The sequence below is a fragment of the Gemmatimonadaceae bacterium genome, assembly GCA_036003045.1.
Lineage (GTDB): Bacteria > Gemmatimonadota > Gemmatimonadetes > Gemmatimonadales > Gemmatimonadaceae > JAQBQB01.
In genome coordinates this window covers 114139-171077 of record DASYSS010000033.1, presented here as the reverse complement: position 1 = coordinate 171077, position 56939 = coordinate 114139, and the positions used below count along the sequence as shown (strand labels likewise).

General features: G+C 66.6%; 52 protein-coding genes (2 of these 52 only partly in view). 27 read left to right on the top strand and 25 right to left on the bottom strand.

Going from position 1 to position 56939, the window contains the following annotated elements; genetic code table 11:
* Window positions 1-253, bottom strand: partial view of a hypothetical protein gene (locus VGQ44_08375; GenBank protein HEV8446822.1) — the 5' portion only. It extends 908 nt beyond the left edge of the window; the window shows 253 of its 1161 coding nt (coding positions 1-253); its start codon is at window positions 251-253; the stop codon falls past the left edge of the window.
* Window positions 254-266: 13 nt separating this feature from the next.
* Window positions 267-1331, bottom strand: a complete 1065-nt coding sequence (locus VGQ44_08370; GenBank protein ID HEV8446821.1) for an LLM class flavin-dependent oxidoreductase — start codon at window positions 1329-1331, stop codon at window positions 267-269.
* 194 nt (window positions 1332-1525) lie between these two features.
* On the opposite strand from VGQ44_08370, the gene VGQ44_08365 reads away from it, so the two are divergent.
* A complete protein-coding gene (locus VGQ44_08365) occupies window positions 1526-1900 on the top strand; it encodes a hypothetical protein (protein ID HEV8446820.1) in 375 nt (124 codons plus the stop codon).
* A gap of 13 nt (window positions 1901-1913) precedes the next feature.
* Here the strand turns inward: VGQ44_08365 and VGQ44_08360 are convergent, their stop codons facing one another.
* The 3 genes from VGQ44_08360 to VGQ44_08350 form a co-directional block, all read right to left on the bottom strand.
* The gene (locus tag VGQ44_08360; protein ID HEV8446819.1) at window positions 1914-2177 is read right to left on the bottom strand and encodes a hypothetical protein; all 264 of its coding nucleotides are present in this window, start codon (window positions 2175-2177) and stop codon (window positions 1914-1916) included.
* 168 nt (window positions 2178-2345) lie between these two features.
* Complete coding sequence (gene queG / locus VGQ44_08355) at window positions 2346-3281, bottom strand: tRNA epoxyqueuosine(34) reductase QueG (protein ID HEV8446818.1); 936 nt, start codon at window positions 3279-3281, stop codon at window positions 2346-2348.
* Window positions 3278-3556, bottom strand: coding sequence for a hypothetical protein (locus VGQ44_08350; GenBank protein ID HEV8446817.1), 279 nt, complete (start codon window positions 3554-3556; stop codon window positions 3278-3280). The genes queG and VGQ44_08350 overlap by 4 nt, the downstream gene beginning before the upstream one ends.
* Before the next feature lie 260 nt (window positions 3557-3816).
* Here VGQ44_08350 and VGQ44_08345 point away from each other — a divergent pair, with 260 nt between their 5' ends.
* Window positions 3817-4842 (top strand): multicopper oxidase domain-containing protein, encoded by a 1026-nt coding sequence (locus VGQ44_08345; protein HEV8446816.1) that lies wholly within the window; start codon window positions 3817-3819, stop codon window positions 4840-4842.
* Here the strand turns inward: VGQ44_08345 and VGQ44_08340 are convergent.
* Entirely contained in the window at window positions 4796-6235 is a 1440-nt protein-coding gene (locus VGQ44_08340; GenBank protein HEV8446815.1) for an alkaline phosphatase family protein, read from the bottom strand. The two genes, VGQ44_08345 and VGQ44_08340, sit on opposite strands and share 47 nt — an antisense overlap.
* A 304-nt stretch (window positions 6236-6539) precedes the next feature.
* Between VGQ44_08340 and VGQ44_08335 the strand changes: the two genes are divergently transcribed.
* The 3 genes from VGQ44_08335 (at window position 6540) to VGQ44_08325 (ending at window position 9059) form a co-directional block, all read left to right on the top strand.
* Entirely contained in the window at window positions 6540-7265 is a 726-nt protein-coding gene (locus VGQ44_08335; GenBank protein HEV8446814.1) for a TIGR00730 family Rossman fold protein, read from the top strand.
* A gap of 4 nt (window positions 7266-7269) precedes the next feature.
* Complete coding sequence (speY, locus tag VGQ44_08330) at window positions 7270-8493, top strand: deoxyhypusine synthase (protein HEV8446813.1); 1224 nt, start codon at window positions 7270-7272, stop codon at window positions 8491-8493.
* Between the two features lie 83 nt (window positions 8494-8576).
* Window positions 8577-9059, top strand: a complete 483-nt coding sequence (locus VGQ44_08325; GenBank protein ID HEV8446812.1) for a GreA/GreB family elongation factor — start codon at window positions 8577-8579, stop codon at window positions 9057-9059.
* On the opposite strand, the gene VGQ44_08320 is transcribed toward VGQ44_08325, so the two are convergent.
* From VGQ44_08320 to VGQ44_08300, 5 genes are all read right to left on the bottom strand, one after another.
* Complete coding sequence (locus VGQ44_08320) at window positions 8980-10650, bottom strand: HD domain-containing phosphohydrolase (GenBank protein HEV8446811.1); 1671 nt, start codon at window positions 10648-10650, stop codon at window positions 8980-8982. The two genes, VGQ44_08325 and VGQ44_08320, sit on opposite strands and share 80 nt — an antisense overlap.
* The gene (locus VGQ44_08315; GenBank protein HEV8446810.1) at window positions 10647-11672 is read right to left on the bottom strand and encodes a sigma 54-interacting transcriptional regulator; all 1026 of its coding nucleotides are present in this window, start codon (window positions 11670-11672) and stop codon (window positions 10647-10649) included. Before VGQ44_08315 ends, VGQ44_08320 begins: the two co-directional genes overlap by 4 nt.
* Window positions 11673-11717: 45 nt before the next feature.
* Window positions 11718-12776, bottom strand: a complete 1059-nt coding sequence (locus VGQ44_08310) for a tetratricopeptide repeat protein (protein ID HEV8446809.1) — start codon at window positions 12774-12776, stop codon at window positions 11718-11720.
* Between the two features lie 25 nt (window positions 12777-12801).
* Window positions 12802-13404, bottom strand: a complete 603-nt coding sequence (locus VGQ44_08305; GenBank protein ID HEV8446808.1) for a hypothetical protein — start codon at window positions 13402-13404, stop codon at window positions 12802-12804.
* Between the two features lie 247 nt (window positions 13405-13651).
* Entirely contained in the window at window positions 13652-15289 is a 1638-nt protein-coding gene (locus tag VGQ44_08300) for a glycerol-3-phosphate dehydrogenase/oxidase (protein HEV8446807.1), read from the bottom strand.
* Between the two features lie 28 nt (window positions 15290-15317).
* Between VGQ44_08300 and fadI the strand changes: the two genes are divergently transcribed.
* The 9 genes from fadI (at window position 15318) to rsgA (ending at window position 24846) form a co-directional block, all read left to right on the top strand.
* Entirely contained in the window at window positions 15318-16616 is a 1299-nt protein-coding gene (gene fadI / locus VGQ44_08295; GenBank protein HEV8446806.1) for an acetyl-CoA C-acyltransferase FadI, read from the top strand.
* Window positions 16613-18754, top strand: coding sequence for a fatty acid oxidation complex subunit alpha FadJ (fadJ, locus tag VGQ44_08290; protein HEV8446805.1), 2142 nt, complete (start codon window positions 16613-16615; stop codon window positions 18752-18754). The genes fadI and fadJ overlap by 4 nt, the downstream gene beginning before the upstream one ends.
* Window positions 18755-18862: 108 nt before the next feature.
* Complete coding sequence (locus VGQ44_08285; GenBank protein HEV8446804.1) at window positions 18863-19408, top strand: RNA polymerase sigma factor; 546 nt, start codon at window positions 18863-18865, stop codon at window positions 19406-19408.
* A gap of 13 nt (window positions 19409-19421) precedes the next feature.
* Window positions 19422-19979, top strand: a complete 558-nt coding sequence (locus tag VGQ44_08280) for an isoamylase early set domain-containing protein (protein ID HEV8446803.1) — start codon at window positions 19422-19424, stop codon at window positions 19977-19979.
* Entirely contained in the window at window positions 19976-20608 is a 633-nt protein-coding gene (locus VGQ44_08275) for a hypothetical protein (protein ID HEV8446802.1), read from the top strand. Before VGQ44_08280 ends, VGQ44_08275 begins: the two co-directional genes overlap by 4 nt.
* Before the next feature lie 56 nt (window positions 20609-20664).
* Window positions 20665-22503 (top strand): M14 family zinc carboxypeptidase, encoded by a 1839-nt coding sequence (locus VGQ44_08270; protein ID HEV8446801.1) that lies wholly within the window; start codon window positions 20665-20667, stop codon window positions 22501-22503.
* Window positions 22503-23447, top strand: coding sequence for a proline dehydrogenase family protein (locus VGQ44_08265; protein HEV8446800.1), 945 nt, complete (start codon window positions 22503-22505; stop codon window positions 23445-23447). The genes VGQ44_08270 and VGQ44_08265 overlap by 1 nt, the downstream gene beginning before the upstream one ends.
* On the top strand, window positions 23444-23848 hold the full coding sequence (locus VGQ44_08260) for a hypothetical protein (protein HEV8446799.1): 405 nt from the start codon (window positions 23444-23446) through the stop codon (window positions 23846-23848). Before VGQ44_08265 ends, VGQ44_08260 begins: the two co-directional genes overlap by 4 nt.
* Window positions 23848-24846: a ribosome small subunit-dependent GTPase A gene (gene rsgA, locus VGQ44_08255; protein ID HEV8446798.1), complete on the top strand. Its 999-nt coding sequence runs from the start codon at window positions 23848-23850 to the stop codon at window positions 24844-24846. Before VGQ44_08260 ends, rsgA begins: the two co-directional genes overlap by 1 nt.
* A 10-nt stretch (window positions 24847-24856) precedes the next feature.
* Here rsgA and VGQ44_08250 read toward each other — a convergent pair whose 3' ends face one another.
* The gene (locus VGQ44_08250) at window positions 24857-25627 is read right to left on the bottom strand and encodes a GntR family transcriptional regulator (GenBank protein HEV8446797.1); all 771 of its coding nucleotides are present in this window, start codon (window positions 25625-25627) and stop codon (window positions 24857-24859) included.
* 20 nt (window positions 25628-25647) lie between these two features.
* Between VGQ44_08250 and VGQ44_08245 the strand changes: the two genes are divergently transcribed.
* From VGQ44_08245 to VGQ44_08235, 3 genes are all read left to right on the top strand, one after another.
* Entirely contained in the window at window positions 25648-26013 is a 366-nt protein-coding gene (locus VGQ44_08245; GenBank protein ID HEV8446796.1) for a hypothetical protein, read from the top strand.
* A complete protein-coding gene (locus VGQ44_08240; protein ID HEV8446795.1) occupies window positions 26010-27236 on the top strand; it encodes a DNA polymerase IV in 1227 nt (408 codons plus the stop codon). The genes VGQ44_08245 and VGQ44_08240 overlap by 4 nt, the downstream gene beginning before the upstream one ends.
* 124 nt (window positions 27237-27360) lie before the next feature.
* Window positions 27361-28272, top strand: coding sequence for a sensor domain-containing diguanylate cyclase (locus VGQ44_08235; protein HEV8446794.1), 912 nt, complete (start codon window positions 27361-27363; stop codon window positions 28270-28272).
* On the opposite strand, the gene yedA is transcribed toward VGQ44_08235, so the two are convergent.
* Together yedA and VGQ44_08225 are read right to left on the bottom strand one after the other, a co-directional pair.
* Window positions 28253-29194, bottom strand: coding sequence for a drug/metabolite exporter YedA (gene yedA / locus VGQ44_08230; GenBank protein HEV8446793.1), 942 nt, complete (start codon window positions 29192-29194; stop codon window positions 28253-28255). The genes VGQ44_08235 and yedA overlap by 20 nt on opposite strands.
* An 18-nt stretch (window positions 29195-29212) precedes the next feature.
* Window positions 29213-30682 carry an ATP-binding protein gene (locus tag VGQ44_08225; protein HEV8446792.1) on the bottom strand — a complete coding sequence of 490 codons (1470 nt, stop codon included), beginning with the start codon at window positions 30680-30682 and terminating at the stop codon, window positions 29213-29215.
* Window positions 30683-30853: 171 nt separating this feature from the next.
* Between VGQ44_08225 and VGQ44_08220 the strand changes: the two genes are divergently transcribed.
* Complete coding sequence (locus tag VGQ44_08220; protein HEV8446791.1) at window positions 30854-31459, top strand: sigma-70 family RNA polymerase sigma factor; 606 nt, start codon at window positions 30854-30856, stop codon at window positions 31457-31459.
* Window positions 31460-31475: 16 nt separating this feature from the next.
* Here the strand turns inward: VGQ44_08220 and VGQ44_08215 are convergent, their stop codons facing one another.
* From VGQ44_08215 to VGQ44_08205, 3 genes are all read right to left on the bottom strand, one after another.
* Window positions 31476-32006 carry an OsmC family protein gene (locus tag VGQ44_08215; GenBank protein HEV8446790.1) on the bottom strand — a complete coding sequence of 177 codons (531 nt, stop codon included), beginning with the start codon at window positions 32004-32006 and terminating at the stop codon, window positions 31476-31478.
* Between the two features lie 16 nt (window positions 32007-32022).
* On the bottom strand, window positions 32023-32913 hold the full coding sequence (locus VGQ44_08210; protein ID HEV8446789.1) for a sulfurtransferase: 891 nt from the start codon (window positions 32911-32913) through the stop codon (window positions 32023-32025).
* A 95-nt stretch (window positions 32914-33008) separates the two neighbouring features.
* A complete protein-coding gene (locus VGQ44_08205) occupies window positions 33009-33794 on the bottom strand; it encodes an alpha/beta hydrolase (GenBank protein ID HEV8446788.1) in 786 nt (261 codons plus the stop codon).
* Between the two features lie 63 nt (window positions 33795-33857).
* Here VGQ44_08205 and VGQ44_08200 point away from each other — a divergent pair, with 63 nt between their 5' ends.
* Both VGQ44_08200 and VGQ44_08195 read left to right on the top strand, forming a co-directional pair.
* The gene (locus tag VGQ44_08200; protein ID HEV8446787.1) at window positions 33858-34169 is read left to right on the top strand and encodes a (2Fe-2S) ferredoxin domain-containing protein; all 312 of its coding nucleotides are present in this window, start codon (window positions 33858-33860) and stop codon (window positions 34167-34169) included.
* Window positions 34170-34238: 69 nt separating this feature from the next.
* Window positions 34239-34559 carry a hypothetical protein gene (locus VGQ44_08195; protein HEV8446786.1) on the top strand — a complete coding sequence of 107 codons (321 nt, stop codon included), beginning with the start codon at window positions 34239-34241 and terminating at the stop codon, window positions 34557-34559.
* A gap of 9 nt (window positions 34560-34568) precedes the next feature.
* Here the strand turns inward: VGQ44_08195 and VGQ44_08190 are convergent, their stop codons facing one another.
* From VGQ44_08190 to VGQ44_08175, 4 genes are read right to left on the bottom strand one after another with little or no spacing between them, the layout of a single operon-like run.
* Window positions 34569-35519 (bottom strand): TerC family protein, encoded by a 951-nt coding sequence (locus VGQ44_08190; protein ID HEV8446785.1) that lies wholly within the window; start codon window positions 35517-35519, stop codon window positions 34569-34571.
* Window positions 35520-35571: 52 nt separating this feature from the next.
* The gene (locus tag VGQ44_08185) at window positions 35572-36381 is read right to left on the bottom strand and encodes a LytTR family DNA-binding domain-containing protein (protein ID HEV8446784.1); all 810 of its coding nucleotides are present in this window, start codon (window positions 36379-36381) and stop codon (window positions 35572-35574) included.
* Window position 36382: 1 nt separating this feature from the next.
* Entirely contained in the window at window positions 36383-38227 is a 1845-nt protein-coding gene (locus VGQ44_08180) for a sensor histidine kinase (protein HEV8446783.1), read from the bottom strand.
* 10 nt (window positions 38228-38237) lie between these two features.
* Window positions 38238-38636: a hypothetical protein gene (locus VGQ44_08175; GenBank protein ID HEV8446782.1), complete on the bottom strand. Its 399-nt coding sequence runs from the start codon at window positions 38634-38636 to the stop codon at window positions 38238-38240.
* A 149-nt stretch (window positions 38637-38785) separates the two neighbouring features.
* Here VGQ44_08175 and VGQ44_08170 point away from each other — a divergent pair, with 149 nt between their 5' ends.
* On the top strand, window positions 38786-40393 hold the full coding sequence (locus VGQ44_08170; protein HEV8446781.1) for an amidohydrolase: 1608 nt from the start codon (window positions 38786-38788) through the stop codon (window positions 40391-40393).
* An 18-nt stretch (window positions 40394-40411) separates the two neighbouring features.
* Entirely contained in the window at window positions 40412-41296 is an 885-nt protein-coding gene (locus tag VGQ44_08165) for a hypothetical protein (protein HEV8446780.1), read from the top strand.
* 6 nt (window positions 41297-41302) lie between these two features.
* Here VGQ44_08165 and VGQ44_08160 read toward each other — a convergent pair whose 3' ends face one another.
* Window positions 41303-43408, bottom strand: coding sequence for a dehydrogenase E1 component subunit alpha/beta (locus tag VGQ44_08160; protein HEV8446779.1), 2106 nt, complete (start codon window positions 43406-43408; stop codon window positions 41303-41305).
* A gap of 128 nt (window positions 43409-43536) precedes the next feature.
* Between VGQ44_08160 and VGQ44_08155 the strand changes: the two genes are divergently transcribed.
* Window positions 43537-44178, top strand: coding sequence for an HIT family protein (locus VGQ44_08155; protein ID HEV8446778.1), 642 nt, complete (start codon window positions 43537-43539; stop codon window positions 44176-44178).
* A gap of 121 nt (window positions 44179-44299) precedes the next feature.
* Window positions 44300-44602, top strand: a complete 303-nt coding sequence (locus tag VGQ44_08150) for an HNH endonuclease signature motif containing protein (GenBank protein HEV8446777.1) — start codon at window positions 44300-44302, stop codon at window positions 44600-44602.
* On the opposite strand, the gene VGQ44_08145 is transcribed toward VGQ44_08150, so the two are convergent.
* Window positions 44599-46449, bottom strand: a complete 1851-nt coding sequence (locus VGQ44_08145) for an NAD+ synthase (GenBank protein HEV8446776.1) — start codon at window positions 46447-46449, stop codon at window positions 44599-44601. The genes VGQ44_08150 and VGQ44_08145 overlap by 4 nt on opposite strands.
* An 86-nt stretch (window positions 46450-46535) precedes the next feature.
* On the opposite strand from VGQ44_08145, the gene VGQ44_08140 reads away from it, so the two are divergent.
* Window positions 46536-48683 carry a transglycosylase domain-containing protein gene (locus VGQ44_08140; protein ID HEV8446775.1) on the top strand — a complete coding sequence of 716 codons (2148 nt, stop codon included), beginning with the start codon at window positions 46536-46538 and terminating at the stop codon, window positions 48681-48683.
* On the opposite strand, the gene VGQ44_08135 is transcribed toward VGQ44_08140, so the two are convergent.
* Together VGQ44_08135 and lon are read right to left on the bottom strand one after the other, a co-directional pair.
* Window positions 48661-50331, bottom strand: a complete 1671-nt coding sequence (locus VGQ44_08135) for a hypothetical protein (GenBank protein ID HEV8446774.1) — start codon at window positions 50329-50331, stop codon at window positions 48661-48663. The genes VGQ44_08140 and VGQ44_08135 overlap by 23 nt on opposite strands.
* A 134-nt stretch (window positions 50332-50465) precedes the next feature.
* The gene (gene lon / locus VGQ44_08130) at window positions 50466-53051 is read right to left on the bottom strand and encodes an endopeptidase La (GenBank protein HEV8446773.1); all 2586 of its coding nucleotides are present in this window, start codon (window positions 53049-53051) and stop codon (window positions 50466-50468) included.
* Window positions 53052-53323: 272 nt separating this feature from the next.
* Between lon and VGQ44_08125 the strand changes: the two genes are divergently transcribed.
* Together VGQ44_08125 and VGQ44_08120 are read left to right on the top strand one after the other, a co-directional pair.
* The gene (locus VGQ44_08125) at window positions 53324-55300 is read left to right on the top strand and encodes a protein kinase (GenBank protein HEV8446772.1); all 1977 of its coding nucleotides are present in this window, start codon (window positions 53324-53326) and stop codon (window positions 55298-55300) included.
* A gap of 15 nt (window positions 55301-55315) precedes the next feature.
* Window positions 55316-56939, top strand: partial view of a serine/threonine-protein kinase gene (locus VGQ44_08120; GenBank protein ID HEV8446771.1) — the 5' portion only. 392 nt of this gene lie beyond the right edge of the window; only the first 1624 of its 2016 coding nucleotides appear in the window; it begins with the start codon at window positions 55316-55318; its stop codon lies beyond the right edge, outside the window.

Genomic DNA, 56939 nt, shown 5'->3' with positions numbered 1-56939 from the left:
CCGGTTGGTTCATCACGCGCGCGAGGCCGTTTGCGCCGGCGAGGCGCTCGCACGCGAGGTTCGCGAGGTCGCGCTCCGCGTTTGTCAGGCGATCGATCTCGGTAAAGACCCACGTACCGAGCGGCAGGCGATCGAAACGCGCCAATTCGTCGTACAGCACGACACGCATGCAGTCCCGCAGCGCGATCCCTTCTTCGTCGAGGTAGTATCGCATCGAGAAGCTGCCCTCGGCGCCGACGACGAAGTGGATCATCGCTAAAGTTGCGTCAGCGGAGCAGCTCGCGCACGCGCGGGATCACCGAGCGTCCGTACAGCTCGATGCTGCGCATCATCTTGTCGTGCGGCAGCGTGCCCGCACTGTACTTCATGTCGAATCGCTCGATTCCGAGCGCGCGCGCGGTGCCGACGATCTTGCCGGCGACGGTTTCCGGCGATCCGACGTACAGCGAGCCACGTTCGACCTCCTGCTCGAACTGCGCGCGACTGATCGGCCCCCACCCGCGTTCCGCGCCGATGCGGTCGTGCATCGCCTTGAACGCGGGCCACATCGCCTCGCGAGCCTGCTCGTCGGTATCCGCGACGTGTCCCGGCGAGTGCACGCCGACGGGCAGCATGGGCGCGTTCATTTGTGTGAGCGCCTGGGTGTACAGCTGTATGAACGGCTTGAACCGCCGCGGATCGCCGCCGATGATCGCCAGCGTGAGCGGAAGCCGATAGCGCGCCGCACGCACGACCGATTCCGGGCTGCCGCCGACTCCGATCCAAACCTTGAGTCCGTGTTCGGTCGTCGGAAATACGCGCGTCTTCTCCAGCGACGCGCGGGTCGAACCCTCCCAGCTCACCGGCTCGCCGGTGCGGTCGTAGTGCAGCAGCGCGGCGAACAGCTCGAGCTTCTCCTCGAATAGCACCTCGTATTTCGAGAGCGGATACCCAAACAGCGGAAACGACTCGGTGAACGATCCGCGGCCGAGGATCACCTCGGCGCGGCCGTTCGACGCGGCGTCGAGCGTGGCGAAGCGCTCGAAAACGCGCACCGGGTCGTCGGAGCTGAGCACCGTCACGGCTGAGCCGAGCTTGATGCGGCGCGTGCGTCCGGCGATCGCCGCTAGAACGACTTCGGGGGCCGAGATCGAAAAGTCGTCGCGGTGGTGCTCGCCGACGCCGATGAAGTCGGCGCCCACCTCGTCGGCGAGCACGGCTTCGTCGATGACGTCGCGGATCGTCTGCGCGTGGGAGAGGAGCTTGCCGTCCGCGCCACGCGTGACGTCGCCGAAGGTGTCGAGCCCGAGCTCGATCGAGGATGTGTTTCGCGAATGTTCGGTGTCTTCCATGCGCGAAAATGTACGGACGCTGTCGACCGGGGCCCCCCGCACAGCCGGCATGACTTTTCGGTCGCGGCGAACGGCGTGCGCGCCGACCCTCGCCCACCGACGCGCGACGAATCAGATTCGATCGCGCGGAACGCTCGTGCCGCTCGGATTCGTGCCACCTCTTTCGGAGCTCTCGTATGCGATCGCTTTGGAGAATGATCCTGCCTGTCGTCGTGCTCGGGGCCGCATCGCTACCGTCAGTGGGGTTCGCGCAGTCGAGTGCGAGCGTCGATCTCACCGGGAAATGGCTCTTCACCGTGAACACCGACGGCGGGAGCGGCACGCCAACCGTGACCTTGACGCAGAAGGGCGATTCGCTCACCGGGCACTACTCTTCGCAAATGCTCGGCGAGGCGGAGCTCAAAGGCTCGGTGAAGGACGGAAAGTTCTCGTTCACGCTGCAGGGGAACGTGCAGGGCACTGCGGTCACCGTGACCTACACCGGCACAATCGAGAGCAAGGACGCGCTCAAAGGCTCGGTCGATCTCGGCGGGATGGCGAGCGGTACGTTCACGGCAAAGCGGGCATGAGTCCGACGGACGCTCACCGTCTCGGCGGACGAAACGGCCAGGGACGCGCGAGCGCGCACGGCTCGCGCTGCAGGTTGGCCGTCACCTGAATCTCCGCCAGGAAGCGCTCGACGCCGAGCGCGGCGCCCAACTCCGGCTTGAGGAGTTTGAGCGCGATTTGGCGGCGATGTTTGACGTCGCGCGCGAGATAGACGCTGGCCATTCCCCCCGCGCCGATCTCGCGCTCGATCTCGTATCGGCCGACGAGTGCCTTGTTCAGGACTGCGGAGGTGTCCATGACCTCTGTTGAGGGATGAGGCAGCAGTGACGATGAGCCGTCGGCGCCCCGCAGCCAGAGCAAATGCTCTCAGCCAGACCGAGCTCTCGTTCCTCGCGCTCGACCTCCGCGGAAGCCTCGGTTGTGGAGGGAGGCGAAGAGGCGCCCCGGAGTCCGCGACGGCGCCGCCTAACCGTCCGCCCCGACGACGTTCCCGAGCACGATGGCCGCGTTCCGCCGTAACCCCCGCAACTTGGCGCGCTTCATTGGCGACGCTCTGAACGCGCTGCGAAAATGCTCGTCGTCCGTCGAAAGAATCTCTCGCGCCAGCGCGGGAGCGTCCCGACCTTCGAGCGCTGTGCGCGTCCGAAACGCGTCCTCGCGTACCGGCACCGAGAACTTCTCATTCCACGGACACACTTCCTGGCACACGTCGCACCCGTACACGTGGCCCCCGATGGCCGCATGCCATTCCCCCGGAATCTCGCCCTTGATCTCGATCGTGAGATACGAGATGCACCGGTTCGAATCGAGCACACGCTCTTCGACGATCGCGCCCGTCGGACAGGCATCGATGCACCGGCGGCACGTGCCACAATGATCGCTCGCGAACGGCGCGTCGGGGTCGAGCTCGAGATCCAGCACCAATTCGGCGAGAAAAAAGAACGACCCGCGCTGCGGGTTGATCAGCATCGTGTTCTTGCCGAACCAGCCGAGTCCGGCGCGTCGTCCGAGATCGCGCTCGAGGATCGGACCGGTGTCGACGTACGCTTTCCCCGTGACGCGAGAGCCGACCGCCGCTTCGACAAAATGGTGCAGGGATTGAAGACGCTCGAGCAGCACTTCATGGTAGTCGTCGCCGCGCGCGTACCGTGCGACGGGACCGGAGGGCTCGCGTCCGCCGTAGTCCATTCCGACGACGATCGCGCTCTTGGCCGTCGGAAATGGCAAGCGCGAGTCGCGTCGCTTGGCCGCGGTCCGTGACATGTACGCCATCTCGCCCTCGTAGCCGCGCTCGAGCCACGCGTCGAAGGCCGGCGCGGTCTCCGCGGGGCCGAGCTTGGCGATGCCGACGAGGTCGAAGCCAAGGCCGTACGCCTGTGCCTTGATCAGCGATTCGATCATGGTTTGCGCACGGCCCATGTCGCGTATCGCTCGACATCATCCGCGCTCGGCACCGCAGATTCGTCACCATAGGCGGTATACATCCGCCAACGCACGTAGGTGGCGTCGGGGAGCGGAAGAAACGGGAACCGGCGATACCAATCACGCGCGCGGAACCGCCAGCCGACGCGAAGCAGCGCCAACCCGGTGCGGGGATGTCGGATGGCGCGCCACACGAGCCTGGCCGCGACCGATGACCAAGATCGTTTGATGACAGCGTCGATCGATTGAGGCATGTTCAAAAATGCAATTGGGCTCGTCTAATCCTTACCCTCGGCACGAGGCGGCGCCACGTGCCGCGGAGGCCCGGCTCGCCCCGACTGAGAAATCGGGCTCGCCGACCTGGTGAGGGTTTCCCTGACGGGCTTGTCGGGTACCCATCGGATCGGCTTTCCGGCTTCGTCCGACGGAGATATTGCCCGGAAAAGACGAACTTCTCCTACAAGCCCGACGGCAATGCGCCACCGCGCTTCGCTCCCCGACCGGAGAAGTTTCAATGCGGAAGCAAACCTGGATTTCAGCCACCCTCGGCGCCACGGCACTCCTTGGCGGTCTAGCCCTTCTCACCGGCGCGCGGCGTCACTCGACGGTCGATCGCGTCGACTTCGACACCCTGCGGCGTGCGACGAGCCCTGTCTACGATCCGCGACTCGCGCCTGCGAGCGACGCCGACATCAAGCAGTTCCGCGTTCCCATCAAGGACGCCATCGTCGAGATCTCGAACGGCGTGGCGTATCAGGGTTGGACGTTCGGCGGTACGGTGCCGGGTCCGGTGCTGCGCGTGCGACAGGGGGACTCGGTGAGGGTCACCGTGGTGAACGAGTCGCCGATGCCGCATTCGATCGACTTTCACGCCGCGCGCATTCCGCCCAACGTCGCCTATCGGATGATCCTGCCCAAGGACTCGGTGTCGTTCGAGTTTCTCGCGCGTGATGCTGGCGCGTTCATGGTTCACTGCGGCACGCCCCCGGTGCTCATGCACCTCATGCAAGGCATGTATTTCCCGATCATCGTCGATCCGAAGGGTGGCTGGGGCACGCAGGCTGACAAGGAGTACGTGCTCGTGCAGAGCGAGTTCTACGCGAAGCCGGGCGACACGGCCAAAGCCGGCGGCGTGATGGTGCCGATGCAGCCCGATTGGCAAGCAGCGACGTCGCGCAACCCGTCGCAGGTAGTGTTCAACGGCCGCGCGTTTCAGTACAAGGATCATCCGATCAAGGTCGACGCAGGCGATCGCGTGCGATTCTTCGTCGTCAACGCGGGGCCGACGTTCAACAGCGATTTCCATGTCGTCGGTGCGGTGTTCGACCGTGTGTATCCCGACGGAAATCCGGCCCACGCGCTCACTGGCGTTCAGACCTATACGGTGCCGGCGGGCGGCGGTGTGGTGTTCGAGGCGGTCTTTGACGGCGGCGAGGGGCTCTACCCCTTCGTGACGCATAGCTTCGCGGACGCCGAAAAGGGCGCGGTCGGAATCATTCAGGTGGGAATACCGAAACAGTTTGCGACGATGGTGCACTGAGGAACGACCGTCCATCGAGAATCGGCGGCATCGGCGCGCCGAGCGCGGCTAACGCGCTGGGCATCACATCCACGGTCCGCCGCGGCGCGTCTGGCAAGGGACGATTCGTGAGCAGCGGCACCAGCATGTGCTCTCGGTGCAGCGCGCCGTGCGAGCTCACGTGGCGAATCGGTTCGTAGCGCGCACGAAAATCCCAATCGCGCGCCGCCGAGAGTACGATGTCGCCCGACCGCGGCGACGAAACGAGGTGAACGACCTGGACGATCGAATCCGGATAGTCGGTGTCGATCGTGAGATCGTACGCCTCGTCGTCCGAAGCGCCGCAGACGTCCTGGCCGACACCGAGTGGATCACCCGATTCGCGCGTGTAGTGGAATCCGCGCTCCGTTCGCCAAACGGCGGCATCGCCTCGGTCGGCCGATCGCACGATGACGCGGTCGCCGCGACGCACGGCGAGTAGGTCGACCGAGCGACGGGCAAGGAGCGCATCACACAACGCGCGCCAGCGTGACGCGTCGACCGAGGGACGCGCGCGTGCCCGGACGTCGCAGTACAAATGCGCCATGGCGTTGCCGCTCACCATCACCGCGACTTCGGCGCCGAGCGTCACGACCCAGGGGTGCGACATGGTGCGATGGCCGATCGCCTCGATGACGCCGGTGAGATCCTCGTGCGACGTGACGCGCGAGTGTCCGTGGTCGCTCACGATCCACAGATGCATGTCGTCCCAGCGTGCGCTTCGCTCGGCGTCGTCGCGAATGCGCGCGGCGGTCGCGTCGACGATGCGGAGGGCATCGATCGTCAGCGGCGAGCTCTGCCCCCGCGAGTGCGAGACCTTGTCGACGCCAGTGAGCGCGGCAAATGCGAAGTCCGGCTGCTCGACGCGGAGGCGGCGCACGAACTGGTCGGCGGCGATGCGGTCGATCTCGAGCCACCCCGCGAGGTCGCCCGAAAAGTGGGTGCGTGCCGCCCGCAGGGCAGAACGCGGCGTGATCGAACCGATGCGCTGGCGAGGCGGCAGTCCCCGCGTGATGACGCTCAGCGCTCCTAAACTCGTACCGGTGAGCTCGAAGATCGTCGGCGCCGAAGCGTCCACGTCCCGGTTCACCGCACTCATTTGATAGCCGACGTAGCTGCGCGAGTAGTCGGGGAACGTGCAGGCCGTCCGGTCGCGGTCGAACCAGCGAAGTCCCGGCAAGCCGACCGGGCCGGGAAAACGGCCCATGAGGAACGGGGCATAGGCGGGCCCGGTCACCGAGGGGAAGCACGACGTGACCGTGTGGAGCCCGCCTTCGGCACGGAGACGGGCAAGCGCCGGCAACGCGCCCGAATCGAGCGCGGCCGCGAGCGTATCCGGACGCGCGCCATCGGCGAGGAGAATGACGACTGACACTTGTGGCGGAGTAGAGGGGAGCCCCCATGGAGAAGCTCGCCTCTGTGAACTCCTCCCTCAACCCCGTAAGATGAACGCCATGCCAGACCGAAAATCACGCGCCGTCACGGCGAAGGCCGCGCGCCCCGCGAAGCCGAGGTCGCCGCGGACGGCGGGCGGCAATAAAGCGAGTCCTCAACTCCTGGCCGAGGCGTCCAGGACGGCCCAAGAGGGGTATCGGGAAAGGACGGAGGCGGGGCACCGCGCAGCCGGGCGCACACCGCCCTCCGAGAAAACCCCGGGCGGACCGACCACGCCGCCCAAGATGGTCGACGACGCGATTCGCACGTACATCCCGCCGGTCACGGAAGACGAGAAGCTCCTGCAATCGGGAAGCAGCCGCGACGATTTCACCCGCACGGATCCGTGGCGTGTGATGCGGATCATGGGCGAGTTCATCGAAGGGTTCGACAACCTCGCGCACGTGACCAAAGGGGTGACGATCTTCGGCTCGGCGCGCACGCATCCCGACGACCCGCAGTACCAGGCGGCGCAGGAAGTCGCGCGTCTGCTCGCCGAGGCAGGGTTCGCGATCATCACCGGCGCGGGTCCGGGGATCATGGAAGCGGCGAACAAAGGCGCCAAGCAGGGGGGCGGCACGTCGATCGGCTGCAACATCGAGCTGCCGTTCGAGCAGGGCGCGAACCCGTATCTCGATACGCTCATCAACTTCCGCTACTTCTTCGTGCGGAAGACGATGTTCATCAAATACTCGAACGCGTTCATCATCTTCCCGGGCGGGTACGGCACGCTCGACGAAGCCTTCGAGGCGCTGACGCTGATCCAGACCGGCAAGATCTATCAATTCCCGGTCGTGATGTTCGGCCGACACTACTGGGCCGGGCTGATCCGCTGGATCCAGTCGCGCGTGTTGGGCGAAGCGAAAATCTCACCGGGAGACCTGGATTTGATTTTGCTCACCGACGACCCCCAAGAAGCCGCGCACGCCGTGATTCAGGCGTGGGAAGCGCAAAACGGGGGGGGACGCTGACGACATGGCGAAGCATTCCGACAACAAACCATCGGCCGCCGGCCCCAAGGGCGCGCAGAAGGCGGCCGCAGAGGAGCGCGAGCGCTCGGGCGCCAAGCACGAAGCGCGCGAGAAGAGCAAGTATCTCCGCGGGCCGCGCATCGAACCCAAGGCGATCAGCGGAACCGAAACAGCCGCGGATCTGATCGACAACGTGTTCCTCGCCTACAACGCGGCGCGCCTTCGAGAAGCGTGCGGACTGTTCACCAAAAAGATGCTCGATCCCGACGTCACGGTCGGCATGACGCTCACCGGGGCGCTCACGCCGGCGGGGCTCGGCATGGCGGCGCTCATTCCGCTCATCGAGAGCGGGTTCGTCGACTGGATCATCTCGACCGGCGCGAATCTCTATCACGACACGCACTTCGGTCTCGGGCTCGCGATGCACCGCGGGAATCCGCAGGAGTCGGACGTGGTGCTGCGCGACGAAGGCGTCGTGCGCATCTACGACATCTTCTTCGACTACGACGTGCTGCTGTCGACCGACGCCTTTTTTCGGGCCGTCATTCAAGGACCCGAGTTTCAGCGCGCGATGTCGAGCGCCGAGTTCCACAATCTGTGCGGCAAGTACGTGCGCGAACGGGAGCGAGCGCTCGCCGTCGGACAGAAGTCGTTGCTTTCCGCGGCGTACAACGCCGGCGTGCCGATCTACACCTCCTCGCCGGGCGATTCGTCGATCGGCATGAACGTCGCCGCGCTCGCGCTCGAGGGGAACAAGTGCACGATCGACCCGAACCTCGATGTGAACGAGACGGCGTCGATCGTGCTCGACGCCAAACGATCGGGCGGAAAGTCGGCCGTGCTCATCTGCGGCGGCGGCAGCCCGAAGAACTTCATGCTGCAGACCGAGCCGCAGATTCAGGAAGTGCTCGGCATCGACGAAAAGGGACACGACTATTTCCTGCAGATCACCGACGCGCGTCCCGACACGGGCGGCCTCTCCGGCGCCACGCCCGCCGAAGCCGTGAGCTGGGGCAAGATCGATCCCGATCGATTGCCCGACGCCGTCGTGTGCTACATGGACTCGACCGTCGCGCTGCCGCTGCTCACGTCGTACGCCAAGGCGCGGCACGCGGACCGCCCGCTCAAGCGCTTGTACGATCGGCGCGACGCCATGATGGAGCGTTTGCGCGCCGAGTTCGCCCGGTCGTCCGACGCGTCGTTTGCCAGCGGCGCGCACGCGGGATAACTTGGAACGGTGAGCCACGCGCCCGGCCTGTCGGCCGGGCGCGTAAGTTTTCCCTGGACTCAAAACGCTCGCGACCGGGCGATATGATCGAAGAGCTGAAGCAAAAACTCGCCGCGGAAGCGGAACGGCTACAGTACGAGCTCAACGTCACGCTGCCGCAGGAAATTCGCAAAGCCGTCGAGCTCGGCGACCTCCGTGAGAACAGTGAATACAAGGCCGCGCTCGAGCGCCAGCAATTCGTGCAGGCGCGCCTCGGGCATTTGCGCGAGCGCCTGAGCAAGCTTTCGGCGATCGATCCGTCGCAGATCCCGTCGGACCGCGTGGGTTTGGGATCGAAGGTCGTGCTCGAGGATCAGAAAGCCGGCGGCCGCGAGACTTACTATCTGGTCTTCGGCGACGCGATCGAGTTCGAGGAGGGACACGTCACGATGGCGTCGCCCATCGGCCGGGCGCTGCTCGGCAAGGCCGTCGGCGAGGTGGCCTACCTCAGGCTGCCGACGATGGTGCGCCAGCTCCGCGTCGTCGAGCTCCGTACGATACACGACCGCGGCGGCGGCGAGGAATAGCCGCCGCCTCTTCCTGAACGATGCGGTTGAACCGCGTCAACAGGTACGGATCGAAGATTTTCCCGCGGTCGTTGTTCATCATCGTCAGCGCCTCGTCGCGCGAGAACGCGGCGCGGTAGGGTCGGTCGGTCGTCAGCGCGTCGAACACGTCGGCGACGCACACGATCCGCGCCGCGAGCGCGATGTTCTCGCCGGCGATGCGGTCCGGATATCCCGCGCCGTCCCACCGCTCGTGGTGGTGGCGCACCATCGGCAGGATGTCCCACGGAAATTCGATGTCCGCGAGGAGCTCCGCGCCCGCGGCGGCGTGGCCTTCCATCACTTCGCGCTCACGCGGCGTGAGCCGGCCGGGCTTGTTCAAGATCTCCGTCGGCACCGAGATCTTTCCCACGTCGTGGAGTAGCGCGCCGATGCGGAACCAAAACATCGTGATCTCGTCGAACCCGATGTCTCGCGCCAGCGCGCACGCGTAATCGGCGACGCGCTCGCAGTGGCCCCGCAGGTAGTTGTCCTTCGATTCGATCGAGCTCGCCCAGCGCGCGACGACGAGGTAGAACCGCTCCTCGAGGCGCTCGACCCGCTCCTGCAGCTCGGCGAGGTTGCGCTGCGACTCGAGCTTGGTGAACAGGCGGTGCGATTGCGTGAGAGCCTGCAAGGTCTCGCGATTCTTGTGCAACAGCTCGAACAACTCGGCTTGGTCGCGCGCCGTCTCGCCGGCGAGCAGCAGATCCTCGCGGCGTATCGCGTTGTCGTACGCGGCGGCGAAATGGCGCTCGGCGCTCTCGAAGTCGCCGCGCGCGCGGGCGATGACGCCCAGATGCTTGTACGTCTCGCCGAGGGCGCGGTCGTCGTTTGCTTCGATCGCCTCGGGAAGGATCGATTGGCAGAGCGCGTCTGCGGCGTTCAAGTCGCCGCGCACGAGGTGCAGCCGGGCAGCGTTGGTCAGCGCCAATAGCCGGTGCGGCACGTCGCCGGCCGCGCGGCACAACACGATCGCCTCGTCGTATGCGGCCTGCGCTTCGTCGAGCCGGCCGAGATGCGTATAGACGAGCGCCATGTTGTTGAGCGCGTGTCCGACCTGCCGCTGCATCCCGAGCGTCCGATAGACGACAAGGCTCGTCGCGTAGTGCTCGAGCGCCGCGGGCAAGTCGCCGCGCATGCTCGCGATGACGCCGAGATTCTGCGCCACCATGGCTTCGAGCTGGCGCTCCCCCGTCTCGACGGCCAACGAAAGCGCGCGCGCGTACATCGGTTCCGCCGCCGCGTAATCGCCGCGAGTCAGCAGGATGTTGCCGGCGAGATTCTTCGCGTGAGCGATGTCCGCGAGCGCGCCGTGCGCCTCGGCCGAGCCGAGCGCGGCGTCGAGACAGTCCAGAGCGACGTCGAGTTGGCCGTCGTCGCAATACGAGCGGGCGATGCGCCGCAGAATCGTCGAGGCCGCCCGGCTCTCGCGCAGCAGCCGCAGCGCGCGGTCGTAGAGAAGTCGCGCGAGCTCTCGATTGCCCGCGCGCTCGGCGGTTTCGGCTTCGACGACGAGATGCGCCGCCGCGCCGCTGAGGGGCAGGGGAAACGCCGTGCTCTGCGCGCTCACGCCACCGAGGCGCGCGTAGGCGCGGGAGGACGGGTCATTTTCTTCGCCAACGTCGGGCGCGAGATGCCGAGCAAGCGCGCCGCCGCCGCCTGATTCCCGTTCGTGATCTTGAGCGTGAGCGTCACCGCTTCGGCGACGATCTCGTCGAGCAACTTGCCGTTGGTCGGAATCTTGATCTCACCGATCGCGTCGGGTCCGCTCGCTTTCGCCGCTCGCCGCTGGATCATCAGGTGCTCGGCGCGAACGATCGACGAGTCGCCACTCAGAATCGCCGCGCGCTCGACGACGTTCTTGAGCTCGCGCACGTTCCCGGGCCAGCGATGTACGCGCAGCGCGGCGCACGCATCGGCGGAGAACGCCTTGGATTGTCCGTGCTCGCGCGTCTCGTGCGCGAGGAAATGACGGGCGATGACCTCGATGTCCTCGATTCGGTCGCGAAGTGCCGGCAGGGTGATCGAGAAGACGTTGAGGCGGTAGTACAAGTCCTCCCGAAACTCGCCGCTGGCCACCACCTGCTCGAGGAGCGGACTGGCCGCCGCGACGATGCGGCATTCGATCGCGATCTCCTCGAACCCGCCGAGGCGACGCACCTGACGCGACTCCAGCGCGCGCAGCAGCTTAGGCTGGAGCATGCGAGGCAGATGGTGGACTTCATCGAGGAAGAGCGTTCCCGAACCCGCGAGCTCGAGGAGTCCTTGCTTGCGCGCGTGCGCACCGGTGAACGCGCCGCGTTCGTGGCCGAACAACTCCGACTCGAGCAGCGCCTCGGGTATCGCCGCGCAGTTGATCGCGACGAAGGGTTCATCGGCCGCCGCGCTCGCGTAGTGGGTGCCGCGCGCGAACAACTCTTTGCCTGTTCCGGTCTCGCCGATCAGCAGGACCGTGGTGCGGCGCGTGCCCGCCACCTGCTTCGCGAGGCTGATGGCTTCGCGGAGCAGCGGGCTCGAGCCCACGATGTTTTGAAACCCGAAGTCAGGCGCGCGGTCCGACGCGGCGGCCGTGCGATCTTCATCGTGCAGCAACCGGAACCTCTGGCGGGATTGGGGCTTAGCGATTGAAGCTTGGCCCTAGAAGTATCGTCCGTTCTCCCCGCCGGTTAATCGATCGCGCACTCGGGCTGCCCACTGGCGGGCACCTATGCGCTCGAACGCGAGCAACGACCGACTCCAGGTCTCTTCGGCAACCGTTCGGTGGCCCCCCGCCGCCAATGCGCACGCCAGCTGAAAGCGGATTTCAGCGCTGGTCAACGCGTCTCCCGACACCGCCGCCAATCGGGCGGCCTTTCCGAGTGCCTCCTCGGCAGCCGCCAAGTCGCCGCCCATGCGGTGGGCGGCGCCGACCAGCTTGAGCGCGATCGCGTGGCGAGCGCTGTCGCGCCTGCGTTCCGCGATCTCCAACGCCCTGTCGATCGCCGGCCGGGCGGCGCTCACGTTTCCATAGATCAATTCCAACTCGGCGAGGTTTCCTTCGATGATTCCCTCGAACAGCATCTCGCCGCGTTCGGTCGCGATCTCGAGGGCGCGCGTGTACGCTTTGCGAGCCTCGTCGTGATGCCCGTCCTTCGCGTGGACGATGCCGAGGTTGTTCAGCACCCAGCACACCTGCTGCTGATCGTTCTGCGCTTCGAACGTCCGGAGCGCCGCCCGGTAGTGCGCCATCGCCGCGACCGGGTTGCCGCGAATGTCGGCCATGACGCCCAGGTTCTGCTGGATCATGCCGACGAGTCGCGGCTCGCCGCACGACTCCGTCGCCGTGAGCGCCTGCGTGAACAGATCGTCGGCGAGCGGCAGGTCGCCCGCGTTCAAGGCGAGGATGCCGATGCAGTTCAGCGCGTGCGCGATGCCTGCGCTGTAACTCAGCTCCCGCGCGACCGTGAGACTTCGTTGATAGAGCGGCTTGGCCTCGACCGGGTTTCCTCGATCGCGAAGCACCGTGCCTTGCCATCGAAGCACGTCGGCGACGAGAGGTGTCGCCTCGTGCGCGCCGAGGAGGGAGAGAGCGTCTTGGTGCAACCTGACTGCGTCGTCAGGAGAGTCCCCCAGCCCGGCGGCGCGCCCCAGCTCCGTTAGACGTCTCGCCTCCTCGGCCGCGTGCCCCGAATGTCCGCGGATCGGCTCGAGGTTCATCGTTCCCCGACAGCGTGGAGAGGACTTACTCTCTTCCGCTGGCCAGGATGTACCCCGAGAAGTGCCACACCGTGAACGTCGCCACTGAATTCAGCAGGTCCACGTTGACGTTGAGCTGCTCGGTGATCGACGTCGGCTTGGTCGAATCGGGGAAATATCCGGCGAAGAGCGAGAGAGGATTCACCAACCCGTTGCGACTGGCCTGCGTCAGGCCGAGGTTCTGGGTCACGACGAGCGGCAGGTTGAACTTGAGGCCGTGCGGCGCGAATTCGTATTCGACGTTCGAACCGGCGACCGCCGTCACGGTGATCGTCTGCTTCGACGACAGCGCGAGGGGCGGCACGACGACGAGCAGGCCGGCGCTCGGCAGAGCCAACGCACCGCCGAGAGGACCGATGGTCGCCGAAGTCGACACGGAGTTCGCCAGCGGCGTCGTACGCTGCAGCGGCGTCACCTGGATCGGATTGGCGAGGCCAAGAAGACTCGTGAGGCTGGCGTTCGCCTCGGTCGCCTCGGTAGGCACCGACCCGGCCGGACCACTGGGCGCGGTCGGAATGTCGGTGGACACGCATGCCGCCGCGACGACAGCAACGAGGGCGGTGGAGAGAAGGAGAATGCGACGGCGCATCGAAGTCAGCTCAGGGTAGTGGTGAGGTAGCAAGCCGGGTGGGCGGTCGCCGACCCCTAAGGCAGCGTTCGTGCCGCCCTCCCAACACTCGATGCCGCAACACCTTGTCGAAAATGAGCCACCCGCTCTGGGCGGCTCGGAGCCAAGAATCTTTATCCAAGAATTCTGTCTTTAGACAAGAATCTTACCGGCCGGGGCGTCGCGGGCCGAAGGCGTGGACGCCGCGCGAACGCGCAAAACCGCGGGGTCAGGCCTCGATTGAAAAGATTCGTTGCACTTCTTTGGCATACGCGGCCACCGAGCCGCTCTGCGTCGGAGCGTCCCACCCCAGCGGCTCGGCGACGACCGCCGCGGCACGCGCGGCGATCGATGCACCGTGGTCACGCGTCTCGAACGCGAGCTTGGTGCGCCGGATGAGCAGATCGCCGAGCGTGAAGGCCATCTCGTTCCGCGCGCAGTAACGGAGCTCGCCGGCGGTGTAGGGAAGACCGTCGGCCAAGCGCGTATCGCCGCCGTCCGACGTGATCTCGCTCCAGACCCGTGGCCATCGGCTCCCGTATGACGCGGCGAGATGCGCGCTCAGCGACGCGTCATCGGTCTCGCGCGAGATGTCGGCAACGAGCTGCTCGTACGACCGAATGTCGCCGCCCGGCAGAGGCGTCAGGTGTGCGGCGCCCGCCGGGCGTCCGAGCTCGCGAAGGACGACACGCAGAACGTCGGCGGCCATGACGCGGTACGTCGTCAACTTTCCGCCGGTGATCGAGACGAGCCCGGCACCGCTCACGGTCACGGCGTGCTCGCGAGACGCGGCGCCTGGGGTTTCGCGCGACGACGGCAACAGCGGCCGAATACCCGCCCACGCCGCGACGACATCGTTCGCCCCCAGCTTCGCGGCCGGGAAAAATCGATTGGCGGTCGCCAATAGGTACGACACGTCCTCGGCGGTCGGGCGAACGTCGTCGGGCGACGACGTCGTGAACGTGTCGGTCGTACCGACGATGGCGAATGCACCGGCGGGAAGCACGAACATCACGCGGCCGTCCATCGGCGAAAGCAGCGTGAGCGCATCGTGGTTGCCGAGGCGTTCCCGCCGAATCGCGATGTGGGTGCCTTTGCTTCCGCGCACGGCTTTGCGCGCTCCCGGAAGCGGTGCGGACTGGTCGAGGGCGCGGACCGTGTCGCTCCATGGCCCAGTCGCGTTCACGACGACGGCGGCGCGGACGTCGACGCTCTCTCGTGTCAGCTCGTCGTCGACGCGCGCGCCGACGATTCGACCGTCGCGCGCCTCGAGAGCGCGCACGGACGCGTGATTGACGACCACCGCGCCGATTTCAGCGGCGCCGATCGCGTTCGCCAGCGTGAGGCGCGCGTCGTCGGTGGCAGCGTCGTAGTAGAGCGCGCCCCCGCGAAGCCCATCGGACGCGAGCCCCGGCTCGCGCGCGAGCACGCCGCGCGTGCTGAGCCGCCGGTGGCGCCGCACGTTTCGAAAGAGGGCGAGGGCGTCGTAGGCGGTGAGTCCGAGCCCCAATTTCCACCGCGGGATGCGCGCGCCGGCGTACACGGGCCAGGTGAACGCGAGCGGGCGCACGAGGTGGGGCGCGAGACGTAGCAGCTGCCTCCGCTCCGCGCTCGACTCGAACACGAGGTGGATCTGCCCGTGCTCGAGGTAGCGCACGCCGCCGTGAATCAGGCGCGACGAGCGGCTCGAGGTGCCGCTCGCGAAGTCGTTCTTTTCGACGAGGGCGACCGACAAACCGCGCGCCGCCGCCTCGCGCGCGATTCCGCACCCCGTGATCCCGCCGCCGATCACGAGTAGGTCGAACTCTCGGGCGGGGGCGCCGAGCGCCGCGAATCGCTCGGCGCGAGTCGGGAGCTGACCTTGCATTGGATCAAAGGTAAGCCAGTTTCCACGGATGCCAGCACTCGGGGCGTCAGGTCGCCGTGTCGCAATCATCGCCGGTGTCCGCACGCCGTTCGCGCGCGCGGGCACGGTGCTCAAGGGTCTCACGGCGATCGAGCTGGGCAAGCTGGCCGTGGCGGAGCTCATTCAGCGAACGAGTCTGGAGGGCAGGCTCGTCGAAGGCATCGTGTACGGCACCGTCGTGTCGTCGGTCACTGCGCCGAACATCGCGCGCGAGATATCGCTGATGCCGATGCTGCCGCGCAACTGTGAGTCGTACTCGGTGAGCCGCGCCTGCGCGTCGGCGAACCAGGCGATCACCGACGCCGCGGATCAGATTCTTCTCGGATATCACGACATCATGATCGCCGGCGGCGCGGAATCGCTCTCCAACGTCCCGATTCTCCATTCGCGCTCGATGTCGGAAAAGCTCGTCGCGCTGTCGCGCGCCAAGACGGCGGCGGGCAAGCTGCGCATCGCCGCCTCGGTTCGGCCGCGCGATCTCGTGCCGATCACGCCGGCGATCGCCGAGCCGTCGACGGGAGAGACGATGGGGCAGTCGGCGGACAAGATGGCCAAGATCAACCACATTTCCCGGGAGTCGCAGGACCAGTTCGCTCTGCGGTCCCACCGGATGGCCGCGGCGGCGACGGATGACGGACGTCTCACCGCCGAGATGTTTCCCGTTTATGTGCCGCCGCGTTACACCGAGTCGCTCGCGTCGGACAACGGCATTCGAACGGATACGTCGATCGAAGCGCTCGCCGCGCTCAAGCCCGTGTTCGACAGGCGCTATGGAACGGTGACGGCGGGAAATGCGTCTCCGCTCTCCGACGGCGCGAGCGCCGTGTTGCTGATGAGTGAGGAGCGCGCGCGCACGCTGGGGTACCGGCCGCTCGCGTTCATCCGTTCCTACGCGTACGCGGCGGTCGACCCCGGCGAACAGTTGTTGATGGCGCCGGTGCTCGCCGCGCCTCTCGCGCTGCAGCGCGCCGGCCTCACGCTCGACGACATGGATTTGGTGGAGATGCACGAAGCGTTCGCCGCGCAGGTGTTGTGCAACCTGGCCGGCTTCATGTCCTACGAATGGGCGGAGCGCGGCGGCTTCCCCGATCCGATTGGCGAGGTGGATCGCGCGAAGTTGAACGTGATGGGCGGATCGGTCGCCATCGGGCACCCGTTTGGCGCGACGGGCGGACGAATTCTCACCACGCTGGCCAACGAGCTCGTGCGGCGCGGCGGTCAGTTCGGTCTCATGACGGTCTGCGCGGCGGGCGGTCTCGGCCACGCCATGGTCGTGGAGCGCGCATGACGTCGGCGCCGACGCTTACCACCGAGCTGATCGACGACGTTCTCGTCGTCACGATCGACCGCACGGACCAGCCGGTGAACACGCTCGGCGTCGATCTCGTGTCCGACTTCGAGAGTGTGTTCACGCGCGTCGATGAGGATACGCTCATTCGAGCGCTCGTACTGATCTCCGGCAAGCCGGACGGTTTCATCGCCGGCGCCGACATCGAGCAGTTCCTCGAGCTCCGGTCGGCGGCCGACGCGGAGCGCCTGAGCCGCACCGGTCAAGATCTGTTGAACCGGTTGGAGTCGTTGCGCGTCCCGGTCGTGGCGGCGATTCACGGCGCGTGTCTGGGCGGCGGCCTCGAGGTCGCGCTGGCCTGCCGTTACCGCGTTTGCACGGATCATTCGCAGACGACGTTCGCCGCCCCGGAAGTGCAGTTGGGTCTCATCCCCGGCATGGGCGGCACACAACGCCTTCCACGCCGCGTGGGACTCCAGGCCGCGCTGGACATGATCCTCACGGGGAAGACCATTCGCGCGAGGCGCGCACTCCAGATGGGGCTCGTCGACGAGATGGTGCATCCGTCGATTCTCGGCGACGTCGCCCTCGGTCGCGCTCGGGCTCTCGCGAGCGGCACGCTCCGGCCACCGCGCCGGCGCACGGCCGGCCCGGCGAGTCTCCTGCTCGAGAGCAACTCGTTCGGCCGCGGGGTGGTCTTCAAAAAGGCGCGGCAGAGCGTGCTCGAGAAAACGCACGGGCACTACCCGGCACCGCTCGCCGCGCTCGATGCCGTGATCGCGGGCTATTCGGGCAACGGCGAGGGGTTCACCGAGGAGGCCCGCCATTTCGGCGAGATGGCGGCGACCGAGGTTTCGCGGCAGCTCGTCTTTCTGTTCTTCGCGAGCAACGCCTTGAAAAAGGATCGCGGCGTTCCCGAGCCGGCACCGCAGCCGCGCGATGTCGACAGGCTGGCCGTGCTCGGCGCCGGTTTCATGGGCGCGGGCATCGCCTCGGTCGCCATTCAGCACGGAACGCTGGTCCGTTTGAAAGACACCGACACCGGTCGTATCGGGCATGGACTCGCCGCGATTCGAGGGGTCGTGCAAGAGCGTGTTTCGCGCCGGCAGATCACGCCGCAGCAACTCGACGACGCGATGAGTCTCGTCGGCGCGACGACGGACTACTCGGGATTCGAGGCCGTGGATCTGGTGATCGAGGCGGTATTCGAGGACCTCGGTCTCAAACACCAAGTGCTCGCCGAGGTGGAACCGGTGCTCGACGCGGCCGCGGTCTATGCGTCGAATACGAGCACCATACCGATCTCGCGCATCGCCGAGGCGGCGCGTCATCCGGAGCGCGTGCTCGGCATGCACTTCTTCTCGCCAGTCCACCGCATGCCGCTGCTCGAGATCGTCGTGACGCCGGCGACGTCGCGACAAGCGACCGTTACCGCGGTCGCCTACGGCAAGCGGCTCGGCAAGACCGTGATCGTCGTGAACGACGGCCCCGGCTTCTATACGACGCGAACCTTGTCGGCGTACATGAGCGAGGCGGGTCGGTTGCTCGACGAGGGCGCGTCGGTCGAAGCGATCGACCAGGCGCTCGTCGATTTTGGGTTCCCGGTCGGGCCCATCACGCTCCTCGACGAGGTCGGCATCGACGTGGGCGGCCGCGTCGCGTCCGTACTGTCGGAGGCGTTCGGACAACGCATGACGCCACCGGAATCGATGCGGCGCGTCGTCGTCGCCGGGCGAACCGGGCGAAAAGGATCGAGCGGCTTCTATCGATACGGCGCCGGCGGTGAAAAGGGCCCCGTGGACGAGAGCGTGTACTCGGTCATCGGCGGCGAGCGCCGGCCCATCGACAAGGCCGAGATCGCCGACCGGTGTGTGTTGGCGATGTTGAACGAGGCCGCGCGATGTCTGGAGGAGGGAATCCTTCGGTCGCCGCGCGACGGCGACATCGGGGCGGTTTTCGGGGTCGGGTTCCCGCCATTCCGTGGCGGACCGTTCCGTTACATGGACAGCACAGGCGTGAGCCGGATCGTAGAACGGTTAGAGGATCTCAACATCCGCTTCCCCAAGCGATTCGACCCCGCACGACTTCTCGTCGACATGGCAGCCGGGGGGCGGAGCTTTTACGCCGGCCCACGGTAGAATTGAGGTGACGCTGGGATTTCTTTGTTCTACCGCCGATCGCAAGTGGTTGATTCAAACTGACGTACACCAATTGTGACCCTCTCCGACCACCGCAGGTCATTCGACGTGGAAGCTAGCTCGGACGCAGTCGTCGTATCCCACGTGTTGCGCGGCGATGTGGAGGCGTTCGGGACACTGGTCGAGCGGTATCGCGACCGGTACGCCCGTTACGCGTTTCACATGCTCGGCAACCGCGAGGACGCGGAAGAGGCACTGCAGGACGCGTTCACGCGGGCGTACCGATCGTTGCCGCAGTGCGAGGATCCCGAACGATTCGGGGCCTGGTTGTTCCGCATCCTGGTCAACCGGTGCCGGACCGTCGGGGCGCGACGGGGGCGACGGGCGCGGACGTTCGTGGCGGACGAAACGGCGCTGCTCGGTGCAGCGGAGGATCATCCGGCCGAGCGGACCGCGTGGCGCGAAGAAATCGATCGCGCTTTGCAGCAGTTGCGGCCCGACCAACGCGAAGCCTTCCTGTTGAAGTATGTAGAGGAGCTGGGCTACGACGAGATGTCGCAGCTCACAGGCGTCGGGGTTTCGGCGCTCAAGATGCGGGTAATGCGCGCCTGCGAACGCCTGCGCGAGCTGCTGAGTGAGGTGCACAGTGTCTGATGACGATGTGAGGATGAGCCAGATCGCGCGGGCGTTGCGCGCGCCCGTGCGCCTGAGCGCCTCGTTCGACGCCCGGGTGATGGCGGCGGTGCGCCGCCTGCCGGGTCACGAGCGGCTCAAGCTGTGGGCGCGGCTCACGACGCCGCGCACCGTGACCGTGATGCCGCTGACGTGGGGGTTGCTCGCCGCTTCCGTCGCGCTGTTCGCCGTGCTCGGCGCGATGCATTTCGCGGTGGACGTCGATCGCGCGGCCAAGCCGATCGCCAGCGCGCTCTTCCCGGCGCAAACGAAGCCGGCGCCGCAGCGCGTGCAGTTCGTGCTCGTCGCCCCCGACGCGAAGAAGGTCGCCGTCGTTGGCGACTTCAACGGCTGGGACGCGCAGCATGCCGGATATCAGGCGCAGCATCGCGGCGGCGGCGTCTGGTCGGTGACCGCGCCGGTTCCGGTCGGCCACCATCGCTACTCGTTCGTCGTCGATGACAGCGTCTGGGTCGCCGATCCAACGGCTCCGCGCGTCGTGGACAACGACTACGGCGTCCCAAACTCGGCGATCGTCGTACCGCAAGAATGACGAAGTTTCTGCGCACCGTGACGGTGCTCTCGCTCGTCGCGCGAGCCCTCACGGCGCAGAGCGCGGGTGCCGATCCGAGGCTCGTGGCGAGGCTGGACAAGCCCACGTACGTCGCGGTGAACGCGATCGTGGATTCGGCGCGCGCCGCCAAGCTTCCCACCGCGCCGCTCGTCGACAAGGCGCTCGAGGGCGCGGCGAAGGGATCTGACGGGCCAAAGATCGTGACCGCCGTGAAGCAGTTGAGCGTGCGCATGACGTCGGCGCGTGCCGTACTCGGAACGAGCGCCAGCAGTGACGAGATCAAGGCCGCGTCGACGGCGTTCGAGGCGGGCGTATCCGATCGCGATCTCGCGCGCGTCAAGGCGGCCAACGGAAAGCGCCCCGTCACCATGCCGCTCGCCGTGATCACCGATCTGATTGGACTACGGATCGAGGTGGCGACGGCGACGAATCTCGTCATCCAGCTCGAAAAATCGGGCGTCAAGGACGGGGAATTCGCGCTCTTTCAGCGCAACGTTCGCGCTGACATCGATCGAGGCGCCGACCCGACCGTCGCCGCGCAGACGCGCGCGCGCGGCCTCCTCCAGCGCGGCGCCAGCACAGGCAAGCCGTCCGAGTCGTCAGAGTAGCGTCGCGGCGACTCGATCGGGTACAATTCCCCGTCCAACCCGCCGGGGTTTCGTACATGCGTCGTGCCGCGTCGATTGGGGCTGTACTCGTCTTCTCCGCCTGGCCCTGCGCCGCTCAGCAAGTCGACAACTACAGCATTCCGAGCAAGAGCAAGTACACGCTCGAGAGCTTCGCCGGGAAGCGCCCGCTCACGCGCGCCGAACGGACGAAGTTCACCGAGACGTCGCACTACGACGACGTCATCGTCTTCATCGATTCACTCAAGGCGCTCGGTGCGAAGATCGCCACTGGCTCGATCGGCAAGACGATCGAAGGGCGCGAGCTGCCGTACGTGATCGCCTCGCGGCCTCTCGTCGCGACACCGGCGGCCGCGCGACGACTCGGGCGCCCGATCGCGTACATCCAGGCGAACATCCACGCGGGCGAGGTCGAAGGCAAAGAGGCGATGCAGTCGCTGCTGCGCGATCTCGTGTTCGACAAGCACAAGAACGTGCTCGATTCGATCGTGCTCATCGTGCAACCGATCTACAACGCCGACGGCAACGAGAAGTGGGGCCCTCAAGCGCGCAACCGCGGCGCCCAGAACGGACCGGAGCTCGTCGGCACTCGGCAAAACGCGTCGGGTTGGAACCTCAATCGCGACTACATCGGTGCCGACGCGCCTGAAACGAAAGGGGCGTTCGCGATGCTGAACGAGTGGAATCCGGATCTGTTCATGGATCTCCACACGACGGACGGCAGCATCCATGGGTATGCGCTGACGTACGCGCCGCCGCTCACGCCGACCGCGGTCAACGTGCTCGGGTATTCCGCCAACATGATGGCGGAGATTCGTAAGCGGATGCTCGATCGCGACGGCTTCTACGTGCAGGACTATGGCGATTTCAGCCGCACCGATGTCGTGCGCGGTCCTCGTGGAGGCGCCGGCGCAGGTCGCCGAGGCGCACCGCCCGACAGCGCCGGCCGATCGGCGGGTCGCGGCGCGGGCGGCGGAGGATTCGGCGGTCGAGGTCCTGGCCTCGAGCAAATGATCGTCGACTCGATTCCGTCCAAAGGCTGGGCGTTCTCGACCTACGAATCGCTCGCCCGATACGGAACGAACTATTACGGTTTGCGAAATCGAGTGGCGATCCTGAGCGAAGCCTTTTCGCACGATCCGTTCGCGCGGCGGGTCGCCTCCACGTACGACTTCGTCAGCGAGATTCTCTCGTGGGTTGCCGAGCATAGCCGCGAGATCCGGGCGCTCGGGCCGGCGGGCGACGCGAGAGTCGCGTCGTGGGCGGCACACCCGGGAAGCTCCCCGCCGCTGTCGCTCAAATCGCGAATGGATACGACGCGCATGGAAGACGTCCGCGTCGAAGAGGTCGTACCGCTCACCGATTCGACCAAGCGCGAAGCGGGGCTCGGCAACCGCCAGCGCCTCGGCATCGTGAAGCTGGTGCGAATGCCGGTGATGGCGACTTTTTCGCCGACTTTGACGTCGACGCTGCCGTTCGCCTATGCGTTCGATTCGGCGACGGGCGCCGCGCTGCTGCCGATTCTCGCGATCCATGGAATCTCCGTCGAGCAGCTCAGCGCGCCGGCGTCGGCGACCGTGCAAACGTTCGCCGTCGACAGCGTGATCGACCGCGGCCGGTCGGAGACTTCGCGAATGATGAAGGACGTGGCGGGCCGCTGGGGCGAGCCCGGCTCGCGCACGCTCGCCGCCAAGAGCTACATCGTTCGCGCTGGGCAGCCGCGAGGGCTGGCCGCGTTCTATTTGCTCGAGCCGGAGTCGGAAGACGGACTCGCGCAGTGGTCGTTCCTCGACGGCATTCTGGCGGCGCACGCCGACTTTCCGATCTCGCGCATCACGAAGCCGGTGACGCTCAAGTCGCACCCGTCGCGCAACTGATGCTCCGTTCCACCCTGTTGTACCTCTCCAGCCGGCCGCGGATCTTCCGCTTCGTTCGCAACAACCGGCTGGCAAAACGATTTGCGAAGCGGTTCGTTGCGGGAGAGACGCTCGACGAGGCCGTCGCCGCCGTCGCCGCGCTCAACGCGAAGGGCATCTCCGCCTCACTCGACCTGCTCGGCGAGAGCGTGACCAACGAGCGGGAGGCGCGGGCTGCCGGCGCGCAGTATCTCGCGATCCTCGACCGAATCCACCAGGAGAAGCTCGAGGCGAACGTGTCGCTCAAGCTCACGGCGATGGGACTCGACATCTCCGAGGAGCTGTGCGTCTCGGTCATGCACGACGTGCTCGAGCGTGCCCGCCGGCTCTCGACGTTCGTGCGCCTGGACATGGAAGGGAGCGCGTACACCGAGCGGACTCTGAATCTGTTCGAGAACCGCCTGTACCCGGCCTACAAGGATCACGTCGGAATCGTGCTCCAGAGCTATCTATACCGGACGCGCTCCGACGTGGAACGCGCCCTGCAGCTCGGTTGCCGGGTGCGCCTGTGCAAGGGCGCGTACAAGGAGCCGGCGGCGGTGGCGTTTCCCGAGAAGAAAGAAGTCGACGCGAACTACGTCCGCTGCATGCGCCTGCTGCTGGGCGGCGGCAACTATCCGGGCATCGCCACGCACGACCCGAAGATCATCGACGAGGCGAAGCGTTACGTCGCCGACCAAGAGATCGACCGGTCGCGATTCGAGTTTCAGATGTTGTACGGCGTCCGACGCGATCTGCAGGAGCAGCTGGTGCGCGAGGGATTTCGGATGCGCGTCTACGTGCCGTTCGGCACGCAGTGGTATCCGTACCTCATGCGCCGCCTCGCCGAGCGGCCCGCGAACGTGGCGTTCATCACGGGCAACGTGATTCGCGAGGCGTTCGGAGGGCGCGGACGGAAGCGATGATGTCGCACGCGCGGTATCGGCCACCCGACCACAGCAAGGGCGACGAATCCACGATCGGTGGATACGCGGCAGTCCACGACCGTCCCGCGGCGTTCGAGGGAAACGACGGATTCTCCTACAGCGTGGAGATCATGGCCGAACCCGCCGGCGGCGACTGGCGCGCGTTCTTCCTCTTCATCAAGTGGGCGAGAATCGGCGCGCAAACTCCCGAAGGCCACGTCGAAAGTGATTATCTCGCGACGGGCCCGAGCGAGCAGCAGGCACGCGATGCACTCGGACGGACGCCGCTCGACGAAGTAAAGAAGCTGCTCGACCGGCTGATCGCCGAGCGCCGCGGTGCCGAGCCGTCGCGCCGATGGTGGGACGCGATGCGCGACGAAGGCGGAGACGAGAGCCCATAATGACCGTCGCCCATCGACCGCCGGCACACGGGGTCGTCCTCGAGGGGACAGGCGGCGTGTGGCGCGTGCGAACCGACGCCGGGGAAACGATCGATGCCTCGCTGCGCGGCCGGCTGAAAAAATCCGACGCCGGTCGGCGCCGTGACGGGTCGCTCCGGCGCGACACCGTCCAATCGGCCGCCGAGTCGCTCAAGCTCGCCGTCGGCGACGACGTGATGCTCGAGCGTTCGGCCCGCGGCAGCGAGTGGGCGATCGCCGAAATCCTGCCCCGGAAGTCCGCGCTGGCCCGGCGCGCTCCGGGCGGAGGGCAGGGCGAGCGCATCGTCGCCGCGAACGTCGATCAGGTCGTGATCATGTTCGCGATGGCGAAGCCCGAGCCGCACCTGCGCATGCTGGACCGTTTCCTCGTCATTGCCGAAGGAAACGATCTCCGCGCTCGCGTGATCGTCAACAAGATCGATCTCGCCGACTCCGAGGAGGCGCGCCAGCGCTTCCGCGCGTACGAAACCGCCGGATATCCGGTGCACTATACGAGCGTAAAGACCGGCGCCGGACTCGCGGATCTGAAGGCAAGCTTCAACGATTGCCGCTCCGTGATCACCGGGCCGTCGGGCGTGGGGAAGTCGTCGCTGCTGAACGCGATCTTTCCCGGAGCCGGTCTGCGCGTGGGCGCGATCAGCGAGTCGGTGAACAAGGGTCGCCACACGACGGTCGGCGCGCTGATGCTTCCCCTGCCCGGCGACGGCACGGCGGGCGGCGCGGGCTACGTGATCGACACGCCAGGTCTGCGCGAAGTCGGTTTGTGGGCGCTTCCACCCGAGCATCTCGACCGGTGTTTTCCCGAGATGCGCGCGCTGAGCCCGGATTGTCGCTACGCCGACTGCCGGCACTTGGCCGAGCCCGAGTGTGCCGTGCGCGCGGCAGTCGACGCCGGGACGGTGTCCGAGGCGCGCTACGACAGCTACCGACGATTGTTGGAAGAGCTCGAAGCCGGCTGACGCGAGCGAGCTACCAGGAGCCGCGCTCGCCGGCGACCGCGATCACTTTGCTCAAGCGGTCGGCGGCGTGGCGCCAATTCACCTGTACGGCGAGCTCGGCGTCGTCGGCACGCCCTTCGTCGATTGCGGCGATGATGATGTCGTGCTCGTACACCGACGTACGGATGTCGCCGGTGAGCATACTGATGTACATGCGGATGTAGCGTTCGGCCTGCGGCTTGACCGCGTCGTGCAGCGCGAGCAGCCGGGGGCCGGCGCACGCCTCGACGATGCGGCGATGAAGCCGCTGGTCGGCGTCGTAGAGACTGCCGTGATCGATCGGCGTGGCTTTGCCCGCGCGCTGAAACTCGGCGTTGAGGCCCCTGAGGTCGCGCACCAGCGCGCGCCGGTCTGGATTCGGCAGCGAGGCGACGCCCCGCGCGCCGATCCCTTCCAGCGCGCCGACGATGTTTAGCAATTCATAAACGTCGTCGCGCGTCAACGGAGCGACGGTGAGCCGGGACTGCTGGGCCCCCGGCGAGCCCATGACGTAGCCTTCCTGCTGCAATCGTTGAAGCGCCTCGCGAACCGGCGTCCTGCTTACGCCCAGGCGTGTGGCGATCTCGGTCTCGACGATCCGGCTGCCGGGCGCGAGCAAGCCCTGGACGATCAGGTCGCGCAGCCGGACATACACCTGCTCGGGCCGCGATCCGTGCGGCGCATCGGCCGCGCTCCCCGGTGGGAGGGCCGTCGCGTCGACGTCCAACAGACTGCGCGCCGGTGGCTTCCTCGTCGAAGTCATGTGGAACGCAATATACAGGCGTGGGCGAAAGGGGTAAGGAACCGAACGTCACGATGATGTTGCTCGTCGTTCCGACGCCGACGACATTCACTGAACATGCTGCTCATCTACCGGCCGCCGATCACATGAGTTGGGCCCTCAAAGAATTCTTTGCGGCCATCGAAGAGGAATTCGGCGTGGCCGGTGATTCGGACGGCGAGGTGCTTCAGACGCCCGGCGACGTGATCGACTTCATCATGGAGAATACGGAGCCGACGGACGGCATGGCCGCCGACGAGTACCGCGACCATGTCGCGGGCGTCGTCGGCGAGATCATGGCGCGAACGCTCGGTGTCACGCGCTACGAGGAAGGCTCGCGCTTCGTCCAGGATCTGCACGTCCGATGACGGGGACGCCGTCGCGCCGCATCCTGCTCGCCGACGCCGACGCGTTCTACTGTGCCGTGGCGCGCCTGGTCGATCCGGAAGGCGCTGGGAAGGCGAGGTATCTCATCGTCGGCGGCACGCGCGAGAGCCGCGGCGTCGTCTGCTCGGCGTCGTACGAGGCGAGAAGGTTCGGCGTTCGATCCGCGATGCCGATCGCTCGGGCGCTGCGATTGTGTCCCCAAGCGATGTGCGTGCCGATTCCCCGGCGCGTCTGCTCAGAAAAGAGCCGGGAGATCCGCGGCGTGCTCGAGAAGTTCTCGCCCGTCGTCGAGGGCGCGAGCATCGACGAGTGGTATCTCGACATGGGCGGCACCGAAGGCGTGTACGGTCACGAGCCGCTCGCGGCGACGGCTCGCCGCATCCGCGAGGCCGTGACCGAGGCCACGACGTTGTCCGTGTCGATCGGCGGCGGAACGTCCAAGCTCGTCGCGAAGCTCGCCGTAGAGCGCGCGAAACCGAAGCCCGGCACCGCGGCGACCGGCGTTCACGTCGTCGAGCCCGGAACCGAACAAGATTTTCTGAACACGTTCGACCTGGCCGACATTCCTCTCGTCGGCCCACGCTTCCAGGAACGCCTCGCGAAGCTCGGCATGCGGCGCGTGACCGACGTGCTCGCGTACGACGTTCCCACGCTCGCGCAGTGGCTCAGCCAGCGCGAAGCCGAATGGCTCTACGCGCGGGTGCGCGGCGTGGACGCGCGCGAGGTGGAATCGCATGGCGACGCGAAGAGCATCAGCCGCGACGAGACGTTTGCCGCCGACATCGCGAGCGACGACGAGCTCGCGCGCGAACTGCTCGCGCTGACGACACGCGCGGCCTCCGACCTCCGGTCCGATGGCCTGACCGCGCGAACGGTCACCATCAAGATCCGCGATTTCGACTTCAAGACGCGCTCCGCCAGCCGCACGCTCGACGCGCCTGTCATCTCCGACCGCGTGATCCTCGAGGTTGGCCGGCAGCTCCTGGGCAAACTGCGCGAGAAGCGGCGCGTGCCGGCCCGGCTGCTTGGTGTGTCGCTGTCGTCGCTCGCCATGGATTCGACGGCCGACCAGATGACCCTCTTCGAGCTTGCGGACGAGCGGGTCGCGGAAACGAGCCGGGACCGGGTTCTCGCGCGGACGGTGGATCGCGTTCGGGCCAAGTTCGGCGACCGGGGCATTCTGCCGGCTCGGCTGATAGATTGAATCGGGCTCAGCCGGACGACCGTCGGATGTAATTGCCCCTTCCGCGCGCGAATCGTCCGTGTTGGAAAGGTTGTTCCCGCCTCGCGGCCGTTGCGGTGCCCTTCAGCGGCCGGGATCAGTGTGAATGAGTCAATTAGGATCGCCGCCCTTGTTGGGATCGACGCGCTTTCGCAGCCTGAGTGATCCCGAGAGCCTTCGCGAGTTCGCCAAGAACATTCGCGAAGGCATCTACATCACCACGCGCGACGGCGAGATCCTGGACGCCAACCAGGCGTTCCTGGAAATCGTTGGCGTCGAGTCATTGGCCGACCTGGGCAAAGGCGGCGCGGTCGCGCTGTACGCCGAGCCCGAGCGGCGCGACGAGCAGGTGCGCCTCCTGGAGACCGACGGCTCGGTGCGCGAGTTCGAGATCGCCATCCGCCGGCCGGACGGCCAGACGAGAACGGTTCTCGACAGCTGCAACCTCGTCCGCGATCCCGACACGAACGAGGCGTTCATTCACGGAATCCTCATCGACATCACGGGCCGCAAGGCGCTCGAAGCATCGTTGCTAGAGATGAGCACGCACGACGCGCTCACCGGCGCGCTCAATCGCCGGTGTCTCGCGGAGGTCGACGTCGAGCTCGCACGCGATCCGTCCGCGAAATGCGGCTGCGTCTTCGTCGACGTCGACCAGTTCAAGCAGTACAACGACCAGTGGGGACACCGGGAAGGCGACGAAGTCCTCCGCCGCATGGCGCGCTTCCTCATGCGCTACGTGCGCGCCGAGGAATGCGTGGTGCGAATCGGCGGCGACGAATTCGTCGTCCTGCTGCGCGGACAAGACGCCGACTCGACGAAGCTCGTCGCCGACCGCCTGCGCATCGAGGCGCTCGAGCGGGCACCCGTTCCCTTCTCCCTCGGCTGGGCCACGCGCGAGACGGGCGAATCGCTGATGCAGATCATCGACCGCGCCGACCGGAGCTTGATGGCCGTGCGCGTCATCAGACGGCACACGGACGCGCGGCAGCGGGCGGCTATTCGCCGGGAAGCGTAACGCGCCGAGAGCGGGCGATGGTGATCATCGCCACGCCGCCGAGGATGATCGCCGCCGCCAGAACCGTGCGTGGCGTGACGACTTCACCGGCGACGGCCCAACCCAAGATCACGGCGACGACCGGGTTCACGTACGCGTAGGTCGACGCCTTCGCCGGGCTCACGTTGCGCAGCAAGTAGATGTATGCCGTGAAGCCGAGTAGGGCGCCGAAGGTCACGAGATAACCCCAGCCGAGCCACGACGCGCGCGTGATCGAGGCCATGTGGATGCCGCCGGTCTCGCCGAGCGCGAAGCCAAGTACCAGGAGCGATACGCTGCCGCCGAGCATCTGGAGCGCCGTGGACATCGCCGCCGAGTCCGGGCGCGCACCGTGCCGGTTGTACACCGAGCCGATCGCCCAACTCATCGACGCGGCCACGAGCACACCGGCGCCCAGCGCGTCCACGCCGCCTTGTCCGGTCAGCGAGTCGCGGCCCACGAGCACGGCCAGCCCGATCAGGCCGATGATCACGCCCGCGACGACCGCCTTTCGCGGTCGCACGCCCCCGGGCCGGATCCAGTCGAGCAACACCATCCACAACGGAACGACGGCTACGAGCAACGCGGCGAGCCCTGACGGCACTCGGCGTTCCGCCCACGCCACCGAGCCGTTGCCGATGCAGATCAGCAAGAATCCGGTGATCGCCGCGGTTCGCCATTCCGCCGCGGTGGGCTTTGAGGCGCCGCGGAGCCGCGCCCACGCGTACAGGATCGCGCCGGATACGGCGAATCGGCTTCCCGCCATGAGCAGCGGCGGCATACTCTCGACCGCGTATCGGATGGCGAGGTAGGTCGATCCCCAAACGACATAGACCGCGGCGAATGCGCCGATGACGCGCCCGCGGGCCGCGTCGCGGTCAGAGACAGACACGGGCATCGGCATGGAATGACGCCCGGCCGATCATCCTTCGATTAGGCGGCGTAGTTCATCGACGTCGTACGGTCGCATGACGTAGGCGATGCCCTCGTCCATGGCCGGCGGTGAACGCTCGGCCGACAGGACGAAGCGCGCGTGGGCACATCCGGACGACGCGCGCAGCTCGTTCACGATCGGCACACCTCCGGACACGGCGAGATCCGCGTCGCACACGACGGCGTCGAAGCGACTCTGCGACGCGAGGCGAAGCGCGGCCTCGCCGCTGGCCGCGTTGATCACGGCGTGTCCGCGCGACGCGAGGAAACGCTCGACGAACGGCAAATCAGCGGAACGCGGATCGACGACGAGAACGTCGAGCGGACGCGAGGCCCGCGAGGGCGCCGCCGGCTGCTCGGTCGCCGAGACGGTCGGTAAACGAACGACGAATCGAGCGCCGCCGAGCGAGCTCCGCTCGAGCGTCACGCTGCCGCCATGGTCGACGACGATCGTGTGGACGACGGTGAGACCGAGGCCGGTTCCTTCGCCTTCCTCCTTCGACGTCCAGAATGGATCCCAGATGTCGGCGTGCACGTCGTCGGGTACGCCGGGGCCATTGTCCTCGACCTCGACGATGACGTTCGGCTCCTCGTGTCTCGTTCGGATCAAGATCCGGCCGGGCGAGGTCGAGCGGTGCCCGTCGACGCGCGGGCGGAGCGCCTGCTCGGCGTTGTTGAGCAAATTCAAAATCACCTGCTCGAGCTGCGTGCGGTCGCCCCGCACGGGTGGGATCGGGTGTCCGAGCTCGAGATTGCAGAGGATTCCGGCCGTCTCGAACGCGTACCGGCGCGTGCGCATGATGTAGGCGACGAGCTCGTTGACGTCGGCCGGGGCGCGGCGTTCGACTCCGCGCCGGCGAGCCAGCGCGAGCAGATCCTTCACGATCGTCGCCGAGCGCATCGCCTCGTGGTGAATCGCTTCGAGCGCGGTCCGATCCTCGAGCGGCCAACGTCGGCGCAGAAGCAGCTGCGAGAATCCCAAGATCGCGGCGAGCGGGTTATTCAGCTCGTGAGCCGCTCCGGCGAGAACGGCGCCGAGCGACGCCATCCGTTCGCTGCGCCGAACCAATTCTTCCTGACGCCGGCGTTCAGTCACGTCGTCGGCGAGAATCTCGAGACGATCGCGGCCGCTGTCGTCGGAAACCCGGCGCGCTACCAAACGCATCACGACGAGGCTTCCGTCGCGCCGCTTCCAATGCGTCTCGATCCACTCTGAGCTCGGCGCATCAGCGCCGGCGACGATCGAAGCAAAATCGTCCGGGTCCACGAAGATTCCCGCGCCGAGGTCGAGGCCGAGGACGTCGTTTGCCGCGACGTACCCGAGCATTCGAGCCAATCCGTCGCTTGCCGAGAGCACCTCACCCTGTCTCGAAATGGTGCAGATGCCGAGTCCCGCACGGGCCATCGCCCAATCGAGGCGTAATTCGACCGTTTGGTCCGAGTTCTCGAGCTCGTTCACGTTAACCGTAAGATGGCGGTGTTAAGTCGTCCCGACAGCGGTTTCAAGCGACCAAATATGACCACAACTCGTCTTAATGGGTTAGTGGTGACAACGGACCCCGCCGCGTAGGGGGGACCTCGCGTCCCAGGTGTCTTGGCCATATACTTTACACGTCAACTGATGACTAGCGTGCCATACACTCAGCGACCTTTGGAACAGACCATCACTTTCGAGCGCGAAGCGATTCCGTGGATCGATGACGTCTATCGATTCGCCCTTTCGCTCACTCGCGACGAGTCCGACGCCGACGACGTGGTGCAGGACACCTTCCTTCGCGCCTTCAGGTCGTGGCACACGTACCTGCCCGGGAGCGACTGTCGGCGCTGGCTCTTCACGATCTGTCGAAACGTTTTTCTGCGCTCTCGCGAGCGGGCCCGGCCCATGGTCGAGTTGGAGTCGGGAGAAATCGATCTCGCGTTGGTGGGATCGCTCTACAACGACGGCGCGCGCGACAATGTCGAGAGCATCTTCTCGCGATTGGATTTGGCGCCGGCGATCGCCGCCGCGCTGGCGAACGTTCCGGAGCCGTTCCGCTCGACGCTCGTCATCGTGGACGTCGAGGACCAGTCCTACGAAGCGGCGGCGGAGATTCTTCGCGTGCCGATCGGGACTGTTCGCTCACGCCTTTTCCGCGGGCGGCGGCTGATGCAGGAGCAGCTGATGACGTACGCGCGCGACGCCGGATTCGCCGCGTCCGCGACGGCGCGGCCCGTCGACCAGCGCCGAATCGCCTGAGCCGCCAGCCGCGGCGTTACGCCGTGGCCGGCTTCCAGACGTGTTGCAGCACCGGATCGCGGCCCACTCCGTTCAGGATGAGCCGCGTCTCGGCGACGATGTCCGATCCGAGCGAGCCCGCCACCGAGCAATAGCGCTCGAACGACAAGTGAATCGCCCGTTCGGCGTGCTCGGCTTCGATCTCCGCTCCGTCGATCACGAATTCCATCTCGAGCCGCATGACGCGGCGCGGATAGTCCGGCCGCCGATGCGCCGTGATCTTCACCGACAATCGCTCGACCGGCGTTCTTCGCTTGGCGATGATGTCGATCACGTCGAGGCTCGAGCAGGTCGCGATCGCGTTGAGCAGCGTCTCGACCGGGCCGGGACCGCGTTTCGCGCCGCCGTCGATGAGGTGCTGTCGTCCGGCCGGTCCGGCGTCGAATGAACGGTCGCCGCGCCACGTCGCCTCGCTGCGCGTGATGACGGGGGCGGTCGAGCCCGTGGTCGTCGGCAAGTCGCCGATCGACGAGCTCGCGCCGGCTGGTTCTGAAGAAGCGGCGGACATGATTTTTCGAGAATCCTTATCGTTCGATCGGTGCGCGCACGGTGTTCCCCCACTCCGTCCAACTGCCGTCGTAGTTTCGAACTTTTTCGTATCCGAGCAGATAGCGCAGCACGAACCACGTGTGGCTCGACCGCTCGCCGATGCGGCAATACGCGATGACGTCGTCCGCCGGCGAGAGTCCCTGTTCGTCCTGGTAAATCGCGCGGAGCTCAGCGGCGGACTTGAAGGTTCCGTCGGCGTTCGCGGCGCGGGCCCAGGGAACGCTCTTCGCTCCCGGAATGTGTCCGCCGCGCAGCGCTCCCTCCTGCGGGTACTCGGCCATGTGCAGCTTCTTGCCCGTGTACTCGTCGGGCGACCGGACGTCGACGAGCTTACCCGACGACGCGAGGTGAACCTCCACGTCGCCCCTGAAGGCGCGAATCGGCGCGTCGTCGCGTCGGCCGGCTGAATAGGCCGAGGGTGCGCGGTTCGCCGGCGGTTCGGTCGTCATCGGACGGCCCTCGTTGTCCCATTTCACGCGTCCGCCGTCGAGGATTTTGGTGTTCGTGAAGCCGAAGAGGTGGAACACCCAGAGCGCGTAGGCGGCCCACCAGTTGTTCTTGTCGCCATAAAAGATCACCGTCGTCGATTTGTCGATGCCGTGCGAGCGAAGAAGCTCCTCGAATCGATTCGCGCCGATGTAGTCGCGCACGAGCGGATCGTTCAGATCGTCGTGCCAATCGATCTTGACGGCGCCCGGGATGTGGCCCGTGTCGTAGAGCAGCACGTCCTCGTCGCTTTCGACGACGCGAATGTTCGGGTCGTTCAAATGCTCGGCGAGCCATTCGGTGCTCACGAGCGCGTCGGCGTGGGCGTAGCCCTTGGCGGCGATCGAGGTGTCGCCGGTGGTCGCGGTGCTGGTGCTCACTGGTCCGTCCTCCTGCGCGGTGCGTGCGTGCATTCAACAGGGTGGGGCGATGATACGCGAAACATATCCCCCACCGGACCGCGCGTTCCTTGCCGTCAGAGGGACACGGCCCAGCGCGCGACGGTGTCCGCGATCGCCTGCCACCCGGGCTCGAGCGGCATCATGTGGCCGTGACCGAGCACCGTGTGCATCGACGCGTGATACAGCACCGCGACTTGTCGGCAGGTCTCGAGCGGAATGAACTGATCGTCGTCCGCCGCGACCACGAGCGCCGGAACCCGCACGCGACGTTGATCCACCGGCACGCCGTTGATCGACATCTCTTTCGCCACGCGCCCGCTGTCGGGAATGAACGTGGAGATGACCTCTTCGTGCTGCGACTCGGGGACGTGGTTGAGAACGATTTCCTTCAAGTCCGCGAGCGTCGGCGCGACGACGCCGGATCCGTAGATCGCCGGCAAATACTTGAGTTGGCGCATGACCATCTTGAAGGTCATGAAGCGAATTCCTTTCGGGGGAGCCGGCGCCAACATGCCGAGGCCCTGCGCCAGACCGCGTTCGGCGAGGCACTGCGCGATGAGGCCACCCATCGAGTGGCCGATGACAATCGGCTTGTCCAGGTGCCGCGCCACGGCCGCCGCGTCGGCGACGTAATCGGTGATCGACGTGCGGCCCAAATTGACCTCCGGGCCGCTTCCCGCTCGTCCGCGCAAGTTGACCGCGTACGCGGGCATGCCCCGCGCCGCGAAGAACGGCACCCATTCGGCGAACACCGACGCGGTCGCGAAGTAGCCGTGGATGAACAACACGGCCCGCCGGTGGGCGTGCGGCGGCCGCGAATACAACACCGACAGGTCGGCGATGCGGGTGGAATCGGGCATCGAGCCGGAAAGTTACTGCGCTATACCTTCAGAGACATGCCCAAAAACGTTCCCCAGCCTCGAATGGACCCATATTCGCGCCATGTGCTGATCTGCGTGGGCGGTTTTTGTTCGCCGGATTCGCGCGGGCGGGGCCTGTACGAGCTCCTACCGGCGTTGCTGCAGCGCGAGGGACTCCTGTTCGGGCCAAACCGCGTCAAGCGAGGCGAGACGCCCTGCCTCGGAGTCTGCGCCGGGGGGCCGATCGTCGTCGTGTATCCCGAGGGCGTGTGGTACGCCGGGGTCACGCCGCAGCTGCTGGAGCGGATCGTCGTCGACCACTTACGGGATGGGCGCGTCGTCGAGGAGGCGGTGTTTCATCGTCTTAATGCCTGACACGCGTTGCAGCCCCGTGACGGCGACACTAGCTTGCCCTCGCTCGCTCCGGATTCCGCTCCCGCCTCAATGGACAACCTCCCCAGCACGCGGCGAATGCTCATGGATCGGGCGCGCCGCTACCTGCTCGATCAGATCGAGACGGAACCGCGGCAGCGCCCCGACGATGCGCCTCCCCGTTTGACTCTTCAAGCCCTCGAGAAGATCGGTATGTCACGTTCCCGCGAACGCATTCTGGAAAACCTCGACGAGATGTACAAGGAAGCGTTCGACCGCGCCAAAGTGTCCGGCGACGATTCGCAAATGGCGGCGCTCGATTTCAGCTATCGTCGCGAACAACTCTATTTCGAGATTCTGCTCGACGTGCGCGACGCGCTCGAGCGGAAGTAGCGGTCGCGCTCAGGGGGTCGCGGACGGCGGGGCCGGCGGCTGTTGGCGATCCTTGGTCCACACCAGCGACGCGATGATCGAGATCGCCAGCACCGAGATGATGATCGCGAGCGACAACGCGATGTCGATGTCGATCCACCGTTCGGTCAGCATCTTGAATCCGACGAACGTCAGGATCAGCGCCAGACCGTATTTCAGCAGGTGGAAGCGGTCCACGACCGCCGCGAGGAGAAAGTAGAGCGAGCGGAGCCCCATCACGGCGAAGATGTTCGACGTATAGACGATGAACGGATCGGTCGTCACGCCGAAGATCGCGGGGATCGAGTCGATCGCGAATATGAGGTCGGTGGCCTCGACCAGGATCAAGACGAGCAGGAGAGGCGTCGCCAGCCGTCGCCCGTGCTCGACGATGGTGAAGCTTCCCTCGTGATACCGGTCCGACAGCGGAAGCACCCGTCGCAGCGAGCGAACGATGCGGCTTTTCTCGCCGTCGAATTCCTCGCCGCTGCGGACGGCCATGCGGATGCCCGTGAAGACGAGCAGTCCGCCGAAGATGTAGAGCACCCAATGAAAGCGCGTGATCAGCGCCGTGCCCGCGGCGATGAACGCGCCGCGCATGACCAGCGCGCCGAGGATGCCGTAGAACAGCACGCGATGCTGCGAGTTCTTCGGTACCCGGAAGTACTCGAAGATCAGCACCATCACGAAGATGTTGTCGACGCTCAGCGCCTCTTCGATGACGTAGCCGGTGAGGAACGTCAGCGCGGCGTGGCGGCCGGCGAAGAAATGCAGGCCGGCGGCGAAGAGGAGCGCGAGGCCGACCCACACGGCGGTCCAGATGCCGGCCTCTTTCGCTCGCACCTCGTGGGCGTGCCGGTGGAACACGCCCAGGTCGAGCGCGAGCATGATGAGCACGAACGCGATGAATCCGACCCAGAACCAGATGTTCGCGGGGACCATGTGGCGCGAAAGCTACCACAGGCCCGGCGCCGTCCCGCCCCCCCCAAGCGAATCAGGGCGCCGCGTCGCCCTCGCCGTTCGATTCCGGACGCGCGCCGAGTCGCGTGTGGAGACGCTCGCGGTACGTGCGCGACACGCGCAGCTTGGCGCCGGTGCGCAGCACGGCGATCGCGTCGCCGGCGAACCACGGCTGCACTTCGACGATGCGGTCCACGTTCACGATGTACCGGCGGTGTATTCGGATGAACAGTCCGGGATCGAGCTGCGATTCCATGGCCGTCGACGTCGATCGAAGCAGATGGTCCGCGGCTCCGACGTGGAGCCGCACGTAGTTGCCGTCCGTCTCCCAGTAGTCGACGTCGGCCGTCCGCACGACACGCAGCGTGCCGTCGATCTTGATCGCCACCCGGTCGAGGTAGCTGGGCCCGTTCGTCTGAAGCGTCGACACGTACTCGGCGATCAACGCGCGAATGCGCTCCTCGTCGCGTCGCGGCTGTCCGACGGTCACACGCGATTTCGCGCGGACGAACGCTTCGCGAAACCGGTCCGTGTCGAACGGCTTGAGCAGGTAGTCGACCGCCTGCACCTCGAACGCGCGAAGCGCGTAGCGGTCGAACGCCGTGACGAACACGATCGCGGGCGACGCGCGTCCGGCGATCGCCTCGAGCACGCCGAACGCGTCGAGGTCGGGCATCTGGACGTCGAGAAAGAGCAGCTGCGGTTGGAGCGCCGTCACCTGTTCGACGGTCTCGCGTCCTCCGGCGCACGCGGCGAGGACTTCGACCTCGCCGGTCTCCTCGGCGAGGCGGACGACGCGTCTTCGGGCAACGGCTTCGTCGTCGGCTACGATGGCGGTGAGCATCTCAGGCCGTCCGTGTGAGTTCAGGTACGTAGGCGCCGCTCTCGCGCAGCGCGTTCGCTGCCGCGTCGAGGCGGCGGCGCCGCTCGTGCGTGACGCCCTGCGCGTCGGCGCACTCGAGCGCGACGCGGAGGTAGTCGGCTAGTCGTGCCAGCTGCCGCTCGGTCAAGGCCGGGTCGAGCCGAACCGTTACCGCGATCCCATCGAGCGATTGCAACAAGATCGGCGGGATGCGGCGGAGCTCCGTCGATCGATCATTGGCGAGCGCCAACTCGTGCTCGAGCGCCGACGTGCCGGCCTCGCGCTCGCGCAGCCACTCGGCCAGGACGCCGCGATGCGCGATGACGACGAGCACGGCAAAGATCCAGAGGTCGACGATCAGGTTGGTGAGAAACGTCGACGACCAGAGGGGCGCCGTTTGCCGTGTCACCAGGCGCAAAAGCTCGACGTGCACGATCGTGACGACGAAGCCGGCCGCCGCGAGCGCGAGAACGCGCAGCCACGCGCGCGGCCGGCGCACCGGGAATCGGCGAACGCCGCGTAGCACGAGCGGCGTGAGGAGCGCCCACAACACCGCGTTCGTCAAGTCGAAGGCGACGAGCGACCGCCACGTTGTCTGGTCGAGCCGGTGGCGGACGAGCAGATAGATGTAGCTCTGCTGGATCCAGATCCCGGCGCACACGGTCCACACGAGCGCGATCGCGGCCGCTGGATGCGCGAGAATCTTCGGAACGCGCGGCGACGCCGCCGCGCCGAACTCGGTGTCGGCGCGCGCCTCCGCCGCGCTCGCGGCGTCACTTGCCGACGCGCGCCGCTCGCGCGGAACCCGGACCTCGGCGGTGACTCCGCTCGGTCCGTCGAGGAGGCGCAAACGATCGCTGCCGTACAGAATCGAGAGTCGTTCCCGCACGTTGGCGAGCCCGATCCCCCGGCCGGGACGGGTCGCGCGCGCCAGACCGACGCCGTCGTCCAACACGCGCAGCACGAGGTCGTCGTTCTCCACCACGCCCTGGATGCGGATCGAGCCCGCCGCGCTGCGCCCGGCGAGACCGTGGCGAATGGCGTTCTCCACCAACGGCTGCAAGACGAATCGCGGCACGAGGCAGTCCACCGCGGTGTCGGCGATGTCGTATTCGATCTTGAGCCAGTCCGCGAACCGCACTCGTTGGATGTCGAGGTATGGCTCGAGCGCGATGAGCTCTTCGCCGAGCGTGACCTCGTCGGCTCGCTGGGCGAGCGCCGTTCGAAAGACGGCCGACAGTTGTTGCAGAACGAGCGACGCCGTCGCCGGCGAGTCGTACGCGAGCTCCGACACGGCGCCCAACGAATTGAAGAGGAAGTGCGGCTGGAGCTGGGCCTCGAGGTAGTCGAGGCGCGCCCGCGTGAGCGAGTGCTCGAGGCGCATCGTCTGGCGCTGGTGCTCGGCGAGCGCGCGGCGGACGATCAACGCTTCGACGACGGCGACGATCGCCGCGTAGCTCACGAGATCGAAATCCGCGTACGAGGAAATCAGACTCCACATCGGAGTTATGGGCACGGCGGGATTGATGAGCGGAATCATCCAGCGGGCGAGCAGGGCGTCGACCCAGGCGGCCGCGAAAAACAGCGGCAGGTGAAGCGCGATCAGCGTCCACAGGTTCGGCGACCAGCGTCGAGCGCGCAGGTGCCACGCCGCGATGACCGTGCTGAGAAGGGTCCACAGCACAGCGACACTCGCGTCGATCTCGATCCATCCGCTGCGACTAAACGCGCCCTTCGGTGCGAGCGCGATTCCCATCAGGGCCTGGGTCTCATAAAAAACGAACCAGGCCGCGAAGAGGATCAGAGCCGATCGGAGGCGGCGCGTCATTCCAGCCAAACTACCATCCGGCCACCGAGGCTGCCGCCGCCTGCAGAACGGCGGCCGTCGAGGCGTCGACGGCGATCCGCGTTCCCGAACGAAGCGTGAGCGACGCGGGCAAACCCACCGGTGTCTTGTGCACGAGAAGCGCGTAGATCGTGAGCGCGGATAGATAGGACTCGGCCGTCGACGCGTGGAGGCCGTCGGAGTAGAGCGCCAGCGTGGAGCGAGACAAGGCGAGCGCCTGCACGATTCCCTGCACGTCGTTCACGAACGTGAGGCTGCCGATGAACAGCACCGGCGCTCCGCTTCCGGAAAGCTCGGGCTCCGACGTGCCGGCGGACAGGCAGGCGACGAGTGCGCACGCTGAAATCGAGCGCCATCGGCGGAGACTGTGGGCCAAGGAGGGCCGGATCACGAGTTGATGCTGGCGCGTGGCGCGACAGGTGGCGAGCGGCGTGTGACGAGTCGCGATCTTCGCGAGGGCAACGCCATGACGTGGGGACGAACCGAACGCGGCCGTCGAACGCGTTGCGCAATCGGGCGACCGTCGGTATGAACAGGGCCATGCGCCCAATGCCCGCGCTCCCGACGACCCTCGTCGTCGTCAACGCCAGGATCTGGACCGGAGATTCACGGCGTCCGTGGGCAGACGGTCTCGCGATCGCGGTCGATCGCGTCGCCGGCGTCGGGTCCAGCGCGGAGATGCGGAAGCGCGCCTCCGCCGAGACGCGCGTGATCGACGCCCACGGCATGATGGTCGTGCCGGGCTTCATCGATTCGCACATCCATTTCCTGGAGGGCGGGATCGGCCTGTCGTCCGTGCAACTGCGCACCGCGAAAACGCCCGACGAGTTCGTGAAGCGCATCGCCGGATATGCGACGACCGTTCCGGCGGGCACGTGGATCACTCACGGCGACTGGGATCACGAACAGTGGGGCGGAGAATTACCGCGCCGCGACTGGATCGACCCGGTGACACCGGAGCATCCGGTGTGGGTACGACGCCTCGACGGCCACATGTCGCTCGCGAACGGCGCGGCGCTCGCCGCGGCTGGAGTCACGCGTGAAACGGGCGACGTTGCCGGCGGGACGATCGTACGCGACGCGCGCGGCGAACCGACCGGTGTGTTCAAGGACAACGCCGAATCGCTCGTCGCCCGCGTCATTCCCGCTCGGTCGCACGACCAGGAAGACCGCGCGCTCGACGCCGCGATGCGCTATGTCGCCGAGCGAGGCGTGACGTCGGTGCACCATATGGGAACGTGGGCGGATCTCGCCGTGTTCGAGCGTGCCCATCACGCGGCGCGGCTCGGCACGCGCATCTACGCCGCCGTGCCGATTTCGACGTGGGAGCGGCTTCGCGACCAGATCGCCGCGCGTGGATCAGGAGACCAGTGGCTGAAAATCGGCGCGCTCAAGGGATTCGTAGACGGCTCGCTCGGCTCGCACACCGCGGCGATGCTGGAGCCGTTCTCCGACGCGCCGGGCGACTGCGGTCTGTTCGTGAACACGGTGGAGAACCTCTACCGGTGGACCTCCGGCGCCGACAAGGCCGGACTCCACATGATCGTCCACGCCATCGGCGATCGCGCGATTCGTACTCAGCTCGACATATTCGAGCGAGTCGTGCTCGAGAACGGGCCGCGGGACCGGCGTTTCCGCATCGAGCACGCGCAACATCTTTCGCCACCCGACATCCCGCGATTCGCGAGTCTCGGCGTCGTCGCGAGCATGCAGCCGTATCACGCGATCGACGACGGGCGGTGGGCCGAGCGCGTGATCGGCGCCGAGCGCGCCAAGTGGACGTACGCGTTCCGGTCGCTGCTCGACGCGCGGGCACGGCTGGCGTTCGGGAGCGACTGGTTCGTGGCGCCGCCGACGCCGCTCGAGGGGATTTACGCCGCCGTGACACGCCGCACGCTGGGCGGCGGGAATCCGGCCGGATGGCACCCGGAACAGCGTATTACCGTGGAGGAGGCGTTGCGCGCGTATACCACTGACGCCGCCTACGCGTCGTTCGACGAGTTCGACAAAGGACAGTTGGCGACGGGTACGCTGGCCGATTTCGTCATGCTGGACCGGGACATCACGCGCGTGGCACCTGAAACGATTCGTGACGCTCACGTCGTGACGACCGTCGTAGGCGGTCGCATCGTACACTCGTCGATTTGATGTAATCGGAGGCTACCAATGCGTGTTGCAGCCATTCTCACGACGTCCCGAACTTCCGCGGCAATCGCTTTGCTCGCGGGCCCTTTCACCGCGGCTGCGGTTGCCGCTCAGGCAGCCGACAAGGGTGAGGGAGTCGAGTTCGACGTGAAGACGGTGATGTCGGCGAGTGGCGTCATGAGCTCGATGCTTGGCTCGATGGTGCCCGGGTACTCGGGACACGGGTTTGCGATCGGCAGGCGCGTGCGGATCGACATCGTCGAGGGCGCGATGCCACCGTTGGCGGAGAAGGGCGACTACATGCTTTTCGACTCGACGGGAATCACCATCGTCCGGCCGAGCAAGAAGGAATTCGTGGTCATGCCGCTCGACGTGGGGAACAAAGCGATGGAGCAGGTGCAGGCCATGGGCATGTCCATCGCGCTGGGCGACATCTCCGTCAAGTTCGACAGCCTGCCGGGGACCGATACGATCGCGGGTTACGCGACGCATCACTACAAGCAGACGATCAATTACACGCTCGCGATCGAGGCGATGGGAACGGCGCAGCAGATGAAGACCCAGGCCGCGACCGAATATTGGGTGGCGACGGTTCCGGGACTTGTCACGAGCCCGTTGCAGCAGACGAGCCAGATGAGCGGCGGGAGCCAGGCCGTGAGCACCTCGGCGGCGTCGGGGCCTTTCAAGGACCTGGCCGCCAAGGTGGATTCAGTCTCGCATCTCCTGCATGGCTCGGCGCTGCGGGTCCAGATGACGACGACGTCGGAGGGCGCGGGCGCCGACGTCGGGCTCAACATGACGTCGGAGATGTCCAACCTGAAGCGCGTTTCCGTGGCGGCCAACTTGTTCGTCATACCCGCCGACTACACGCGCGGCGCGTCGCCGTTTCCCGGCGGGCACCACTAGAGAACGCTAGAAGCGGGCGATCTCCAGGCAGGCGCGTTTGACGTCGTCGACCTGCGGAAGAATCGCGTCCTCGAGCCGCGGCGCGTAGCCGACGAACGTGTCGGCCGACGCCACGCGCTTGACCGGCGCGTCGAGCCACGGGAAGCAGTCGTCGGCGATGCGCGCGACGATCTCGGCGCCGTAGCCCCAGGAGAGCGAATCCTCGTAGACGACGATCACGCGACTGGTCTTCTTCACCGACTCGTACACCGCGTCCTGGTCCCAGGGCGAGAGTGTTCGCAGGTCGATGACCTCGACGGACAGCCCTTCGTCGGCGAGCTGGTTGGCTGCCGCGAACGAGCGCTGCACCGTCGCGCCGTAGGTGACGATCGTGACGTCGGTCCCTTCGCGCACGGTCTTCGCCTTGCCGAACGGAATCATGAAGTTGGCGCCCGGATACGCGGCCTTGTTGTACGTCTGCCGGTAGAGATGCTTGTGCTCGAGGAAGAGCACCGGGTCGTCGCAGCGAATCGCCGTGCGCAACAGGCCGTTGGCGTCGAGCGCCGTCGCGGGACACACGACGCGAATGCCCGGCGTGTGCGTGAACAACGACGCGCCGGTCTGCGAATGGTAGACCGCGCCGCGGATGTATCCGCCGTACGTCGTCCGCACGACGAGCGGCGCCGAGAAGTCGCCGTTCGAGCGCCAGCGCATCGTCGCCAGCTCGTTGCGGAGCTGCATGAACGCGGGCCAGATGTAGTCGAAGAACTGGACTTCGACGACCGGCTTGAATCCGCGAATCGCCAACCCGATGGCGCGCCCGACGATCGTGGCCTCGGCGAGCGGCGAGTTGTAGACGCGTGAGCCGCCGAACTCCTTCTGGAGTCCCCACGTCACCTTGAACACGCCCCCTTTGCCCTTGACCTTGCCCATGTACTTTTCGCGCGACACGTCGGCGACGTCTTCGCCGAAGATGAGAATCTTCTCATCGCGCCGCATCTCGTCGCGCATGCAGGCGTTGAGGAGATCGACCATCGTCGTCTCGTTGCCCGAGAACTGCGGGTCGTCCTCCGTGTCGAACTGCTCGCTCGTCGGATCGACGTCGGGCGAGTAGACGAAGCGCTCGACGGTCTCCGGGCCGGGCTGCGTGGCGGCGAGCGCGGCGTCGGTGGCGGCCAACACGACCGCGTCGGCCTCTTCGCGAATCTTCTCGAGCTCCTCTGTGGTCGCGTGCCCCTTCTCGACGAGCCAGGCGGGGAAGGTCGTGAGCGGATCGCGGGTCGCGTCGGCGTCGCGCTCCTCGGGCGGCCGGTACATCACCTCGTCGTCCGACTGCGAGTGCGAGTACGGACGAATCACGTGCGCGTGGACGAGCGCCGGCCCTTTTCGCTGCCGCGCGTAGTCGACGGCGCGCTGCATCGCCGCATGACTCGCCACGAGGTCGCAGCCGTCGACTTCCTCGATGTAGAGGCCGGGGAACGACGCGACGAGCTTCGAGATGCTGCCGCCGGCGGTGTTGACCTCGACCGGGACGGAGATCGCGTAGCCGTTGTCTTCGACGAGGTAGACGACGGGCAGCCTGAGATTGCACGCGCCGTTGAGCGACTCCCAGAACTCGCCTTCGCTCGTCGTGCCGTCGCCGGTGGTGCACAGCACGACTTCATCCGACTCGAACCCGTCCTTCATGCCGAGCTGGCTGGCTCGGACTACGGCTTCAGCGGAACCGATCGCCTGCAGGAACTGCGTTCCGGTCGGCGACGAGGTGGAGACGATGTTGAGCTTCTTGTGTCCCCAGTGGCTCGGCATCTGGCGGCCACCGGAGTTGGGATCGTTCGCCGCGCCAACGGCCGACAGCAGCATCTCCTCCGGCGTCATGCCGAGCTGGAGACAGAGCGCGCGGTCGCGGTAGTAGAGGTAGAACCAGTCGTACGAGGGCTTGAACACCAGTCCGGCGGCGGTCATCACGGCCTCGTGGCCCGCGCTCGAGATCTGGAAGAAAATCTTGTTCTGGCGCTTGAGCTGTAGCTCGCGGTCGTCGAGGCGGCGCGACAGGTACATCGTGCGATACGCGTCCAGGAGCTGTTCGCGCGTCAATCCGGTGGTCTTGCGCTCGGCTTTGGTCGTTGTGGCCATGCACGGAAGATAAGCCCGGGCGTGGCTTTAGGAGAGACGCGCGGCACCAAAAACGGCGGCGCGAGCGGACGACGTCGGCGTTGGCACTCGATCTGCGCTAAGACGAGCAGGCACATCTCGAGACAGTGATGATCAAGCTCGCCCATTGCACGTTTTGTGACATGATCCATGGCGCCGCTGAAGTGTCGATCTGCCACGAGGATTCGCGGGCGATCGCCTTCATGGACGTGCAGCCGGTGAACAACGGGCACGTTCTCGTCGTGCCGCGCGAGCACTACGAGTCGATCAACGACATTCCCCGCGACTTGGCGCTCCACCTCTACAAGCTCACCCTCGACTTGGCGCCGGCCATTCGGCGCGTCGCTGGAGCAGATGACCTGAACGTCGTCGTCAACAGCGGCGAAGCCGCCGGCCAGGATGAGCCTCACTACCACGTCCACATCATTCCTCGGCGGCAAGGCGACGGATTCGACATTCCGCTCCCGTTCGGCGGATCGCAGATGCCCGACCGGACGATCCTCGACGCGTACGCCGCCCGGATCATCGCCGCTTTGCGCGATCCCATCACGGCAGCCGCGATGGATCGCACTGTTGCGATTCCGGTGTTCGAGGAGTCAGCCCCTGTGAGGTCACGTTCGGAGCGCGCCGACACGAGCCACGTTCGTGGGCCAACGTCACAGGCCGACGGGTGGCAACCGCGCGAAGGCGCGCATGGAGAGGTCGTCCCTGAGTCGTCCTCTGAATCGAAGAAACCACCCGGCGACGAGTAAGGTCGCTCGGCACAGCCGCGGCCAGGTCGATCACGTATCCCTGGCGCGACTCCCACGCGGATCGCGCCCGCGAAAAACGGTGGCGTCGGGCTATCAGAAGCGAGCCATCAAACGCGCCGCGATGCGCGACTGCGACCGCCGCTGCGTCTACTGCGGCTCACTCCTCGACTTCGACGACGCGACGCTCGACCACGTTCATCCGTTGTCGCACGGCGGCGCGCACGTCGCCGGCAACGTCGTTCTCGCCTGCGGCCGCTGCAATCGCCTCAAAGGCGATCTGCTCCCGACCGAATTCTTTTCGCGGCATCCGTGGGCGGGGCTCAATTTCATCGCGCACGCCCGCGCGGTGCACCGAGCGCTCAAGCGGTGCGCGAAACGCGCGGTGAGCCTGGCGTTCGCGCGGGCTGCCCAGCAGGTCGCCTAGTAGTCGACCGGCCGCAGGTACGACTCGCCGATCGCCGTTGGGCTGAGCATCGCCACCGTGGGCAGTCGTCGTTTCCAGTGGGTGCTCGCCACGCGCTGGCGGACGATCTCCACTTCCTTGGCGTCGAACCCGCGCGCGACCAGCTCGTCGGGCTGAAATCCGGCCACGAGCCAATTCAGAATCTCGTCGGCTTTCTTGTAGCTGATTCCGAAGTCCCCTTCGTCCGTCTGACCGACGACGAGGTCCGCGGTCGGTGGCTTGTCCACGATCACCCCGGGCACGCCCAAGTGACGCGCCAGCGCCCACACCTGCGTTTTGAACAGATCGCCCAGCGGATTGATCGGCGGTGAGTCGTCGGCGTGCCACGTGAAGTAGCCGAACAGACGCTCGGTCTTGTTCCCCGTGCCGAGCGGGATCGCGTGGTGCTTCGCGGCAAGGTCGAAGAGCGTGATCATGCGCATCCGCGCCATCACGTTCCCTCGACGACCACCATCGGCCTCGGGCTCGTGACAGAGATAGCCGTCGACCGCCGCCGTGATGTCGATCGTGCGCGACTCGATCCCGAGCGCGTCGATGACCAGCTGCGCGTGGTCGAGGCTCTCGCGACTCGACGAGCGGTACGGCATGCGGACGCCGATCACGTTCTCGGGTCCGAGCGCGCGCGCCGCCAGATACGCGGTCACCGCCGAGTCGACGCCGCCGGACACCCCGACGACGGCGCGCTTGAACTGGCGGCGTTCCATCTCGTCGCGGATGAAATGAACGAGCCACTGCTCCGTGAGCGCGGCGTCGATCGCGAGCTGCCCCGGCGCTTCATGGCCGGTTGCACCCACGCGAATCACCGGCAGATCCTGCCCGCGTGTCGCGCGTGGGTTCGTCGGCCCCGGCTCGTGCCGCGCCGAATCGTCGGCGTGGGCGGCAACCGGATCGTACTCGAGCGTCGCCGGCGTACCGGCGAGAATGTCGTCGATGTTCCGCTTGAGATGCGGTACCATCGTTTCGAGGTCCGCGATGAGCGGCATGTCGGTGCGCGCGCGCGTGCAGTCCGCGAGGTCCACGCCGACCGAGAGCACCGATTCGTCCCAGAGCGGCGCTCGCGCGCGAACATCGCCGGACGGGCCCGTTACCATCGAGCCGCCTGGAAAAACCTTTCCGCCCTCGCTGCCTACCAGGCACGACAGCGTCACGAAGACGCCGTGCTCGTCGGCGACGTCGCGAATCAATCGGTCCCAGCGGCTGACGCTCACCGGACCCGGGACGGAGTCTCCCTTGGGCTGAGTGCCGCGAGCCGGCGCGGCGGCGCAAACGAAGATGATCTGCGCGCCGTCGAGCGCGGCGATCGTCGGGGTGAGGCTATGCCACGCGTCCTCGCAAACGAGGAGCGCGGCGCGACCCCATGGCGTGTCGAACGCCCGGACTTCCCGACCACGCTCGACGAACCGCTCTTCATCGAAAAGCCCGTAGGTGGGGAGAAAAACCTTCCGATGAACGTGCCGGATCTTCGGCTCGCCCGCGCCCAGTGTGACGTAGATCGCACTGTTGTAGAGCTTGTTGTTCCATACTTCGTAGAAGCCCAGCGTTACGTCGATTGGTGCGGGCGATGTGACGGCGCTTCGGTAGACGGCGTCGAGATCCGCGGCGAGCGTGCCCGCGGTGACCGCGCTGTCACGAACGCCGCCCTCGAGGAAATACCCGGTCAGCGCGCTCTCGGCCAAACAGAGCACGTTCGGCCGGGGTCTCAGTTGATCGATTTGGGCGAAGACCGCTTTAAGCCGCTCGAGGTTGCCGCGGTAATCGCCCTTCCGTGGCTTGATTTGCGCCACGGCGAGGTGGACGAGCGGGGGCATGGAACGAAAGGTAGCGCGCCAAGAACGAGGTGGGCGAGATTCCGCCTCATCGGGGTAATAGAGAAGTGCACAGATACAATGGTTACATGACGTTGACTCGTTTTTCCCCGGCGGCCGCGTCGCGCGTGCGCCGGACGACATACGCATTGATCGCCCTGGCGCTGACTGCTCCGATCGGCGCGCAGGACACGACGCCCAAGACGGGCGAAGCGTGGCAGATCATTCCGCTTCCCCAGTCGTCGCTCGTTTACGCGCGCGATTCGTCGCTCATCGGCGAGATCGGCCGCGAGATGCGCACCAGCGTGCCGCTCAAGACGCTGCCGTGGTACGTGCCCAAGGCCTTCATCGCGGTCGAGGATCAGCGCTTCTACGAGCACGACGGGGTCGACCTTCGCTCGGTGGTGGCCGCGGTCAAAGGCAAGATTCTCAACGAGAATCGCGGCGGCGGCAGCACGATCACGCAGCAGCTGGTCGGGTACATGCACCCGGACATCATCGACCGGCGCGAGGTGAGCGGCACCGCGGGCATCTCGCGCAAGCTGCGTGAGCAGTCGGCCGCGCGCGAAATGGAGCGCCACTACCCGAAGGACACGATCCTCCAGGGATATCTCAATCAGATCAACCTGGGCCGCGGCTGGTTCGGTATCGAGGCGGGATCGCGTCACTACTTCGGCCATCCCGCGTCGCGGCTCACGCTCGCCGAGGCGGCGACGCTCGCCGCTCTCCCCAGGTCGCAGCCGTACTACGATCCGATCGCCCACCCGCAGCGCTCGAAAGAGCGCCGCAATCTGATCCTGCAGCTGATGGCGGACCAGCAGTACATCACGCAGGCGCTGGCCGACAAGACGAAGCTCGAGCCGTTGGTCACCGCGTCGAACGGCGGCATGTCCGCCGCGGCGGGCTATTTCGTCGACGAAGTGAAGCACCAGGCCGAGCGCGCCGGGATTCCCGTGGGGAACGGCGGTTACAAGATCTACACCACGCTCGATCCCACACTTCAGCGCGCGGCGGTCGACGCCGTCGTCGACGGCACGAACAAGATCGAGGCGCAAAAGGGGTACAAGCACCTCACACAGGCGCTCGCGAAGGGCAATCAGACCGACTACTTGCAGGCGATGGCGGTCGCGATGGATCCCCGCAGCGGCGACGTGCGCGCGCTCGTGGGCGGGCGCAACTACCAGCGCGCGCCCTTCGACCGCGCGATCACCGCGCTGCGTCAACCCGGTTCGACGATGAAGCCGATCGTCTACTCGAAAGCGATCGAGGACAGCGTCTCCGTCAACACGATCGTTCCGGACACGGCGCTGGACATTCCGCTTCCCACGGGTGAGGAGTACAAACCGGGCGAGAACGACGGAAAATTCTGGGGAATGACGACGTGGAAGGAAGGCGTGCCGACCGCGATCGCGATGACGATGCGCGAGGGGCTCGTCCACTCGCGCAACATGGTCGCGATCCAACTCGGCATGCGCGTCGGGATGGACTCCGTGTCGGCGCTCGCGCAGCGACTGGGCATCACGACGAAAATCGACCCGGTGCCGGCGAGCGCGATCGGCGCGTCGTCGGTGCACCCGATCGACATGATCACGGCGTACACGGCGTTCGCCGACAACGGCGCTGTCGTGCAGCCGCGTTTCATCACGCGCATCAACGACGTGGCGAACCGGGCGGTTTACGCGCGTCCCGCATCGACCCCGCAGCAGGTGCTCGATCCACGCGTGGCGTTCATCGTGCGTGACATGATGCGCGACGCCGCGGAGCGGGGGAGCGGGACCGCCGCCCGCAAAGCCGTGCCGGACAACGTGCCGGTCGCCGGTAAGACGGGCACGACGAACGACAACCGCGACGTGTGGTTCGTCGGGATGACGCCGGACGTCGTCGCCGGCGTGTGGCTCGGCTTCGACCAGCCGAAGACGATCGCCAAGGGCGCGGTCGGCGGTCTGCTCGCGGCGCCGATCTGGGGCGACATGATCGGCAAGTACTACACGGGCCGGTCGACGAGCGGTTGGGGCGCGCCGCCGGACGGTCTCGTCTACGCCGAGATCGATCGCACGACGGGCAAGCTCGCGACGGCCGCGACGCCGTACGACATGCGCTACACCGAGTACTTCTTGCCGGGCACCGAGCCCGAGGAACTGCGGAACAATCCGTGGAAAGTTCCGCAGTGGGGCCCGCTCTTCACGCCGCCGGCACGAGTGATCGCGCCGGTCCTTACGGGACGACCTGCTCCTTGACCGCGCTGCTGTAAAACTTCTCGAGGTCGGTGCGGAGCTTTTTCATCGACGGCTCGTCGATGTACATCATGTGCCCCGCCGTGAACTTGCCGACGGTGATGTTGTTCTTCGCCACCTTCGGATCGATCGAGAGGTGCGACAACGTGTACTCGACCGCCCAATACGGCGTCGCGGCGTCGTAGTAGCCCTCGGCCACATAGAGCTTCATGTACGAGTTCTTGGCGAACGCGCGCTCGAGGTTCGGAACGACGGTCGCGTACGAGTTCTGCGGGTAGTTCCAGCGGCCGATGCCGCCGCCGAGGATGTAGTACGTGTCTTCGTTGCGGTAGTTGAGCTCCCGGCGCGTGTAGTCGGTGAGCACCGGCGTGAACGTGTTGCGGATGCTGATGTCGCTGGGATCGCCGACGCCCGCGCCGCCACCGCGTCCGCCGCTCAGGGGGGCGAATCCGGTGAAGCGGCCGTCGAGACGGCCCACCGTCTCGTGCTGGTCGCGCATCAACTCGGAGTCGAAGGTTCCGAGCGCGACGCGTAGATCGTTCTGGTCGATGATGTCCTTGGGCAAGCCCGTGAAGCGCGCCATCTGGTCGATCGTCGTCTGGCGTTCGGCCGGCGTGAGCTTGTTCCCCTTCATCAGCGCGCCCGCGTACTCGGTCACCGACCACTTCTCGGCGGCCGCGGTGACTTCCTCGATGGACTGCTTTTGCAGATCGGCCGGCAGCTTCTTGTGATACCAGGCCGTGGCCGTGTACGTCGGAATGAAGTTGATGAAGCCGATGTCGTTGCCGCGGACCTGCGACGAGTATCCGAAGTTCAGCACCGACGAGAGAAGCACCACGCCGTTGAGCGCGATGCCATCGTCGGCGAGAAGGCCGGAGAGTCCGGACGCGCGCGTCGTGCCGTAGCTCTCGCCGGCCAGGAACTTCGGCGACGCCATGCGGTCGAAGCGCGTGAGGTAGAGGCGAATGAATTCGCGGAACGAATTCAAATCCTCGTCGAGGCCCCAGAAACGCGCGCCGAGCGCCTGCGTCGCCGCTCTGCTGTAGCCCGTGCCGACGGCGTCGATGAAAACGAGATCCGTCTGGTCGAGCAGCGTGTTCGGGTTGTCCTCGAACGTGTAGGGCGGCGGCGGAGCGGTGCCGTCGGCGTTGAGCTTCACCTTCTTCGGTCCAAAAGCGCCCAGATGGAGCCAGACGGTTGCCGAGCCGGGCCCGCCGTTGAAGGCGAAGGTGATCGGACGGGTCGACGGGTTGCCGCCGTCTTTCGTGTAGGCGACGTAATACATCCCGCCTTCGACCGCATCCGTCTGCTCGTTACGAATCGGCAGCATTCCGGCCGTGGCCGTGTAGGCGATCACCTGCCCACGAACGTTGACCGAGTGGTGGGTCATCGTCGGAGCGGCCTCCGTCATCGCCACGATGTCGCGCGGCGTGGAGGTCGTGGTTCCCAAACCAGGTCGGCGCGCGGCACCGCCGGTGGCTGAATCGTTCCCGGCCGAGGGGCCACCAGCCTGAACGCCGCCGTTCCCGCCGCCGCCGCGTCCGCCGCCGCCCCGCTGCGCGAGCACCGAAGACGCGGGAATCAAAAGGGCGGCGAAAAGAACGCCGAGCGCAACGCGCGCACGGCGAGGCGAAAGACGTGTGCTTCTCATACTGGCGTGCTCCGGGAGGTTGAGACGGCGCTTGCGGATGGGAAAATCCGCCGCCTCACAATGTGCAATGCGTCGCAGGGCGACGCGAGCACTCGGCGGGCGACTGAGCCCGAGCTCAGTCGCCCGCCGCGACGCTACGCCACCTTCGCCGCGTCGGTCTCCATCAACGTCGGGGCGTTCGCGCCCGACTGCGCGGCCACCGGCACCAGCGCGATGGAAAACACCTCCTCGAGCGTCGCAACGCAATGGAACTCGAGCTGGCTGCGAACGTCCTCCGGGATGTCCTCCATGTCGGCCTCGTTCTCCTTCGGGAGGATGATCGTCTTGATCCCCGCCCGATGGGCGCCGAGCACTTTTTCCTTCACGCCCCCGATCGGCAGCACGCGTCCGCGGAGCGTGATCTCGCCCGTCATCGCCACGTCTTTGCGAACCGCGCGGCCCGACATCGCGCTCACCAACGCCGTCGCCATCGTCACGCCGGCGGACGGACCGTCCTTCGGAATGGCGCCGGCGGGCACGTGGATGTGCACCTCGATCGAGCCGAGTCGGTCCTCGGGGATCTGGAGCTTCGACGCGTGCGTCGCCGCATACGTCATCGCCGCGCGCGCCGACTCTTTCATCACGTCGCCGAGCTGGCCGGTGAGGATGAGCGACACGTTGCCCCAGCCGCTCACCTGCGTGCGCTCCTCGTCGGTCGAACGTTGGCCCGCGCCGAACATGCGCCGGATCGACGCTTCGACGAACATGATGTCGCCGCCGGCGGGCGTGTAGTACATCCCCGTCGCGACGCCGATCTCGTTCTCCTCGGCGGCGCGCTCCGGATGCACGCGCGGACGTCCGAGCAGCGTGCGCACCTCTTCGGCGTCGATCTTTCCGTCCTCGATCATCTTCGTGTCGCCCGCCGCGATCTTGCGCGCGACCTTGCGTGTCACCGCACCGACCTGACGCTCGAGCTGGCGAACGCCCGCTTCGCGCGTGTACTTGCTGATGATCGCCGTTACCGCGTCATCGGAGAGGGCGACGTTCTTACCCGCGAGCCCCGACTCCTCGATCTGACGAGGAATCAGGTACTTCTTGGCGATCTCCGCCTTTTCCTTTTCCGTGTAGCCGGCGAACTCGACGACTTCCATGCGGTCGAGCAGCGGGCCCGGAATGTTCTGGATGAAGTTCGCCGTCGCGATGAAGAGCACTTCGCTCAGGTCGAACGGCACACCCAAATAGTGGTCGGTGAAGTTGTCGTTCTGCGCGGGGTCGAGCACCTCGAGGAGCGCGCTCGCCGGATCGCCCTGGAAGGACACGCCGAGCTTATCGACTTCGTCGAGCAGGAAGACGGGGTTCTTGGTGCCCGCCTGTTTCATTCCCTGGATGATTCGCCCCGGCATCGCGCCGACGTACGTGCGACGATGGCCGCGGATGTCCGCTTCGTCGCGCGCGCCGCCGAGTGACACGCGAACGTACTGTTTGCCGAGCGAGCGCGCGATCGATTTGGCGATCGAGGTCTTGCCGACGCCGGGCGGTCCGACGAAGAGCAGGATCGGGCCCTTCGCCATCGCGCGAGCCTTCGCTTCCTTCGCGTCCGTGATCTGACGCTCACCGTTGTGCATGCCGGTGAGTTGAGGCGTTGCGTCCTCTTTGGTCGCCTTGAGCTTGGCGATCGACATCTCGCCCGTCTGCTTGAGCTCGTCCTCGAGTTGCGCGGCGCGCAGCTGGCGCACGGCGAGGAACTCGAGCACGCGATCCTTCACGTCCGGCAGCCCGTAGTGATCCTCGTCGAGAACGGTCTGCGCGCGCACCAGATCGAGGTTGTCGTCGGAGCGCTCGTTCCACGGCAGCTCGGCGACCCACTCGAGGTACGTGCGAATGACCTGTGCTTCCATCGACTCGCGGCCGGATCGCTCGAGTCGTCCGAGCTCACGCTCGACTTCCTGTCGCGCGTCCTTGGGCAGCTCGAGCTTGTCGAGCTTTTCGCGCAGCTCGGAGATCTCTTTCGACTCGTCGCCGTCGCCGAGCTCTTTCTGGATCGCCTTCATCTGCTCGCGGAGATACATCTCGCGCTGGCGCTCTCCGAGCTCTTCCTGGACTTGCGACTTGATCTCTTCCTGCGCCTCGAGCATTCCGATCTGCTTTTGAACCTGCACGAGCACGCGGCGGAGCCGCTCCTCGACGCTGAGCGTCTCGAGAAGCCCCTGCTTCTCGGCAGGCGGCACCTCGATGTAGCCGGCCACGAGGTCGGCGAAGCGACCGGGGTCAGTAACGGCGTCGAGCACTTGGTGGACGACTTCCTCCGGGAGCCCGCGCCGTTCGCCGAGTTCGGCGGCGCGTTCGCGCAACTCCTTGTGGAGGGCGACGAAGGCCGGGTCGTTCTCGTTGACCGGCTTCATCTCCTCGACGGGCATCACGACCGCGCTGAGGAAGCCCTCGGTATTGCTGAACTGGAGGGACGTCGCCCGCTGTTCGCCCTGGAGGAGCAGTTGGACGCCGCCGAGCCCGCGCTGGATCTGACCGATGCGCGCGATGACGCCCATCGAGTACAGGATGTCCGGGGCCGGCTCGTCGGTGTTGTCGCGCTGCGCCACGGCAAAGACCAGCCGCTCGCCTTTGAGGGCTGATTCGATGGCGCGCAGGGTCCCCGGCCGCCCCGCGGCGATCGGAGCCGTCAACCCGGGGAAGATGACCGTGCCCCGGAGCGGTAGAACTGGAAGGGTCTGGCGAGTTGCCATTTTTGGTGGTCGGATGTGGGAACGTGCAACTGACGACGCAGACCGGCTAGGCCCGGCGTCGCACACCGCATTCCACTACGCATGCTGCGCGCTTCGGATCTCCGTCACGGTGGCAGCGTCAGCCGACCGTTCTGGCGCACCCGAGACAAGAATCGGTACCGCGACTGCCGCTCCGGCGTATAAACCCTCCTAATCTTTCCGGAAGTTTCGCCGTATGCTAAAATGCGTCACTCCCACCCTTCCCCTTCGCCCCGCTAAAGCGAGCTAATCGCTTGTCCGAGCCCGTTTCACCGCAATCGGATACAGAGCTGCGCTCGCTCGTCGAGCGCGCGCTCAGTGTCCATTACGAGCTGGATTGCGAGATCGGGCGCGGCGGCATGGGAGTCGTCTACCGCGCCAAAGATCGCCGTTTGAAGCGCACGGTCGCCATCAAAGTATTGCCTCCCGAACTTGCGTTCCGCAGCGAAATCAAGACCAGGTTCCTGCGAGAGGCCGAGATGGCCGCGCAGCTCAACCATCCGAACATCGTGGACATCTACGCCGTCGACGAGTCCGGCGGCATCGTGTTCTTCGTGATGGCGTACGTGACGGGCGACAATGTCGCGAAGCTGCTCCATGAGCACGGCGCGCTGTCGATCGATCAGACGAGACGCATCCTACGCGACGTAGCGGACGCGCTCGCTTACGCCCACGAACGCGGGGTGATCCATCGCGACATCAAGCCTGACAACATCCTGATCGACGCCGACAGCGGCCGCCCGATGGTCACGGACTTCGGCATCGCCCGCGCTGTCACTGAGGGGGAGACGCGACTCACGGCGACCGGGATCGCCATCGGCACGCCCACGTACATGAGCCCCGAGCAGGCCGCCGGCGAGCGCGCCATCGATGGTCGCAGCGACCTGTACTCGCTGGGGATCCTCGGATATCAGATGCTGAGCGGCGAGCCGCCGTTCGTCGCGAACAGCACGCCGGCGATCCTCGTCAAGCACGTGTCGGAACGACCCGTCCCGATCGAACAACGACGGTCCGACGTGCCGCCCGATCTCGCGCGCGTCATCATGCAGTTGCTCGAGAAGGACCCGGCCAACCGCTTCCCGTCGGCGAGCTCGGTGGTCGTGGCGCTCGACACGGGCCGCATGCCGGCGTTCCCGAGCAGTACCTCGACGGCGGTCGCCAACACCGCGCCGATCCCGAGCGCGCCGAGCACGGCGCCGCAGCCGGCATATCCGGTCGGCGGGGGGTCGCAGCAGCCGTCGTACGGCGAGCGGTTGCCCACACCAGACGAGTACCGTCGCTGGGAAGCGCCGGAAGTCGTCAGGTTCCGCAAGAAAGTCGCGCCGTATCTCTTCATCAACGGCGTGCTCGTCGTGCTGGACGTAACCGCCGGCGTGGATGTGCTCTGGATCCCGGTGATCTGGACCATCTTCATGGCGTTTCGCTATTCGCGATTGTGGTCCGACGGCTATGACTGGCGCGACGTGTTTCGCCAGCCGCGCGAGCGCGACTTGATCGACGTCGCCGAGGACGCGATCACCTATGCACGATCGATGTTCGATCGCGACAAGCGACGCGCGATGCGCGAGCAGCGCCGCAATCGAATCTCGCGTCCGGTGAACGCGGTGAGCTACGCGCCGGGCGGTGCCGGAGCGCCGCCGCTTCCGCCGCTCGCGATGGACGACGTCGCCCGCGCCGCAGGCGCGTTCGGCGACCGGATTCATCGCGCGGAGCGCGACCGCAACGAGATTCTCGCGCTGCTCGAGCGGATGCCGGCCTCCGAGCGGCAACGGATTCCCGACGTGGGCCGCTCGGCCAGCGCGCTCGCGGATCGCGTGCGAAATCTTGCCCTCGCGCTCGGCGACATCGACCGAAGCGCCGCGGCCGGCGGATCCGAAGCGCTCGAGGCCGAGATCTCGCGCCTCGAGAACGCCGCGAACCCGCTCGACCAGACCGGGAGCGACGAGCGCGTGCGCCGGCTCGCCTTCCTGAAGCGGCAGCGTCGCGCGATCGCCGAAGTGTCGGCGAAACGCGGATCGATCGCCGCCAAGCTCGAGACCTGTCTCGTCGCGCTCCAGAACATCAAGCTCGACCTGATCCGACTCAACGCGGGCTCGCAAACGCCGCAGCACATCACGTCGCTAGCGATGGACGCGCTGAACCTGGCTGACAGCGTCGACACGGCTCTCTACGTGGCCGACGAAATGCGCACGACGGGGTCGAAACAGGCGCGCCCGTCGGCGGCGCGCTAACACGGCGCGGTCGATGTGAACGACTATCTGCGCGACAGACTCACAGTCGCGGTCGGCACCCAATACCAAGTCGAGCGCGAGATCGGACGCGGCGGCATGTCCGTCGTGTACCGCGCGATCGACTCGCGTCTGCACCGCACGGTAGCGATCAAGGTTCTGCCGCCGGACATCGCGTTCAACGATTCGGTCCGCACGCGATTCATTCGCGAGGCGCAGACGGCCGCGCAGCTCAGCCATCCGAACATCGTTCCGATCTACAGCGTGGACGAGGTCGGAGGCGAAGTCTCGGGGTCCGGGAGCCTGGCCTTTATCGTGATGGCCTACATCGAGGGCGAAAGCCTCGGACAGCATCTCGCGCGCGAAGGCTGCTGGCCCGTGGATCAAACGGTCCGCGTGCTGCGGGAGGTGGCGGACGCCCTCGCGTACGCGCACGCGCGCGGCGTCGTGCATCGCGACATCAAGCCCGACAACATCCTCATCGACCGCGCGAGCGGCCGGCCGATGGTCACGGACTTCGGGATCGCGCGCGCCAAAGTGGGCGAGACGCGAATCACCGCGACCGGCGTCGCAGTGGGCACGCCGGCGTACATGTCGCCGGAACAGGCGCTCGGCGAGCGCGACGTCGATGGGCGCAGCGATCTCTATTCGCTCGCGGTCGTCGGCTACCACATGCTCACCGGCGACACACCGTTCCAGGCGGTGAACACGCCGGCGATGCTCGTGAAGCACGTGTCGGAGCGTCCGCGCCCGATCCGCGAGCGGCGTTCCGACGTGCCCGCGTACCTCGCCGTGGCGATCGACCGTGCGCTGGCGAAAAAGCCGGAGGACCGGTGGTCCGACGCCGCCGAGTTCCGCGACGCGTTGGCGGGAGCGCAGGCATCTCACCGGCGCCGGCAAGCCTGGACGCCGCCGTCGTCACAAATCCCACCGTACCCTGGCGGCGCAGAGCGAAGCGCTTCGTCAGCAGCGGTTCCCGCGCCATCTACCGCACCGATGCCGCCGCAGGCGCAGTCGCCGGCGCGCCATTTTCCACTGCCGCCTCCGGGCATGAGCCGGAAGGAAGTGCGCCGCTGGTACAAGGATCAGCGAAGACTTTTGCGTTCGGAGGAGCGGGCCGCGTTCGACCGCGAGGTCCGGGTCATCGGCCTTCAGCTCCAGGCCCACCAACGATTCGAAGAGCGGCCGCTCGACGAGCGCGTGGACGCATTCCGCCACAGCGTCATGAACTGGGCGGGTGTGAGCGGCGTGTTGATGGTCGTCAACGGGGCGATGACCGGCGGTCCGCCCTGGTTCTTGATTCCGAGCGGCCTGATGTTCCTGAACGTGCTGCGGCGCGGCGTGTCGATCTGGACGGACGGCGTGGGCCCGATCGACGCCTTCAAGAAGGGAATCCGCGCAAGGCTGCGCGCCGAGCGTGGCGCCGTGGAGGTGCAGAAGGGAATCGCGGCGCCACTGCCGCCGCCGCCTCCGCCGCCGACGCCGGAGCAGCTCGCGGCGCAGCTCGCGCCACCCGACGTATTGGCCGGTCCGTACGGCGACACGATCAAGCGCGCCGCCGCGGACCGCGCCCTCATGCGCGACATCACGAGCTCGTTCGGGGCGATCGAGAGGGACCTCATTCCGGATGTCGGACCGACGG

Excerpts from the sequence above, each read along its gene's own strand:
- VGQ44_08310 (HEV8446809.1), bottom strand. The coding sequence starts at position 12,776 with ATGAACCTCGAGCCGATCCGCGGACATTCGGGGCACGCGGCCGAGGAG.
- VGQ44_08325 (HEV8446812.1), top strand. The coding sequence starts at position 8,577 with ATGATCGAAGAGCTGAAGCAAAAACTCGCCGCGGAAGCGGAACGGCTA.
- VGQ44_08265 (HEV8446800.1), top strand. The coding sequence starts at position 22,503 with ATGCTCCGTTCCACCCTGTTGTACCTCTCCAGCCGGCCGCGGATCTTC.
- VGQ44_08275 (HEV8446802.1), top strand. The coding sequence starts at position 19,976 with ATGACGAAGTTTCTGCGCACCGTGACGGTGCTCTCGCTCGTCGCGCGA.
- VGQ44_08190 (HEV8446785.1), bottom strand. The coding sequence starts at position 35,519 with ATGGTCCCCGCGAACATCTGGTTCTGGGTCGGATTCATCGCGTTCGTG.
- VGQ44_08180 (HEV8446783.1), bottom strand. The coding sequence starts at position 38,227 with ATGACGCGCCGCCTCCGATCGGCTCTGATCCTCTTCGCGGCCTGGTTC.
- VGQ44_08240 (HEV8446795.1), top strand. The coding sequence starts at position 26,010 with ATGACGGGGACGCCGTCGCGCCGCATCCTGCTCGCCGACGCCGACGCG.
- VGQ44_08250 (HEV8446797.1), bottom strand. The coding sequence starts at position 25,627 with ATGACTTCGACGAGGAAGCCACCGGCGCGCAGTCTGTTGGACGTCGAC.
- yedA (HEV8446793.1), bottom strand. The coding sequence starts at position 29,194 with ATGCCGATGCCCGTGTCTGTCTCTGACCGCGACGCGGCCCGCGGGCGC.
- VGQ44_08140 (HEV8446775.1), top strand. The coding sequence starts at position 46,536 with ATGACGTTGACTCGTTTTTCCCCGGCGGCCGCGTCGCGCGTGCGCCGG.
- VGQ44_08150 (HEV8446777.1), top strand. The coding sequence starts at position 44,300 with ATGCGCGACTGCGACCGCCGCTGCGTCTACTGCGGCTCACTCCTCGAC.
- VGQ44_08160 (HEV8446779.1), bottom strand. The coding sequence starts at position 43,408 with ATGGCCACAACGACCAAAGCCGAGCGCAAGACCACCGGATTGACGCGC.
- VGQ44_08135 (HEV8446774.1), bottom strand. The coding sequence starts at position 50,331 with ATGAGAAGCACACGTCTTTCGCCTCGCCGTGCGCGCGTTGCGCTCGGC.
- VGQ44_08300 (HEV8446807.1), bottom strand. The coding sequence starts at position 15,289 with ATGCAAGGTCAGCTCCCGACTCGCGCCGAGCGATTCGCGGCGCTCGGC.
- VGQ44_08145 (HEV8446776.1), bottom strand. The coding sequence starts at position 46,449 with ATGCCCCCGCTCGTCCACCTCGCCGTGGCGCAAATCAAGCCACGGAAG.
- VGQ44_08280 (HEV8446803.1), top strand. The coding sequence starts at position 19,422 with ATGAGCCAGATCGCGCGGGCGTTGCGCGCGCCCGTGCGCCTGAGCGCC.
- queG (HEV8446818.1), bottom strand. The coding sequence starts at position 3,281 with ATGATCGAATCGCTGATCAAGGCACAGGCGTACGGCCTTGGCTTCGAC.
- VGQ44_08360 (HEV8446819.1), bottom strand. The coding sequence starts at position 2,177 with ATGGACACCTCCGCAGTCCTGAACAAGGCACTCGTCGGCCGATACGAG.
- VGQ44_08165 (HEV8446780.1), top strand. The coding sequence starts at position 40,412 with ATGCGTGTTGCAGCCATTCTCACGACGTCCCGAACTTCCGCGGCAATC.
- VGQ44_08200 (HEV8446787.1), top strand. The coding sequence starts at position 33,858 with ATGGACCCATATTCGCGCCATGTGCTGATCTGCGTGGGCGGTTTTTGT.
- VGQ44_08335 (HEV8446814.1), top strand. The coding sequence starts at position 6,540 with ATGGTCGACGACGCGATTCGCACGTACATCCCGCCGGTCACGGAAGAC.
- speY (HEV8446813.1), top strand. The coding sequence starts at position 7,270 with ATGGCGAAGCATTCCGACAACAAACCATCGGCCGCCGGCCCCAAGGGC.
- rsgA (HEV8446798.1), top strand. The coding sequence starts at position 23,848 with ATGACCGTCGCCCATCGACCGCCGGCACACGGGGTCGTCCTCGAGGGG.
- VGQ44_08215 (HEV8446790.1), bottom strand. The coding sequence starts at position 32,006 with ATGTCCGCCGCTTCTTCAGAACCAGCCGGCGCGAGCTCGTCGATCGGC.
- VGQ44_08365 (HEV8446820.1), top strand. The coding sequence starts at position 1,526 with ATGATCCTGCCTGTCGTCGTGCTCGGGGCCGCATCGCTACCGTCAGTG.
- VGQ44_08350 (HEV8446817.1), bottom strand. The coding sequence starts at position 3,556 with ATGCCTCAATCGATCGACGCTGTCATCAAACGATCTTGGTCATCGGTC.
- VGQ44_08235 (HEV8446794.1), top strand. The coding sequence starts at position 27,361 with ATGAGTCAATTAGGATCGCCGCCCTTGTTGGGATCGACGCGCTTTCGC.
- VGQ44_08305 (HEV8446808.1), bottom strand. The coding sequence starts at position 13,404 with ATGCGCCGTCGCATTCTCCTTCTCTCCACCGCCCTCGTTGCTGTCGTC.
- fadI (HEV8446806.1), top strand. The coding sequence starts at position 15,318 with ATGCCAGCACTCGGGGCGTCAGGTCGCCGTGTCGCAATCATCGCCGGT.
- VGQ44_08170 (HEV8446781.1), top strand. The coding sequence starts at position 38,786 with ATGCGCCCAATGCCCGCGCTCCCGACGACCCTCGTCGTCGTCAACGCC.
- lon (HEV8446773.1), bottom strand. The coding sequence starts at position 53,051 with ATGGCAACTCGCCAGACCCTTCCAGTTCTACCGCTCCGGGGCACGGTC.
- VGQ44_08185 (HEV8446784.1), bottom strand. The coding sequence starts at position 36,381 with ATGCTCACCGCCATCGTAGCCGACGACGAAGCCGTTGCCCGAAGACGC.
- VGQ44_08195 (HEV8446786.1), top strand. The coding sequence starts at position 34,239 with ATGGACAACCTCCCCAGCACGCGGCGAATGCTCATGGATCGGGCGCGC.
- VGQ44_08155 (HEV8446778.1), top strand. The coding sequence starts at position 43,537 with ATGATCAAGCTCGCCCATTGCACGTTTTGTGACATGATCCATGGCGCC.
- VGQ44_08270 (HEV8446801.1), top strand. The coding sequence starts at position 20,665 with ATGCGTCGTGCCGCGTCGATTGGGGCTGTACTCGTCTTCTCCGCCTGG.
- VGQ44_08205 (HEV8446788.1), bottom strand. The coding sequence starts at position 33,794 with ATGCCCGATTCCACCCGCATCGCCGACCTGTCGGTGTTGTATTCGCGG.
- VGQ44_08260 (HEV8446799.1), top strand. The coding sequence starts at position 23,444 with ATGATGTCGCACGCGCGGTATCGGCCACCCGACCACAGCAAGGGCGAC.
- VGQ44_08345 (HEV8446816.1), top strand. The coding sequence starts at position 3,817 with ATGCGGAAGCAAACCTGGATTTCAGCCACCCTCGGCGCCACGGCACTC.
- fadJ (HEV8446805.1), top strand. The coding sequence starts at position 16,613 with ATGACGTCGGCGCCGACGCTTACCACCGAGCTGATCGACGACGTTCTC.
- VGQ44_08370 (HEV8446821.1), bottom strand. The coding sequence starts at position 1,331 with ATGGAAGACACCGAACATTCGCGAAACACATCCTCGATCGAGCTCGGG.